This window comes from Alteromonas sp. KUL17 (genome assembly GCF_006538305.1).
In the GTDB taxonomy this organism is placed as follows: Bacteria; Pseudomonadota; Gammaproteobacteria; order Enterobacterales; family Alteromonadaceae; genus Alteromonas; species Alteromonas macleodii.
This window is the reverse complement of sequence record NZ_BJKJ01000035.1, coordinates 1-43,872: the sequence shown is the minus strand read 5'-3', so window position 1 is coordinate 43,872 and position 43,872 is coordinate 1. Positions and strand designations below refer to the sequence as shown.

At 45.8% G+C, this 43,872-nt stretch carries 36 protein-coding genes and 1 tRNA gene; 25 read left to right on the top strand and 12 right to left on the bottom strand.

Annotation, left to right across the window (positions count from 1 at the left end; translation table 11 throughout):
* From KUL49_RS19520 to KUL49_RS19510, 3 genes are all read right to left on the bottom strand, one after another.
* The coding region (locus KUL49_RS19520) for an MBL fold metallo-hydrolase (RefSeq protein WP_219995809.1) at positions 1–361 on the bottom strand (361 nt) is incomplete at its 3' end.
* Between the two features lie 275 nt (positions 362–636).
* Complete coding sequence (locus tag KUL49_RS19515; protein ID WP_242633900.1) at positions 637–1,578, bottom strand: transporter substrate-binding domain-containing protein; 942 nt, start codon at positions 1,576–1,578, stop codon at positions 637–639.
* A gap of 140 nt (positions 1,579–1,718) precedes the next feature.
* Entirely contained in the window at positions 1,719–2,897 is a 1,179-nt protein-coding gene (locus tag KUL49_RS19510; RefSeq protein ID WP_131138331.1) for a DUF418 domain-containing protein, read from the bottom strand.
* Positions 2,898–3,120: 223 nt separating this feature from the next.
* Here KUL49_RS19510 and KUL49_RS19505 point away from each other — a divergent pair, with 223 nt between their 5' ends.
* The gene (locus KUL49_RS19505; protein WP_131138330.1) at positions 3,121–5,727 is read left to right on the top strand and encodes a ligase-associated DNA damage response DEXH box helicase; all 2,607 of its coding nucleotides are present in this window, start codon (positions 3,121–3,123) and stop codon (positions 5,725–5,727) included.
* A 39-nt stretch (positions 5,728–5,766) separates the two neighbouring features.
* Entirely contained in the window at positions 5,767–6,471 is a 705-nt protein-coding gene (pdeM, locus tag KUL49_RS19500; protein ID WP_131138329.1) for a ligase-associated DNA damage response endonuclease PdeM, read from the top strand.
* Positions 6,472–6,587: 116 nt separating this feature from the next.
* Here pdeM and KUL49_RS19495 read toward each other — a convergent pair whose 3' ends face one another.
* The 3 genes from KUL49_RS19495 to folM all read right to left on the bottom strand — a co-directional run bounded on the left by KUL49_RS19495 (position 6,588) and on the right by folM (position 9,388).
* Entirely contained in the window at positions 6,588–7,481 is an 894-nt protein-coding gene (locus tag KUL49_RS19495; RefSeq protein WP_131138328.1) for a carbon-nitrogen hydrolase, read from the bottom strand.
* A complete protein-coding gene (locus tag KUL49_RS19490; protein WP_131138327.1) occupies positions 7,468–8,532 on the bottom strand; it encodes an agmatine deiminase family protein in 1,065 nt (354 codons plus the stop codon). The genes KUL49_RS19495 and KUL49_RS19490 overlap by 14 nt, the downstream gene beginning before the upstream one ends.
* A 148-nt stretch (positions 8,533–8,680) precedes the next feature.
* Complete coding sequence (gene folM, locus KUL49_RS19485) at positions 8,681–9,388, bottom strand: dihydromonapterin reductase (RefSeq protein WP_049588769.1); 708 nt, start codon at positions 9,386–9,388, stop codon at positions 8,681–8,683.
* 161 nt (positions 9,389–9,549) lie between these two features.
* On the opposite strand from folM, the gene folE reads away from it, so the two are divergent.
* A complete protein-coding gene (gene folE / locus KUL49_RS19480; protein ID WP_014951061.1) occupies positions 9,550–10,233 on the top strand; it encodes a GTP cyclohydrolase I FolE in 684 nt (227 codons plus the stop codon).
* Positions 10,234–10,329: 96 nt separating this feature from the next.
* Here folE and KUL49_RS19475 read toward each other — a convergent pair whose 3' ends face one another.
* Both KUL49_RS19475 and KUL49_RS19470 read right to left on the bottom strand, forming a co-directional pair.
* Complete coding sequence (locus tag KUL49_RS19475; RefSeq protein ID WP_230598813.1) at positions 10,330–10,557, bottom strand: hypothetical protein; 228 nt, start codon at positions 10,555–10,557, stop codon at positions 10,330–10,332.
* 338 nt (positions 10,558–10,895) lie between these two features.
* Positions 10,896–12,845 (bottom strand): alpha-amylase family glycosyl hydrolase, encoded by a 1,950-nt coding sequence (locus KUL49_RS19470; protein ID WP_131138326.1) that lies wholly within the window; start codon positions 12,843–12,845, stop codon positions 10,896–10,898.
* 279 nt (positions 12,846–13,124) lie between these two features.
* On the opposite strand from KUL49_RS19470, the gene KUL49_RS19465 reads away from it, so the two are divergent.
* Positions 13,125–14,342, top strand: coding sequence for an MFS transporter (locus KUL49_RS19465; protein WP_014980533.1), 1,218 nt, complete (start codon positions 13,125–13,127; stop codon positions 14,340–14,342).
* A 125-nt stretch (positions 14,343–14,467) separates the two neighbouring features.
* Positions 14,468–15,286, top strand: coding sequence for a mechanosensitive ion channel family protein (locus KUL49_RS19460; RefSeq protein WP_014977631.1), 819 nt, complete (start codon positions 14,468–14,470; stop codon positions 15,284–15,286).
* A gap of 78 nt (positions 15,287–15,364) precedes the next feature.
* Here KUL49_RS19460 and KUL49_RS19455 read toward each other — a convergent pair whose 3' ends face one another.
* On the bottom strand, positions 15,365–15,748 hold the full coding sequence (locus KUL49_RS19455; RefSeq protein WP_014951056.1) for a VOC family protein: 384 nt from the start codon (positions 15,746–15,748) through the stop codon (positions 15,365–15,367).
* A gap of 23 nt (positions 15,749–15,771) precedes the next feature.
* Complete coding sequence (locus tag KUL49_RS19450) at positions 15,772–16,722, bottom strand: aldo/keto reductase family oxidoreductase (RefSeq protein ID WP_061486714.1); 951 nt, start codon at positions 16,720–16,722, stop codon at positions 15,772–15,774.
* 255 nt (positions 16,723–16,977) lie between these two features.
* Between KUL49_RS19450 and KUL49_RS19445 the strand changes: the two genes are divergently transcribed.
* The 5 genes from KUL49_RS19445 (at position 16,978) to KUL49_RS19425 (ending at position 21,771) form a co-directional block, all read left to right on the top strand.
* Complete coding sequence (locus KUL49_RS19445; protein WP_131138325.1) at positions 16,978–17,520, top strand: lipocalin family protein; 543 nt, start codon at positions 16,978–16,980, stop codon at positions 17,518–17,520.
* Between the two features lie 98 nt (positions 17,521–17,618).
* The gene (gene pyrC / locus KUL49_RS19440; RefSeq protein WP_014951053.1) at positions 17,619–18,665 is read left to right on the top strand and encodes a dihydroorotase; all 1,047 of its coding nucleotides are present in this window, start codon (positions 17,619–17,621) and stop codon (positions 18,663–18,665) included.
* On the top strand, positions 18,635–19,945 hold the full coding sequence (locus tag KUL49_RS19435; RefSeq protein WP_131138324.1) for an ABC transporter substrate-binding protein: 1,311 nt from the start codon (positions 18,635–18,637) through the stop codon (positions 19,943–19,945). Before pyrC ends, KUL49_RS19435 begins: the two co-directional genes overlap by 31 nt.
* Positions 19,945–21,324: an ATP-dependent RNA helicase DbpA gene (dbpA, locus tag KUL49_RS19430; RefSeq protein ID WP_014951051.1), complete on the top strand. Its 1,380-nt coding sequence runs from the start codon at positions 19,945–19,947 to the stop codon at positions 21,322–21,324. Before KUL49_RS19435 ends, dbpA begins: the two co-directional genes overlap by 1 nt.
* Positions 21,325–21,372: 48 nt before the next feature.
* Entirely contained in the window at positions 21,373–21,771 is a 399-nt protein-coding gene (locus KUL49_RS19425) for an ACT domain-containing protein (RefSeq protein WP_131138323.1), read from the top strand.
* Here KUL49_RS19425 and KUL49_RS19420 read toward each other — a convergent pair.
* Both KUL49_RS19420 and KUL49_RS19415 read right to left on the bottom strand, forming a co-directional pair.
* Entirely contained in the window at positions 21,768–22,460 is a 693-nt protein-coding gene (locus tag KUL49_RS19420) for a lysoplasmalogenase (RefSeq protein WP_242633899.1), read from the bottom strand. The genes KUL49_RS19425 and KUL49_RS19420 overlap by 4 nt on opposite strands.
* Positions 22,461–22,582: 122 nt before the next feature.
* Entirely contained in the window at positions 22,583–24,649 is a 2,067-nt protein-coding gene (locus KUL49_RS19415) for a M13 family metallopeptidase (protein WP_131138321.1), read from the bottom strand.
* A gap of 250 nt (positions 24,650–24,899) precedes the next feature.
* Here KUL49_RS19415 and KUL49_RS19410 point away from each other — a divergent pair, with 250 nt between their 5' ends.
* From KUL49_RS19410 to KUL49_RS19340, 15 genes are all read left to right on the top strand, one after another.
* Positions 24,900–25,523, top strand: coding sequence for an RraA family protein (locus tag KUL49_RS19410; RefSeq protein ID WP_131138320.1), 624 nt, complete (start codon positions 24,900–24,902; stop codon positions 25,521–25,523).
* A 232-nt stretch (positions 25,524–25,755) separates the two neighbouring features.
* Positions 25,756–27,597 (top strand): ABC transporter ATP-binding protein, encoded by a 1,842-nt coding sequence (locus KUL49_RS19405; protein WP_014951046.1) that lies wholly within the window; start codon positions 25,756–25,758, stop codon positions 27,595–27,597.
* 167 nt (positions 27,598–27,764) lie between these two features.
* A tRNA-Trp gene (locus KUL49_RS19400) sits at positions 27,765–27,841 on the top strand.
* A gap of 81 nt (positions 27,842–27,922) precedes the next feature.
* Positions 27,923–28,300, top strand: a complete 378-nt coding sequence (gene secE / locus KUL49_RS19395) for a preprotein translocase subunit SecE (protein WP_014951045.1) — start codon at positions 27,923–27,925, stop codon at positions 28,298–28,300.
* A 4-nt stretch (positions 28,301–28,304) separates the two neighbouring features.
* Complete coding sequence (gene nusG / locus KUL49_RS19390; protein ID WP_014951044.1) at positions 28,305–28,856, top strand: transcription termination/antitermination protein NusG; 552 nt, start codon at positions 28,305–28,307, stop codon at positions 28,854–28,856.
* Positions 28,857–29,106: 250 nt separating this feature from the next.
* Complete coding sequence (rplK, locus tag KUL49_RS19385; RefSeq protein WP_014951043.1) at positions 29,107–29,535, top strand: 50S ribosomal protein L11; 429 nt, start codon at positions 29,107–29,109, stop codon at positions 29,533–29,535.
* Positions 29,536–29,539: 4 nt separating this feature from the next.
* Positions 29,540–30,235, top strand: a complete 696-nt coding sequence (gene rplA, locus KUL49_RS19380; RefSeq protein ID WP_131138319.1) for a 50S ribosomal protein L1 — start codon at positions 29,540–29,542, stop codon at positions 30,233–30,235.
* Positions 30,236–30,541: 306 nt separating this feature from the next.
* Positions 30,542–31,060 (top strand): 50S ribosomal protein L10, encoded by a 519-nt coding sequence (rplJ, locus tag KUL49_RS19375; protein ID WP_014951041.1) that lies wholly within the window; start codon positions 30,542–30,544, stop codon positions 31,058–31,060.
* A 57-nt stretch (positions 31,061–31,117) separates the two neighbouring features.
* Positions 31,118–31,495 carry a 50S ribosomal protein L7/L12 gene (rplL, locus tag KUL49_RS19370; RefSeq protein ID WP_015068303.1) on the top strand — a complete coding sequence of 126 codons (378 nt, stop codon included), beginning with the start codon at positions 31,118–31,120 and terminating at the stop codon, positions 31,493–31,495.
* Positions 31,496–31,820: 325 nt separating this feature from the next.
* Complete coding sequence (rpoB, locus tag KUL49_RS19365; protein WP_014977618.1) at positions 31,821–35,849, top strand: DNA-directed RNA polymerase subunit beta; 4,029 nt, start codon at positions 31,821–31,823, stop codon at positions 35,847–35,849.
* Positions 35,850–35,930: 81 nt separating this feature from the next.
* Entirely contained in the window at positions 35,931–40,103 is a 4,173-nt protein-coding gene (rpoC, locus tag KUL49_RS19360) for a DNA-directed RNA polymerase subunit beta' (protein WP_131138318.1), read from the top strand.
* A 309-nt stretch (positions 40,104–40,412) separates the two neighbouring features.
* A complete protein-coding gene (rpsL, locus tag KUL49_RS19355) occupies positions 40,413–40,787 on the top strand; it encodes a 30S ribosomal protein S12 (protein WP_014951037.1) in 375 nt (124 codons plus the stop codon).
* Positions 40,788–40,862: 75 nt separating this feature from the next.
* Positions 40,863–41,333, top strand: a complete 471-nt coding sequence (gene rpsG, locus KUL49_RS19350; protein ID WP_014951036.1) for a 30S ribosomal protein S7 — start codon at positions 40,863–40,865, stop codon at positions 41,331–41,333.
* A gap of 27 nt (positions 41,334–41,360) precedes the next feature.
* The gene (fusA, locus tag KUL49_RS19345; protein WP_014951035.1) at positions 41,361–43,463 is read left to right on the top strand and encodes an elongation factor G; all 2,103 of its coding nucleotides are present in this window, start codon (positions 41,361–41,363) and stop codon (positions 43,461–43,463) included.
* A gap of 63 nt (positions 43,464–43,526) precedes the next feature.
* A partial coding sequence (locus KUL49_RS19340) for a GTP-binding protein (RefSeq protein WP_242514816.1) occupies positions 43,527–43,872 on the top strand: 346 nt, incomplete at its 3' end.

Genomic DNA, 43,872 nt, shown 5'->3' with positions numbered 1-43,872 from the left:
CGTGGCGACGTTTGTAGTCGCCGGAAACTACAACGCGATAACCTGCATATTCGATAAGAATTTGAGTAGAGCCTAAAATGTGTCCGGCGGGGAAAAAAGTGACCGCAACGTCATTAAATGTCACTGACTTACCTAGCGTTATGGCGTGTTGGTGTGTTGCCATTTCATCGCCGTAGCGGGTTTTCATAATGGCCAGTGTTTCTGTGCTGGCATAGACACTGTGGTGGCCTGCGCGCGCATGGTCGGCGTGGCCGTGAGTAACAAGTGCGGTTGACACTTCATTCATAGGGTCAATATAAAACTGGCCTGGCTCGCAATACAGGCCAGTGTCGTCAGCTTTTAGCCACGTTGATGGATGCACTACGCATAATTTCCACGAAATAAATAATGCTCTTACTACGTAGTGAATGCCTAAAATCGACCATTTGATATTCGCTCGTCTAGGATTTTTGCGAACTGCTAAGCGCTTAAGCACTTTGTTTGTCGCAGTAGATATGGACTTGGATACAGCTTCGGAAGAAGCACTTTAAAAGTCTCTCACATCACATGTGTGGTTGAATCAATGGAGTACTTTCCTTGATGAGAAGTAACACTGATTAAGGATGCTGTAGTCTTATAACGTGCTATTCGAGCTACCTATTGTACAACCTCAAGTTGTTGGGCTTCTGATGCTGTTGCCTCTAGCGTCGCTTCGGAGAGGTGTGGATTATTAAGTTTAAGTACGGTTCTCTCTGAAAGCTTCAGCGCTTTTTCAATATCTTTAAAACTAATGTATTTTTCAAATAACGCGGCGAAGCTTCCGTCTTGTCGAGCAATATTTAATCCCCGTTCTATGCGCTGCGCTAATTCAGGTTTCGATTGTGAAACGAAGAAGAACATGTAAGACGGGTAATACAATAAAACTGAAGGCTCTATGATAATGTCTGGGTCGTTTAGTGATTTCGCCTCTACCACCGCCTCATGAGCCGCACGTGGAAAGTAATCAATTCTACCAGCCTTTAAAAGCTCAATGATAATGTCGTAATTACTGGTTCCTAACGTAGTAAATCCGTTGTGCTCTAGAATCTGAAAATCGGGCCAGTCGTGACCTTGACCTGCAATAAACCGCTTTAGGTCAGGCGCGCTACGAACACTGTTAAACTCACGTAGAGTACTTTGGCGGATCAAAGAGACGCGATAGCCCATGATTCCGTTCAATAGAGGAACCCGCACCGGAATGGCTTGCTGTTCACGTAGTTTTGACGTCACTGTCCAAAAAACGTCAATTCCCCCTTCTTGGTTTAGTTGGCGCAGAACGCGTTCTTGCACCAAATTGCCGCTACTCTCTACGAGATATGTTGGTTTAATAGGGTCTTCTGTTTTGCTGAGCGCTAATTTAAGCAATGCAGAGTAATAGGCATGAGAGGCATAGTCGAGCTCACTACTTTCGACTATCTTAACTTCGTAACTGCTAGGGGGGAGCTGTGATGTTTGCGCACTGTCCAACACACTTCCAAAAGCTTGTTGACAGAAAAGGTGCCGAATTATCATCACCGCTACTATTGAAAATAGCCCTACTCGACGTCGATTTTGTATCATGCCTATTTACCTCAATGGCTAAGGAAAAGCCATTGGACCTGCTAACCTTTAACATTGAGTAAAGCTTAGCAGGCCTACTTATTTAGGGCACGTTTACCGTTCAGTATAGACACAATTTTCAAGATGCAAGCGACATGGCCTCAGGTGAGCTGCTCTACTTCATCATGTTTCAATTTTTGCTTTTTGTGAAAACTGCGCAAATACATTTTTCGCCATAGGGCTTCAAAGGGACCTTGGTTGAAGTGCTTAGTAATGGCGTTCGCCAAAATAACTTGTACTGCGGTAAAGGTAATGGTGACCAGAAGCAAATCAAGCAACGTTACGCTGTAAATAAAGTTTGGAAAATAAGCGGGCATGACGATGCGAAATAGCACAGCGAGTGCTATTGATTGGGTTAGGTAGAGCGTGAACGCAACTTTGCCGCAGTTTATAAGCGACTGATACCACCACGTCGAAGTATGTCTTATGTTTATCAATAGGTGAGCGTATACCAAAGCACAGAAAATGGCTGGAATGCTAGTGAACATGGGAATCACATCTAATGTTACCTGTTCGAATAAAAATTGCGGAAGTGCAGTAATGATGGATGTGACGATAGCAACCAATACTAACTTCTTAAATATCAGTGACGAGAAGCCGTGATTGAAAAAGCCTGCCCTATACAAATAAGCGCCAAACATCATAAGCCCCATAGACTGCCACAGCATAGTGAATGGCGCGACAATAACCGTAGACAGCATAAATGACGCTTGAATACCAAGTTGCGTTAAATAGCCGCTTTGCCACAAGGCGACTTCTTCGTTAAATGTTTCACTGGGTCGCGTTGGCAGTTCAGCCCCCATGTCGAACACAAACGCCATGACGAGCCCACCAACTAACATAATTGCGCTTCCCACAATAAGGTAATGAATACTTTTCTTTTTGAGTTCATCTTGAGGGAGCGTGAAGTGTTTTAAAATAAAAAATGCGCACAGGCTGTAATAAAGCAAAATGTCGCCGCTGAAAATAAATACGCCATGCAGTAGCCCAAATACAAACAGCCACTTAAGTCTGGCTTGTGAGAAATCTAAAAAATGGTGTCCGCGCTTCTCGCAGGACTCAAATTGAATTGCCAGACCTGCACCAAACAACAAGCAGAACAGAGAACGAAATCGTCCATCCAAAAACAGCGTGTTAAAAAGTGAAATAACCGTGTCTGATAATAGCGGCTTTTCAAAAAAAGCATAGTTAGCGTAACCGTTTTGGTGAAACGTAATGTTCATGAATAAGATGCCAAGAATGGCTAAACCTCTAACGGCGTCTATTGAATGAATTCGCATGTACGGTCCTTGTAAGAAAATCGCTAATTCGTGAAGCATAAGAAGGTCAAAAACTCTGCGCTGAAGTTTACGCTAAGAAAATGCATAAGGTCGAAGTGAAAAATGTATCTAAACATTAAACGCGCTGAGGATGATTACATTGTGCATCTATCGTAAGGCGTGACAAGTAAACCTAACCAAAGTTTTGCCGTATAAGTGCTAAAAGTATTAACAAGAACCATCAATGACTTCACTTCCTTCAGTCTTTGCCCATTGGTTTGAACAAAAAGGCTGGCAACTACGCGATTATCAACACACCATGCTGGTGGAGAAAGACCAGCATGACTGTACATTATTGATTGCGCCAACCGGCGCTGGCAAAACCCTGTCTGGCTTTTTACCTAGCCTAATCGAACTTGCTGAGACATTTGGTATGAGCGAGCTTGCTGAGGCATTCGGTACGAGTGAACTTGATGAGATTTCGGAAAACCAGGAGCTTGTTAAGAAGACCGGAACCAGCGAACAAGCCGAAATGAAAACAATAAACAAACAGGCAACAAAAGGAAAAGAAAAGGATGGGTTCAACGGCCTACATACCCTTTACATATCGCCGCTGAAAGCACTCACGCAAGATATTCATCGTAATTTGTTACAGCCCATTGAAGAGATGGCGCTGCCGATAACGGCAGAAACACGCACAGGCGATACGCCCTCACACAAGCGCCAGCGTCAACGTAAAAAGCCGCCAAACATCCTGCTTACCACACCAGAATCGCTCATGCTGATGTTGAGCTACGCCGATGCCGACAAGCTTTTCGGCAAGCTTAAACGCGTGATCATCGACGAAACGCACAGTTTAATGGCCAACAAGCGCGGAGACTTTCTTTCACTCGCCCTCGCGCGGTTAAGCGTTCTATCACCGCATTGTAAGCGTATTGGCTTATCAGCCACCGTCGCTTTTCCCGAAACGCTAGGTGCGTGGCTGGCTGGCAGTGACGGTGTAGCTAATATTGTAAAAGTGAAAGCGGGTGAAAAACCTAAGCTGGAAATGCTGCACTCTAAAGCGCGCATGCCTTTTGGCGGCTTTATGGCTCGCTACGCCATCGATGATATTTATCAGGCTATTGAAAACGCCAAAACCACGCTGGTTTTTGTGAATACGCGAGCTCAGTCAGAGCTGTTGTTTCAAATGTTGTGGGAGGCAAACAAGGCTGCGCTGCCCATTGCCCTTTATCACGGCAGCTTGAGCAAAGAGCAGCGTCGTAAGACCGAAGCCATGATGGCAAGCGGCATGCTGAGGGCAATTGTATGTACGTCGGCCTTGGAGTTAGGTATCGACTGGGGTGATGTAGACAAGGTCATACAAGTTGGCGCACCTAAAGGTGTAAGCAGACTGCTGCAAAGGATAGGGCGAGCAAACCACAGGCTCGACGAGCCAAGTGAAGCGTTGCTCGTACCGGCAAACCGTTTTGAAGCGCTGGAATGTCAGGCGGCGATCACCGCTATTGAAAAAGGGGAGCTAGACGGGGAAAGCCCACAGCCAGGGGCACTGGACATTGTCCCGCAATTTATATTGAACTGCTTGTGTAGTAGGGCTGATAGCCCAGATACCTTGTATAAAGAGATACTTACCGCCACGCCATACCAAGGGCTCGATAGAGATGATTTCGACAAACTATGGCAATTTACCCAAGACGGGGGCAGTGCGCTTAATGCGTATGAGAGATATCAACGCCTGACGAAAAACGACGATGGCACTTACTCGCCTGCGAATCGGCGGGTTATTCAACGGCACAGACAAAACATAGGCACTATCGTTGAAGCGGGGCGGCTTAAAGTAAAGCGTATTCGAAGAGGAAACCAGGGCAAGATTATAGGTGAAGTAGAAGAGTATTTCGCCCAGCAGCTAACGCCCGGAGACACCTTCTATTTTGCAGGGGAAGTATTGCGTTTTGAGGCTATTCGCGACATGCAGCTACACGCTAAGCCTGCAAAAGCAAAAGAGCCGAAAATACCAAGCTATGCGGGTGGCCAAATGCCGCTATCTACCTATTTGGCGGAAGGGGTACGGGCAATTTTGGCTACTCAGAAATCATGGAGAGCACTGCCTGCACAGGTACAAGAGTGGCTTAAACTTCAACAGGCGTTTTCTCAATTGCCTAGTCCTGACAACGTGCTTGTGGAGCAATTTCCGTTTAGACAGGCGCACTACACCTTGTACTACACCTTCGACGGACGCAAAGCGAACCAAACCTTAGGTATGTTGCTAACGCGACGAATGGAAAAAATGGGCATTAAGCCTTTAAGCTTCAGCGTGACCGATTACGGATTATCGGTAGCATCAGTAAACGCCATCACACAAGGGCAGCTGCTGCACCTATTCCAGCCAGATATTTTAGGGGACGAGCTAGAAGACTGGATGTTACAGGCACCTATGCTTAAGCGCTCGTTCAGGCAAGTGGCGGTGGTGAGTGGGCTCACTGAACAGCGCTATCACGCCAGCCAAAAAACCATGAAGCAGGTCACGTTCTCCACGGACCTTATTTACGATACGTTGCGTGAACACGACCGCGACCATATCTTACTTAAAGTAGCTCGGGCCGATGCAGAGCGTGAGCTACTTGATTTACGGCGACTCGCTAATTTACTTATTCGCTATGTAGATTCAGCGATATTAGTGAATCTTGAAAAGCCGTCGCCCATGGCCATTCCAATAGTGCTGGATGTGCGTAGTGAACAAGTGAAAGGCGCTGGCGCACAGGCTATCATCGAGCAAGCTAATTTATATGCAGAAGCTGAGACCATGTTAGATGAAGTGCGCGCATTGTTATCGGGCTCACCTGTTGAATAATATTAGATAGAAGCAAAAACGAAAAAATAAGAGGGTAATTTGGCAATAACTGACGCGTGGCTAACCGAAAAAGTAAGCCAGCGCCACATCACGATTACAAAATATGCAGACTACTTGTGGCTGTTAGACGCGCGCGGTGTGGCGTATTTACCCGCATGCAATTGGCTTATAGTGTCTGATCTGCACTTAGAAAAAGGCAGTTATTTACGCAGTTATGCGAACCCATTGCCGAGTTTAGATTCCACTGCCACGTTAACGCGGTTAGAAAGTATCATCGAAGATTACAAGCCACTGCGAGTAATCAGCTTAGGTGACAGCTTTCACGACAAACACAGCATGTCGCGCATGACCGCTGAGGACCGTCAGCACTTATGCAGATTAGTTGGTAATGTGAACGAGTGGATGTGGGTAGAAGGTAATCATGACCCAGATTTACCCGAAGGCATACCGGGTACGCCGTGTTTTGAAATAGTGTTAGATAATATGGTATTTAGACACGAAGTAGAAACGAGTGAAACTCGTGCTCAGGTTATTGGCCATTATCACCCCAAAAAGCGCACAACCATTACTCGCCGCCGTTACACAGGCAAATGCTTTACTAACAACGAAAATGTATTTGTGATGCCAGCCTTTGGTCAGTTCACTGGTGGGCTAGATATTGATGAAGAGGTAATGCTAACGCTTCTGCCCAAACGCTCACGACAGGTATTCATGCTCTACGACAAGATTATATTTAAAGTATGAACCACCAAAATGGGGTCTGAGTACATTTCCACCGCGGCAGAATTAAAAAAGGGGGCAGAGTACATTTTGTGACATAGATTTGTCTTGGAAAAGGTACTTTGACCCCATTATTTAGGTTAATCGCGCCAGCGCTTGGTTAGTTCGTCGTAGGCGTCTATGCGGCGGTCGCGGAAGTAAGGCCAAATGCGCTTCACCTGTTCGGTACGTTCCATATCAAGCTCTACGGTTAGCGTGGTTTCACCTTCAGCTTCGGCTTTGGCCAAAATCTCACCTTGCGGGCCTGCTACAAAGCTTTGTCCCCAGAACTGAATACCTGGATCACCTTCAACAGGTGACGCTTCAAAGCCAGTGCGGTTTGCCACGATAACCGGTACTGAGTTTGCCACAGCGTGAGAGCGCTGAATGGTTTCCCATGCACCATGCTGACGGGTACGTTCTTCTTCTGTGTCAGTTAAATCCCAGCCGATTGCGGTAGGGTAGAACAACAAGTCCGCACCTGCCATCGCCATTAGGCGCGCTGCTTCTGGATACCACTGGTCCCAACACACCAATACGCCAAGTTTACCTACGCTGGTTTCAATAGGCGTGAAGCCCATATCGCCCGGTGTGAAGTAAAATTTCTCGTAAAAGCCTGGGTCATCAGGAATATGCATTTTACGGTATTTGCCCGCAATTTCTTTACTGCGGTCGAACACGACTGCGGTGTTGTGATACAAACCTGAACCGCGCTTTTCAAATAAAGATGTCACCAACACGATATTGTGCTTTTCGGCTAGTTCACCAAAAAATTCTGTCGCAGGTCCAGGAATTGGTTCAGCCAAATCAAAGGCGTTAGTATCTTCTTGCTGGCAAAAATACAGGGTGCTGTGTAGTTCTTGAAGCAAAATACACTCGCATCCTTCAGCGGCTAATTTGGCAATTTGCTCGGCACTTTTATTCCAGTTCGTTGCTTTGTCGTTATCGACAACGGCCTGTTGTACCAGACCCACTTTTAGCTTAGCTGGGCGCATGTAATGACACTCCTTTCTTTAAGGTGGTGATAATCGAATCTTTTAATGTATTTGTGGGAACCTGCATGGAAATGCAATGCAAGCTGCCGTATTGTCTTACGAGTACACTGCAATCGATTGGTTCAACAATATGATTGGGATGTGCTCTCTTTACAGTTTCAATGGCTTCTGCGTCTTCCTCTTCACCGTAAACAGGCAATAATATTGCGTTGTTACAAATTAAGTAATTTGCGTACGATGCCGGCAGGCGACTCCCTTCGTCATTTACAATATTAGGCAGCGGCAGATGAAACTGTTCATGCTCAGGCAGCTCAAGGGCGCACTCGTCGCACAACGCTTTCAACCCTTCAAAGTGACTGTCATTAGGACGGTTGTTACACGCCTGGATAACTAGGCCTTTGTTCGGCGTGAAACGCACTAATGTGTCGATGTGACCGTCAGTATCATCGCCTTCTAAATGACCATGCTGCAAAATAGTAACTTTGCTGCAGCCTAGCATATCTTTAAATGCATCTTCGTAAGCGCTTAGCGACATATCACCATTACGCTCAGGGTTAAGTAAACACTGGGCAGTACTTAATAGGTGTCCGTCTTCATCAATTTCCAGCGCGCCACCTTCTGCCACAATTGGGCTGCTGCGAAGTACAGATTTACACATGCTGGCAAGGTAACGCTGATTCGCCAGATTATCTTCAGCGGCGTTAAACTTATTGCCCCAACCGTTAAAGCGAAATTCTACCGGCGAGCCATTGCCTTCACTGTCTTTACACGTGATGAAGCCGTAGTCGCGCATCCATGTGTCGTTAAACGAGGCAGGAACAATAAGCACTCGAGCGTTCTCTGGTAAACGAGAATTAAGATCGTCTACGTCACTCGGCGCACATAATAAAATCACACCCGCATCGTTGCGGTTTACTGCAGCAATCACGTTCAGATACGTCGCTCTCGCGTCTTCTAACCATGGAGCCCAGTCGGTTTGCGCATGAGGCCACGCTAACATAACAGCATCAATGTTATGCCATTCAGGCGCCATAGTACGGTTGCCGTGCATAGTAAAATTCCAAATAGCTACGAAATAGGGTTCGGATTATAGCCATGCCTCAGCATGAGACCAAGGCAAATGGCGATGAAATTAATTGGCGGTGACGATTACTTTAAGCCATAAGGAAAACTGAAATGACAGAAAAAAGGGGCAGTCTTTATCTTAAATGCCGCCCACCGTTAAGATGAAGGGTTTGCCCTGTCACGTAGTCACTATCAAATAAATAGTTCACGGCTTTCACGGCCTCTTGCGCCCCCGGTACTATCTCTAACAGTGATTTTTCTAACGCTTTTTGCTTATAAGCTTCGTCATCACCCTCATTGAACATAAGCAAAGCTGGGGCAATGCTATTTACCTTTACCTTAGGTGCTAGCTTCTTAGCAAATGATAGGGTCAGGTTGTGCAGGGCTGCCTTACTTGCCGCATAAGCCATGTGTTTCTCGCTGCCTGTTTCTTGAACGTAGTCAGTCATATGAATAATGTCAGACTGAACGTCGCAATCACAAAGAGCCTTTTCAAGTGCCAAGTTTATGCGGTAAGGGGCAACAGCATGGACCAACATCATTCGTTCAATCAAGCTATGCTTGTCATGGTTATCTTTTTCTTGCGCCCAATCTGACGCGTTGTGGATCACCGCTCGATAGGTTTTACTGATTGCCTTAATCTCATCAATTGCTCGATCAATAGCCGCCTCAGTGCTAAAATCCGCCTGTAAGACTGTAGCACCTTTATCCTCAAGCATTGAAATACTTGGACGAAGTGTTCGATAAGTCACGACAACGTGGTGGCCCTGGTCAAGTAAACTATTGGCCATAGCTAAGCCTAAACGTTGGCTTGCGCCTGTAATTAACACAGGTGAATTCAAAATGATGTCCTTCTTTCGTAAAAGGTAACGGTTTTATTATTCTGTGCCAAATGCACAGTCGGTAGCAATGACATTAAATAAAAGTCATGTTGCCAAGTAATCGATCTGTAACGAACTCATGCTCGTACAAGATCAAAAAAGAAGTAACTACGGATAAAGTAATGTTAGCAAAAGAAGCGGTAATTGTGCGCGACGCACTAGACCCCTCTATTTCAGAGCCAGCACAACGTGTACGAGAAGCATTAGAAGCCAAAGGTTTAGAAACACCTATGGTGGCTAATGGTCTTACTGACGAGCAAAAGCGCAAACGAATTGAAAGTGCTATGCGTGACGTAATGGACACGCTTGGCCTTGATCTAACTGACGACAGTTTGTGTGATACGCCCACGCGAATCGCTAAAATGTATGTTAATGAAATCTTCGGTGGATTGGACTACCGCAAATTTCCTAAGATTACTGCCATTGAAAACAAGATGCAGATTGACCAGCCTGTACAGGTATCTGATATAAGCCTGACCAGCACCTGCGAACACCACTTTGTTACTATTGATGGCACGGCAACCGTTTCTTATATTCCAAAAGATACAGTAATCGGCCTTTCAAAGATTAACCGTCTTGTGGGTTTCTTTGCTCAACGTCCACAGGTACAAGAGCGTTTAACTCAACAAGTGTTAGTTGCGTTGCAGACGTTGACCAATACTGAAGACGTAGCGGTGAGCATTAACGCCACGCACTATTGCGTTAAGGCGAGAGGGATCCGTGATACTAATTCATATACGAAAACGTCTGCGCTCGGCGGCCGTTTCCTTACTGATAATGAATTGAAACGAGAGTTCTTTCGGTAGTTAATGGTTGTTTCGGAACTTTATTTAAGAACTTTAAAAGCCGCTCATGAAGCGGCTTTTTGTTTGCTAACATTTTGCTACGCTTTCCAATGCGCTTTATTTGATAACAAGCTCTGCATCCAGTGAATCGACAATCAAATTGATACGGCCACCAATACCATCGGCCGCCGTTAAACTGAGTACTTTATTGCAGCACCCACAAGATTCATGCTGTTCGTGATACATGTCGCGAACTGTTTCTAACTGGAAGTCATTTATTGCGCCGCAATACGGGCACATGTATTCCAAAGCACTATCACTTTGCATCGTTTTATCCGTTACCATGTTAAACATATCCATATGACATAAGTCGAATCCCGCTGTGTAATACCTCTGCGTGAAGCAAGAAACAAACCACACACAACAAGAAGAGTGCTACTTCCGCGTCAATCAGTTTGAAAGCCAGTCAAACACAGGCCAAGCTACCAAAGTTATGCGGAAGCTACGTGAACTATCTATTCACTATAAAAAGTATAGTGGGTATTTATTGGTGTGCCTGTGAAAAAATGACTTATTCGATAAGTCACTGGCAGTAAAGATAATTAATTTGGCGACTAAGCTGCGGATAACTTGCTAACCACTTTTCAAACAGCAATTAGCAAGATATGACGAAAGCTCGAGCTCTAATCAGTAAGAAGCCACATTTGTTGAAAAGGCTCAAGCAATAGTGGTGACCCATTCATTTCGACCGTTTCATCAGTTAGCAAATCTCGGCTTGATGCGCCCTTTAGTGTTGCCAAAAGGCTACGCTGAATGGTCTGAGGGTGCTCACTGAAGTTACATATCACAAGAAGCTTGTGACCCTGTGTGTTTTCCCGAAGAAAAGCAAAGCAATGATGGTTATCGGCATCTAAAATTTGGGTGCTAGATTGCCCGAAAATCGCATTCTGCTTTCTAATTGCTATCATTTTGCGCAATCCGCTAAACACGCGAAGGCTCGCAATCTCTGTAGGGTTGGCAGGCGGCGTGTTTCCTAGCGCCAATTCTGTATCTGCGCGGGTAACAGCAATTCGGTTTACCCATCTGTCGTCGTGCTTTTTGGTGTCATCAAATCGATAGCTGTAGTCATTAAGCTTGCCTACTTCATCACTTGAGTAAAGTAGCGGAATACCTCCAATGCTAAAGGTGATACCGTAAAGCAGCATCATTCGTTTCACAGCGTCATCAATGCCTTTTGAATCGTTGGATTTAAGTGCGCCTTCTAGCCCACATAAAGAGGCCAGTGAACCACACACACGACAATCGCCGTTAGAAGGGTTTTCAGCAAACGGCACGCCGTTGGCAAAACTTCCTTCAAAACGACCGGTATAAAATTGATTAAGAAAATGGCGGTGATCGAATGCGTTAATACCCAGTTCGTTGGCTACCACGTCGTCGAAGGTCCATCCTATATCGTCGTGGCATCGCACGTAGTTCACCCATGTGCAGTTCTCAGAAATAGAGAAGCTCTTTTTCATTGAGCGCGTAAGCAAACGGGTTTTACGCGTGGCTAACGAATTCCATAGCAGTGCCATTAGCAAAGGGTTGTAGGATAGCTGACACTCATCTTTGTCGATGTACTTAAGTACTTCGTCAGGGTGCACGATGGCTTCTGACTTAAAGACCACGGCAGGCGCTACAATTTGTAAGCAACAGTTGAACGCTTGTATAAGAACGTGGGCCTTTTCCTGATTTTCGCAGTTAGTACCGAGCTCTTTCCAAATAAAGGCCAACGCATCTAAACGCAATGCAGCGCTACCTATATTGGCAAGAAACAACATTTCAGACGTGATAGCGTTAAACACCTCAGGATTACTGTAGTTTAAATCCCATTGAAAGCTGTTAAATGTCGTCCATACCCATTTTTCTATCTGTTCATTAAAGGTAAAGCTACCTCTTCTTACCTGGGGAAATATTTCTCTTAAAGTATGTTCGTACTGATCGGGAATGGTTCTGTCATCGAAAAGGTAGTAGTAGTCTTGAAACTGCTTCTCACCAGCCAGTGCAGCTTTCGCCCAAGCGTGCTCGTCAGAGGTATGATTGAACACAAAGTCGAGAACAAGATTTATTCCCTCTTTCTGAAGTGCTGAAGCAAGCTTTTCCAGGTTTTTCACTGTGCCTAGCGTTGGATTAACCTTGCGATAATCCGACACAGCATATCCTCCATCGCTATCCCCTTTGGGCGCATCGTATAAAGGCATTAAGTGCACATAGGTAACGCCTAAAGACTTAAAGTAGGGAATTTTGTCATGCAAGTCATTCAGAGTGGGACCCATCAGGTCAACATAACAGGCCATGCCGACTTGCTGTTCATCGCGATACCAAAGCGGGTTTTTTAACCTTTCATTATCAAGCTTTTTGAGGGCTGGTTTACGGCTTTTTAACCCGTCTCTTAATATTTCAACCAGTTTTTGTAAATGAAAGTAGCAGTCATACTGGTGCCCATAAACGTAGGTATATTTGTCAAAAAGACGAGGAAAATGTTCCTTCAAGCGACGCGTAAAAGTTGTTGCATCTTTCTTACTTAGGCCAGATAAATCGGTTGATGCCAAGATTCGGTCTAAACATACACCACTGTCAGCAGCATAGCTCATAGAAAACTCCAAAGTGCGACGCTTAGGTGCGTCATACAACCTATCCTAATTAACAGGTTTACAGGCTTTTTAAATTCTGTTAACTTTTATCTTAAACGATTAAGCTCATTTATCAAGTTTATTACATCGTTATTTTTGACCTACTGAATGCGTGCAATGATCAACGTGTTTTTGTGAAGTTTAGAAGGGCTGAACAAGGCCTTTCATACCGTGCTTGTGAGACAGACTATGCCCAATCATGATCCTAGTAGCAGAATTATCAGATGGCTAACCTACCTAATGTTTATGATGTTTGCGATGACGTCAGACTCGGTAGGCGAGATAATCAAAGAAGTGAAAGTGGCGTTCTCTGTCACCAATGCTCAAGCAAGCTTAATGCATTCACTCCCCATGTTAGGTATTGCCTTATCGGGTCTTTTCCTAGGTTTTTTGGCTGATAAGTTAGGCCGCAAGCCTACCATTATCATTGGTTTAGCGTTGTTTGGCCTTGCATGCTACAGCTTCTTAATTGCTAACGACTTTGTGTTGATTGTTAGTTTAATGAGCTTATCTGGCGTTGCCGTGGGCATCTTTAAAACAGGTGCGCTGGCGCTCATCGGTGATATTTCAACATCGACCAAACAGCACACAGCTACTATGAATGGGGCAGAAGCCTTCTTTGGCGTTGGTGCAATTATCGGGCCTCTTATTGTCGCTTATCTCATTCATCAAGGCGTTGCATGGCAGTGGCTTTATGTAATCGCCGGTGGTGTTTGTACGCTACTTATAATCGGTGCTTTGCTGGTGAAATACCCCGCTTACACTCGCGATACAGCCTCAGGTGAAAAGAAAGTATCGATAGCGCAGAGCTTAAGTTTAGTGAAAAACCCCTATGCTTTAGGATTTTCAGTAGGCGCGTTTTTATATGTCGCCGCAGAAAGCGCCATTTATGTGTGGATGCCGAGTTATTTAGTGTGCGACGCGACTACGCTTAAAGCGACCTATGATTGTTATACTGAAGGCTTCTCTCAGACCCTTGCAATATACTCGGTAACGGCATTCTTTATCCTTCGTGCTGCAGGGCGTTTCGTAGGCATCTGGATGATGTCTCACTTCAACTGGGCATTGGTTCTTATGGTGTTCACTGGTGCTATTGTACTGTGTTTCGGTCTTGGTCTGTGGGGCGGAAAACAGCTTGCGTTGTTTCTATTCCCGCTAACGGGCATTTTTATGTCAGTAATTTATCCTACCTTTAACTCAAAAGGCATAAGCTGTTTCCCAAAACATCAACACGGAAGCGTAGCCGGAGTAATCTTGTTCTTCACCGCAGCAGGTGCGGCTGCAGGGCCTTTCATCATGGGCCTGGTGAGCGACGCCAACGGTGGCGACGCCAAGTATGGCTTTATGGTAGCCACGGGTTTTGCTGCCGTGCTCTTTGTTGGCTTGGTGTATAACTACATTAAGAACCCTACCAAAGAACGTTTAGCGGAAATTGAGGCAAGCGAATACGCCAACTAAATGCAATTCTCGCTCTTTATTCCTTAAAACCGTAACGTGCCGGGCTTGCTCTCGGCACTGGTTTTTCCTCACGTTGTTGTTTAAGCTTCGGTTATTCCTATCAGTTTCTAGTCTAATCACGTTCCATGGATGAGTTAAAACAAGCGCAAGCCCTTTACGACACTCTTGTAGAATTTGCAGTGACCTACAGTTTCCAAATTGTAGGCGCCATCATTATTTTTCTGCTTGGCTGGTGGGTGGCCAATAAAATAGGCCACATGGTTGAAAACCTGATGGTCAGCAGAAATATCGATATTACGCTGAGCCGCTTTACCGGCGGTGCCAGCAAGCTAGTGGTATTGGGTATCGTAATAATTATAGCATTAGGTAATGTGGGCATTAGCGTAACCCCACTTATAGCCGCCGTAGGTGCTGTAGGTTTAGGTGCAGGTTTAGCTATTCAAGGTATGTTGGCCAATTATGCCGCTGGCTTTACCATAATTATTACCCGTCCTTTCGTTGTTGGCGACACTATCCGCGTGCGTGGTGTTGCAGGGGTGGTCGATCAAGTCATGTTGCCCTATACCATTCTTATTGACGAAGACAATGTTCACATCCAAATACCCAACAAACTGATAGTCGGTGAAATCTTGCATAATTCTGCAGAGAACATGTTGATTGAACTTGAAATTGGCGTTGCCTATTCCAGTAAGGTCGATGAGGTAATCGATGTGATTCGCAAGGCTGTTGAAACGGTAGATGGAGTCAGCGAAGAAAAGTCACCCGCCATTGGTGTAGATAATTTTGGCGACAGCAGTATTAACTTTGGTATTCGGGTTTGGGCGCCAGCTGTAAGGCATTTCGAAGTGCGCTATGCACTAAACCAAGCCATTTTTAATGCTCTTCAGCAGCATGATATTGAAATACCATTCCCGCAGCGGGAAGTTAGGATGCTCGACCAATAAAAGTTTGTATCGCTATTGATAAAAATGCCGAATAAGAGACCCCTTATTCGGCATTTTTCTATTACGGCTTCGCGATTTTTAGATTTCGTATAGCTCTAGGGGTAAACCGTCAGGATCTTGGAAAAATGTAAAGCGTTTGCCGGTGTATTCATCGGTTCTCACTGGCTCGCATTCAACTCGCTTATTCGTTAGGTGGTTGATCATTTCATCAAGGTTGTCCACCTTGAACGCTAAGTGCCTAAGTCCTTGCGCTTCTGGGCGCGACGGTCTTTGCGGTGCCCCCGGAAACGAAAAAAGCTCAATCTGACTGCCATCAGGTAACGCGAGGTCACATTTGTAAGAGTCTCTGGCTTCACGGTAGTTTTCATCAATAATCGAGAAGCCCAACACGTCCGTGTAAAACGTCTTTGAGCGAGGGTAGTCACTACAAATGATAGCAACGTGGTGAAAGCCTTTCAGCATCTTAATTTCCTTAATATTTATGCTTACGGCATCTCTTGACCGCGAGCAGCCTCAAATAACTTGTACCAGTGCTCTCGACTTAAATGAACATCTTCAGCCTTTTGGCTTGCTTTAATTCTGTCAATATTGGTACTGCCCAAAACGGGCGCAATGTTGGCAGGATGTCGCATCAACCAGGCCAAAACAATCGCTTCAGGCGTAGTTTGATATTCACCTGCAAGTTGAGCCACTAAGTCTGCTGTTGCACGGTCATTACTATTTTCAACTTTTGCACCTGTGTATCTACCTTGTGCCAAGCTTCCCCATGCCTGAAGTTGCACGTTGTTCATCATGCAGTATTCAAGTGTGCCGGGCGCATAACCTGTATCGCGATTAGCAGCACTGTTGGTAGTAATGCCGTCTTCTAACCAGTCTCTAAAGCCAAGGCTCATTTCAAGTTGGTTGGCAACAATCGGTGTGGAAAGTGCAGACTGCAGGTAATTAATTTGGTGACCATGCATGTTTGAAACGCCAACATGCTTTATTTTACCTTGCTGCTGAAGCAGCTTCAGTGTACCGGCGACTTCGTCTAGCTCCATAAGTGGATCTGGACGATGCAGCAGTAGTATATCAAGCTGTTCTATTCCTAATCTAGAGAGAATGCCTTCAACCGACGTGTGAATGTGATTTGCTGAAAAGTCGTAACGCTTTGGTCCTAAATCATCCTCAAATCGTATTGCACATTTAGATTGGATAATCATTTTGTCTTTTAATTCGGGCGCTTGCTTGAGCGCTTCACCAAAAACCGTTTCGGCTTTGCCGAACGTATAAATATCAGCATGATCAAACACATTAATATCTAAACTCAGCACAGTATCAATGATGCTTCTTGCTTGGCTTATATCGGCTTTGGTTGCCGGTTTGTCGTTCCAACCGCCACCTAAGCCCATGCATCCATATATTAAGCGGCTTGCGTGTGGAAAGTGTGCATTCATGTCATTTTCTCCCTGTTTGAGAATATCGAGTGGGCAGGGCCTGTATTAGCTCAAGGCTTGTTTTAAAAGCACTGTAATATGGTCCAAGCGATAAGAAAAGTCTGATTAGGCGAGCGTATTTTTACTGTCGACCGTTAGCCTAGCTTGAAGGTTTATGGTGTTGCAGCACCGATAAAGATCATTTTTGCGATGTAGGCGTGTATTTAAATTAATCAGTGGGCTTTTTAAAAGCTGAGTTCAAGGAAAAGAGGGCATATGTTTAAGCAGTTAGTTTCAATGATTATGGCGGGTATGGTGTGTGTGGGCTTGTCTGGCTGTACTGGCGTACCTGACAAGGTAGTGCCGGTTGAAGGCTTTGAGCTTCCTCGTTATTTAGGGAAGTGGTATGAAATAGCGCGCTTTGACCATAGCTTCGAAGAAGGATTAAGCGAAGTTACGGCAACCTATAGCATGCGCGATGACGGAGGGGTTAAGGTAATTAATCGCGGTTTTTCAATAGAAGAAAATGCATGGGATGAAGCCGAGGGCAAAGCGTATTTTGTAGAGTCTGAAACGACAGGGCATCTGAAAGTATCGTTCTTTGGCCCATTTTACGCTAGCTATGTAATTATGGAGCTAGATAAAGAAGGTTATCAATATGCTTTGATAACAGGCCCAGATAAAGACTACCTTTGGATTTTAGCGCGAACACCTTCTATTTCAGATGAAGTCCGCACCCGTTTACTAGAAAAAGCGACATCGGCTGGGTACGACGTTAGCAAGCTTATTTGGGTAGAGCACGGCGAAGAGAATTCATAGCCACTTTCGAGCGAGTTGTTCTGCGCGCAAAATGGGAATTGTGCTATTATTGCGCGCATCTTCCCCTCTGTTTGAATAAGTACTAAGAGAGACAAGGCATGCAAACGCTCACCATTACTACGCCAGACGATTGGCACCTTCACTTTCGCGATAACGAAATGCTAGCTGAAACAGTGCCTGCAACCGCACGTTGTTTCCAGCGCGCTATTGTTATGCCAAACCTTGTACCACCGGTGGTTAATGCTGAAATGGCCATGGCGTACAAAGGGCGAATTGAGGCTGCGCGACCTAAAGGCAGTAGCTTTGAGCCATTAATGACCTTATTCCTTACTAATCAAACTACACCTCAAGACATTATCGATGCAAAACAAGCGGGCGTAACTGCGTGTAAGCTATATCCTGCAGGGGCCACTACTAATTCAGACGCCGCAGTAAAAGGCATTCAGGCTTTATACCCCGTATTCCAAGCCATGCAAGAGCAAGGTTTGCTATTGTTGATACACGGTGAAGTGACAGAGCATCACATCGATATTTTTGACCGTGAGAAAGTATTTATTGATACCCATTTAGGGCCTATCGTTGACGCATTCCCTAAGCTGAAAGTGGTGTTTGAGCACATTACGACAGCAGATGCCGCAAGCTTCGTAGCGGGCGCCAGCGAATTTGTTGGAGCCACCATTACCCCTCAGCACTTATTGTTAAACCGCAACGATTTACTGGTTGGCGGCGTACGCCCTCATAACTATTGCTTGCCAGTGCTAAAACGCAACACGCATCAGAAAGCGTTGCGCGATATGGTGGCAAGCGGCAACAAAAAATTCTTCCTAGGTACCGACTCGGCACCTCATGCAAAACATAAAAAAGAAAATGCTTGCGGCTGCGCGGGTTGTTATAGCGCATGGTCTGCAATTGAGCTTTATGCCGAAGTGTTCGAGCAGCTAGGCGCAATAGATAAGCTTGAAGGATTTGCTAGCCATTACGGTGCAGATTTTTATGGTTTACCACGAAATACGACTACAATGACATTAGTGAAAGAGTCGTGGACGGTGCCAGAACAAGTAACCCTAGCTGATGGCACCGATATGGTTCCATTTTATGCGGGGCAAACGTTGCAGTGGAAATTAGAAAAGGCATTTCAAGCGTAGTTTTTGTTGTTATTGTCTGTTTATGTGCCCTGTGGAGTTCATCCACTTGGGCACAAGCATTCTCTTACTCTCACGCCCCCGATTTACCAAGTACCCTTTCTCCCTCTGAGAAGCAGAGTATTCAATCTTACTCACTCACAGTGTTTAAAAATGCCTTATCAAAAAATGGCATTGATTTAACGCCTGCTACTAACACTTTATCGAATAGTGCCGACGTCCTTATCAATTTGATCAGAGATGAAAATAACGAAGATAGTTATTATTGGATCACGCCGCTATTTGCCTTTGAATGTGGAAATAATGTTCGTTGTACGCCTAATGCGGGCAGTCAGGCAACGACAATAGCAGTGAGCTATATCGCACTGAGCAAAAGTGAAAGTTCTGCCGATTTTGCAGAGCGGTTGAGCGAACTGATTGCTCAATACAAAGGTTCAGACAACTTCACATTGCTTGCTAGCGCTATACGGGATGAACTGAAAGCATCTTTCCCGGCCACAATACTTACTTTTGGAACACTAAGCTTAGCAGGTGAGCTGCATGCTAATACCGACAATCTTTGGGTCATCGCCGACATTGTGCCACTTTTTTCAGAGGTGGGAGAGCGAGGAAAGCTTAAAGGTATTGCAGCAGACTTGGTCAGAGACATATTAGATGAGATGACGCTCAAGCAGAGTATCCTTTCCGCGCCATGGGAACGTATTGCAAAGGAAGCAATGACCAAGTCTAATGTATTGGTATTCTCAGTAATTCGCACGCATGAAAGAGAAAGCGTGTTTCACTGGGTAACGCCGGTATCAAGAAACCTTCATGGACTGTACGGCATTGATAAGCCCTATTTTGAATCCTTTGCCAACGTACCAAAGAACTTCAGGGTTGGTACCTTATTGGAAGACTATCGCTATAACGTTGCAATAGAGCATGGCTTCAAAGTAAAAGCCTATGATTCGTGGCAGGCATTAGTGGATGCACTGATCAACAACGAAATTGATACTATTTTCGGTTCTCAGGGGGCAATTGACTTTGGATGTAACCCAAAACAATTTAAATGTGAGACAATAACCCTATCGAGTAAGTACGACATTTCAACGGCCTACCTAGCACTGTCGAAGAAAGACACCTGTGTTTTGGTTTTAGAGAAGCTCAAGTTAGCGGCGGCCGGTGTGAAAATGAGTGACAAGTTTAATGAGCAGCTTTCTTCCTGGAGTGACATGGTGTCCCAAGAATACGGCATAGCTCATCATACCGAACATGGTGTAGTGCACCTTTGGAACCCAAATTAATGACAGTTGAAACAGTTAAGCATTTAGATATAAACCCTGCCATCACCAAGGCGCTAGACTCACAAGGCATTTACCAACTTTCCCCTATACAGGCACAATCGCTCCCTGAGGCGTTGCAGGGGAAAGATGTGATAGGCCAAGCGCAGACGGGCAGCGGCAAGACTCTGTGCTTTGTAATTCCTGCCTTGCAGCACGTAGAAGTGAATGATTTTACCACGCAGGCTATCATACTTTGTCCTACCCGAGAGCTTGCTGATCAAGTGGCTCAGCAGTGCCGTTCGGCGGCTAAGAACATCGGTAATATTAAAGTGACCACGTTATGTGGTGGCCAGCCTATGGGACCGCAGATTCAGTCACTGAAACATAGCCCGCACATCATTGTGGGCACGCCGGGTCGCGTAATGGACCATGTGGAAAAGCGTCGAATTGACCTAAGTAACGTAAAGTTGCGTGTCCTCGATGAAGCCGATCGCATGTTAGATATGGGCTTTGAAGACGATTTACGCATTATTTTCGGTCAAACGCCAAAACAAGTGCAAACCCTATTGTTTTCTGCAACCTTTACGGAACAAATTGAGCGTGTAGCCAAGCAGTACCTGCACAACCCGGTAACCTGTAAAGTTGAGTCTCAAGACAGTAAACCCGCTATCACCCAATTGGGCTACAACGTGCTCCCGCACACACGCACTCAGGCGCTTAAAGCGGTACTTACCCACTACCAACCTAAAAATGCCATTGTATTTTGTAACCGCAAGGTTCAGGTAAATGAAGTGGTTGAGGAGCTTATCGAAGATGGCTTTAGCGCAGCTGGACTTCAGGGGGACTTGGAACAGCATCAACGCACATCGGTGCTAATGCAGTTCGCCAGCGATGCGCTACAAGTACTTGTTGCCACCGATGTAGCTGCGCGAGGGCTGGATATTGATGATGTTGCCTGCGTAATTAATTATACGGTAAGTGAAGAGCCGGAAACCCATATTCACCGCATTGGTCGCACGGCGCGAGCAGGCGCACAGGGCATGGCGGTAACGCTAGTCAGCGATGACGAAGAGCACTTCTTGCGAAAAATAGAAGTATTGCAAGAAAGCGATATTCCACTTAAAGGCGCACAAAGCCTGCGTTTTCATAAAAATAAAATTACTCAGCCTGAATTTACCTGTATTTCACTAAGCGCGGGTAAAAAAGAAAAGCTTCGCCCAGGTGATCTGGTGGGTGCACTTACCAAAGATGCGGGCATTCCTGGCGATGACTTGGGCAAAATTAAAGTTCAGAACAGCATGAGTTTTGTCGCAGTGAAAACGCGAAGCGTGAAAAAAGCCATGGCGCACTTTAGAGAAGGTAAGATCAAAGGAAAGCGTATTAGAGCCCGAAAGCTTTAATATGCGCTCTTAGATCTAAGTACTGACGTTATTCAATGGAAGGTGAGTGTGGTCGCTGAAACTGACTTGAGCGTGTTACTGAAAAATCTGAATCCTGTGGCGAGTAGTGAAAATTACGTTTTCACTACCTTGCCTGCTGATAGCTTAACCAGTGCGTTAATTTCAGTAGCTAAGGGGATGTTTCAAGAACGCGAGGGCACCACCCTTATTCTTCCGGTTGCCGCAGCCGAGAAAGCTAACTTGCAATTTGAAGGTTATTACCGCTGTATAACCTGTGAAGTGCATTCTAGTTTGGAAGCGGTAGGCATGACGGCAGCTATGTCCACCGCGCTGGGTGAGGCAGGAGTTAGCGCCAACGTAGTGGCCGCTTATTACCACGACCATATTTTCGTGCCAGCTGAAAAAGCCGGTTTGGCGATAGACGTTTTAACGTCGTTGTCTAACTAGGCCTGACCCTTTTCTTCCTGCCTGTTCTCTTTTCTCAAAAACGCATCAACAAGCCCCATGGTTAAGCAATATTGAGCACCATAGTAGGTTGTCATTACCCAAAAGGTAGACAGTGGAAGCGGGGTTTTGAAAACCGACTGGGCGAGAATGGCATCTGATATCACAAAAAGTAACGCACCGGTTACGATTAGCTTGGTTTGAGCCAACCACACTGCGGTTAACCCCATCAGTGTGATTACGCTAATATAGGCGACTACAGGGTAAAATAAGGCTTTCGACGCCGGCAGAATGTGCACTGCCATCATTACGGCAAAGCTAATCATAATAATACTAATGAACCACTTTGGTTTGCGTGAAATGATATGGTCGCCGGGCGTTTCTTGTAGGCGGCGAAGCAGCAACGCAAAACACATAGCATACGTTAAATGGGCAACAAAAAAGCACGCCAAGCCGGTAATAAAACTATCAGCAAAGGGCAAGGCCAGACTAACATCTCCGGCAAGACTAAAAAGTAACGCCGCCAACACCATGTATCGCGGCATGGCGCTAAGTTTTGTATAGGCGAAAACTGCCAGTACCACAATAGGCAGGGCTTTGGGTAAGAATTGCGCCACGTAGGGGGTAAGCGGCAGCGTCGCCAGGTAAATCAACGCTAAGCTGCTAAAGACAATAGTTGTTCTTACATTCATATTTAGCCTTTTTGAAACTGCTCGGTCATACACTTCAACACGACAAAAAAAGCCCCAGTTTGGTGAAGCAAACATGGGGCTTTAGCTATCGAATTTTATATGCGCTATTCAATGTGCGCGAATTACCAAATTTTTACGCGTTCTTCTGGTGGTAAATACAACGCATCTTCTTCGGTCACGTTAAACGCTTCGTAGAATTCAGGTACGTTGCGAACAGCACCGTTAGTGCGGAACTTCGTAGGTGAATGGGTATCGGTTTGTACTTGGCTGCGCAACGCCTCTTCGCGATATTTGCTTGCCCAAACCTGGCCGTAACCAATGAATACACGCTGATCGCCAGTGAAACCGTCTAGTTCAGGCGCTTTTTCACCATCAAGAGACAGGTGGTAAGCTTTAAGTGCGATGCTGATGCCGCCAAGGTCGCCGATGTTTTCACCTAGGGTATATTCACCGTTTACGTGCAAGTCAGGCAGAACCTCAAACTGGTTATACTGTTCAATCAAGTTCGCAGTGCGTGCTTCAAACTCGCCGCGATCTTCATCAGTCCACCAGTTTCGCAGAACGCCGTCACCGTCGAAGGTTGACCCTGAATCATCAAAACCATGGCCAATTTCATGACCAATTACCGCGCCAATGCCACCGTAGTTAACCGCGTCTTCGGCGCTCATGTCAAAGAATGGAGGTTGAAGGATAGCCGCAGGGAATACAATTTCGTTTAGCGGGGGGTTGTAGTAAGCATTAACAGTTTGTGGTGTCATGCCCCATTCATGGGTCCACACTGGGCCGCCTTGTTTCTTAAGCATTTCTTCGTACAGCACGTCCGAAGAACGCTTAAGGTTTCCAAACAGGTCACTGGCATTAACTGTCAGAGCTGAATAGTCTCTCCACTGGTCTGGGTAACCAATTTTCACGGTAAACTTAGATAGCTTGTCTAGTGCTTGTGCACGGGTTTCATCTGTCATCCAATCAAGATTTTCGATACTTTCTTTGTAAGCTAACAACAGGTTATTAACCATTTCCATCATGCGATCTTTCGCTTCAGGCGGGAAGTGCTGTTTTACATAAACCTTACCGATTAGCTCGCCTACATGAGCATTTGAAAGGCTTACTGCACGACGCCATTGTGGCTGTTGCTCTTCAACACCGCGAAGCACTTTGCTGTAGAAATTGAAGTTTGCTTCATCAAGCTCGGCATTTAAGCGACTGGCTGAAGCATTTAACAAGCCCCACTTAAGGAACGTTTTCCAATCTTCCAGTGAGGTATCTGCAATAACGCCATCAATGTTTTGCATGTAGTCTTTTTGCAGGATGCCTAGTGAAGGAATGTCGCTAATGTCTGCTTCAGTAAGATAAGCGTCCCAGTCGAACTTAGGCATTAACGCTTTAAGTTCTTCAATTGTCAGTTTGTTATAGTTGGCAGCAAAGTTACGGGCCTGCTCTTTTTTCATATGTAGCTGAGCAATTTTAGTCTCAAGTGCGAACAGCATATCCGCACTTTCTTTAGGCGCGTCGAAACCCGCCAGCTCAAACATGGTTTGAATATGTTTAACGTAGGCATCGCGAATGGTTTGTGATGTTTCGTCGTCTTTGAAGTAGTACTCGCGCTCAGGAAGGCCTAAGCCCGACTGCCACGTGTACATCAAATATTCTTTTGGCGACTTAAGGTCAGGGTATTGAGTTAGGCTGAACGGTGTACCGTAGCCATAGCGAGCTGCATAAGCGAAATACTCAGCAAGGTCGGTGTAGTCTTCAATGGCTTCAATCTTAGTTAACTCAGGCTTTAGCGGTGTCATACCAAGTTCGTTGCGGGTTTCCATGTCCATATAGGCACGGTAAAAATCACCGACTTTTTGCTCGTCGCTGCCCGCTTTAAAGTCGCCTTCGGCAGACGATTTTATAATATCCATAACGTGATCTTGTGCTTCATCGCGAAGGATCACGAAAGAACCGTAGCTCGATTTATCTGCCGGTATTTCAAAATTATCAAACCATTTGCCGTTTACGTAGCGAAAAAAGTCATCACCCGGGTCAACAGACAGATCCATATTTTCTTTAATGACACCTGAAGAAAGCTGTTGCTGAGCTTCTTCGGTAGCCGCGCTCTGTGTCTGTTGTTCTGTGGATGAATTTTGTGGGCTACAAGCCGTGAGGGCCAGTGCCACGCTTAAGCTTAAAACGCTACGTAACATGTCGAGTTTTCCTTTTCATTTTATTGGGCGACATTTGGGCTTGCCGCTTATTGTTTTAGTGCGTTGCTAAACCTGTACATCCCTTCGAAAGAATGGTGTGGCGTATTGCGTGCACGCTTTTTACAATTTTTTAGCATGGCGGGGGGGATAGAAAAAGTGTTTATAGTGAAAATACACAGCTTGTAACAACTTGTAGGGCTAATTTCGCTATAGTGTTTTTTTCACACACTACAACATTCAAGGAACGGCGATGGACTTACACAATACCCCTTTCGATAGCGTATCACCCTGTGAGTACGCCGATGCGCTGCCAAGAGAGCAGTTCATGCACTATGCGATAAAACCATTGTGGGAAGGTATGCCACGCATTGCGGGTCCAGCATTTACCGTTAAGTGTGAGCCGGGTGATCATCTTATGCTGCATGCGGCGATATATCGCGCAAGCCCCGGTGATATTATTGTTGTGGAAGCCGATGATAAATTCGCTGTTGCGGGCGGTAACGTCTGCGCGATAGCCCAGTCTCGCGGCATAAAAGGTTTCGTGATTGATGGTGTTATACGCGATCTTGCTGAAACCCGTGACAACAAATTTCCGGTATTTGCCAGGGGCGTTATACCCAAGCCAGGAGCCAAAAAGTGCATATCGCCGTTAAATGAGCCGATTTCCTGTGCAGGTGTAACGGTTCACGCCGGAGATATCATTGTTGCAGACGAAGAGGGCATTGCTGTAATTCCAAAAGATGAGGCGCTAGCAGCCTATGACACTGCCCAAAAGCGAGCCCAGAAAGATGGCTCCATGTCACTTGAACAGTGGCAGGCTGAGCACGCTGAAAAAGTAGAAAGCATACTCGCTCAATTGGGCTTTGCAGAGTGAAGACTGACAGGAAATTAGCTTAGTGTTGAGTTGTTTTATGTAAGCGCTTCTCCAAATAATAATTTTCGCCAAGTATCAGCCTGTGCCAAATATTAATTAATGTTAAACGAGCTTTGCGGTAAAAAAGCACCGCAAAGTTCAACACACTTTCAGTTATCGTGTAGAATTGTGACCTAAGCATTTTGGGGCATACGTAAACGTGCTCTGTCACTGAATAACTAACGAGTTCTACATGTTTTCATTTTTTGAAAAGCTGACCCAGCCTTTCCCTGACACGCCGCCTACCCAACCGCCAACAGGTATAGTTGCATTTTGTAAGTACTACACAAAAGGCATGTGGGGCGTAATCCTTACTGTTTCCGTACTAAGTGCCATTGTTGCCATGTTAGAAGTGGCGCTTTTCGGCTTTTTAGGGCAGTTAGTTGACTGGTTCTCTGATCAAAACCGAGACACGTTTTTAGCGGATCAAAAATTTACCCTCATTGGCATGGGTTTAACCGTTCTCGTTTTTATTCCATTATTTATTTTGTTGCGCTCGCTGTTTTCTCGTCAGTCTCTGATGGGGAACTATCCCATGCGCATTAGATGGCAGGCTCACCGCTATTTGCTTGGCCAAAGTTTAACCTTCTTCCACGACGAGTTTGCCGGCCGTGTTGCTACCAAGGTGATGCAGACAGCGCTATCGGTACGAGAAACCGTGACCAAGGTCCTCGATTTGCTGGTGTACATCAGCGTTTATTTTATCTCTATGGTAGTGCTTATTTTCAGCACTGACTGGCGCTTAGCCATGCCGCTTATCGTGTGGTTTTTTGTGTATATCGGTATCTTGAAGGTGCTGGTACCTAAACTAAAAGAAGTCTCGCAAAAGCAAGCCGACGCGCGCTCATTAATGACCGGACGTATTGTCGATAGCTATACCAATATCACCACTGTGAAGCTATTTTCACACAGTCGCCGCGAAGCGGATTACGCTAAAGAAAGCATGGATGGTTTTCTTAAAACGGTTTACCCCCAAATGCGTTTGGTCACCGTGTTGGAATTCTGCGTGGAAATGGCTAACGCCATTCTTATTTTTACCATTGGTGCGCTATCTGTGTACTTGTGGATGGAAAACATTGCGAGTCCCGGCGATATCGCCATTGCTATTAGTCTGTGTTTGCGACTAAACGGTATGTCGCACTGGGTTATGTGGGAAGTATCAGGCTTGTTCGAGAACTTAGGCACGGTGCAGGATGGCATGAATACGCTAGCACAACCGATAGCAGTGAAAGACAAGCCAAAAGCCGACGCGTTAAAGGTAAATGGCGGCGGGATTAATTTCGATAATGTGCATTTTTCTTATTCAGGTGCAGACAACAAACCTATTGATGTGTTCACTAACTTGGATTTAGCCATTAAGCCCGGAGAAAAAGTGGGCTTAGTGGGGCGTTCTGGGGCGGGTAAATCGACTCTGGTTAATTTGCTCATGCGTTTTTACGACACCCAGAGTGGTCGCATTGTCATTGATGGTCAAGATATCACTGAAGTAGGCCAAGAAACCCTTCGCGCCAAAATCAGCATGGTGACACAAGATACTTCACTGATGCACCGCTCGGTACGCGACAATATCCTTTACGGTCGAACGGATGCGACAGAAGAAGATATGATACGTGCGGCCAAACAGGCCGAAGCGCACGACTTTATTCTTACGCTTACCGATAGTCACGGTAGAACAGGGTACGACGCGCATGTAGGTGAGCGAGGCGTTAAGCTTTCAGGCGGTCAGCGCCAGCGCATTGCTATTGCGCGTGTGTTACTGAAAGACGCGCCTGTATTAGTGCTGGACGAAGCCACATCAGCGCTAGATTCAGAAGTTGAAGCGGCAATTCAAGCCTGTCTGGATAAAGTGATGGAAGGCAAAACCGTGCTGGCTATTGCGCATCGACTGTCGACCATTGCGCAAATGGACAGGTTACTTGTTCTGGATAAGGGCAACATTGTAGAGCAGGGAACCCATACCGAGCTTATTGCGCACAATGGCATATATGCCAAGCTTTGGGCGCACCAAACGGGCGGATTTATAGGCGTTGAATAGGCAAGGAGCGAATTAGCGTTCAATCGCAGATGGGATGGATAAACCGCTTGTATCTTGAAAGTGGTTAAGTATAATACGCGTCCCTCCCTTGCGATACCGCACTTTCCTTAGAAAAGACGCACAACTCACAAGGGCAGTGTAAGTAAATTTTGTCTTATCGACACCACAGGGGTGTAGTTCGAATTGGTAGAACAGCGGTCTCCAAAACCGATGGTTGGGGGTTCGAGTCCCTCCACCCCTGCCAAATTTACTTAAACTAATAATTTTTAAGTTGCGCATTTTTTAGATGCGTAAAACAACGACGCTGTAGTGCTAGGATCGTAACATGAGCGAAAAGACGGAAAATCAGTCCAATGCATTGGACATGTTTAAATGGGTAGTGGTTTTTGCACTACTTGCCGGTTTAGTAACCGCTAATACAATGTACGGTGAGATCTCGGTACTATACCGTGCCATCGCAATTGTTGTAGTTGTTGGTATAGCTGGTTTCATCGCGGCAACTACCGAAAAAGGTAGCACCTTCTTGAGCTTCGCTAAAGAGTCTCGCACAGAAGTTCGCAAGGTTGTGTGGCCAACTCGCCAAGAGGCGAACCAAACTACACTTATCGTGCTTGCAGCGACGTTAATTATGGCACTAATTTTATGGGGACTAGACGGCATCATCGTTCGTGTAGTTGGCTTTATTACAGGAATAGGAGCATAACCGTATGTCTGAAGAAGAAGCAGTAAAGAAAAGATGGTACGTAGTTCAAGCCTATTCACAATATGAGTCTCGCGTTAAGAAGACCCTGCTTGAATACATCAAGATGCACAACATGGAAGACTACTTCGGTCAGGTACTAGTACCAACAGAAGAAGTCGTAGAAATGCGTGCTGGTCAAAAGCGTAAGTCTGAGCGTAAGTTCTACCCAGGTTATGTATTGGTAGAAATGGCGATGACGGAAGAGTCATGGCACTTAGTGAAAAGCGTACCTCGCGTACTTGGTTTCATCGGCGGCACATCTGATCGCCCTATGCCAATCACGCAGAAAGAAGCTGACGCTATCTTAAATCGTCTTGAAGAAAACGTTGATAAGCCAAGACCAAAGACGCTGTTCGAGCCAGGCGAAGTTATTCGCGTTATCGATGGCCCATTTGCAGACTTCAACGGTGTGGTAGAAGAAGTAGACTACGAAAAGAGCCGCGTAAAAGTATCGGTGCTTATCTTCGGTCGTTCTACTCCAGTAGACTTAGAATTTGGTCAGGTAGAAAAAGGCTAAGCCTATTCAAGCTACCGTATAGTATTTTTAAAAAGCCCCGTTTGACGGGGCTTTTTTGTATAAGGTCTCCGGTTAAACGGCGAGAGCGTAAAAATACTGACCTTTCGATGGTTTTTTATTCTAAATAGCCCTTGCATAGTAATTAATCACCTTATATAATGCGCGCCCTTTTAAACGGAAACGGGAAGCCGATTGAGCAAATAATCTCTGTATTTGCGAGGCGTTAGACCCAAACAAGAGAGCATGTAAAATGGCTAAAAAAGTAAGCGGTATTATCAAGCTTCAGGTTGCAGCAGGCGCTGCTAACCCAAGTCCACCAGTTGGTCCTGCACTAGGTCAACACGGTGTAAACATCATGGAATTCTGTAAGGCTTTCAACGCGAAAACAGAAAGCCTTGAGAAAGGCGCTCCAGTACCAGTAGAAATTACTGTATACGAAGATCGCTCTTTCACATTCGAAACTAAGACTCCTCCTGCGTCTTACTTGCTTAAGAAAGCAGCGGGCATCAAGAGTGGTTCTGGCCGTCCTAACACTGAAAAAGTGGGTAAAGTTACTCGCGCTCAGTTGGAAGAGATTGCTAAAACTAAAGAGCCAGACCTTACTGCAGCTGATCTAGATGCAGCGGTACGCACTATCGCGGGTTCTGCTCGCTCAATGGGCTTGAACGTAGAGGACTAATCGAATGGCTAAATTAACTAAACGCGCTCGCCTAATCCGCGACAAAGTTGACTCTACTAAAGAGTACGAAATCAACGAAGCAGTAGCGCTTCTTAAAGAACTAGCAACAGCTAAGTTCGCAGAAAGCGTAGACGTATCTGTTAACCTTGGTATCGATGCGAAGAAATCTGACCAAAACGTTCGTGGTGCAACTGTACTACCTAACGGTACTGGTAAAGACGTTCGCGTTGCAGTATTCACTCAAGGTGCAAATGCGGAAGCAGCTAAAGAAGCTGGTGCAGACATCGTTGGTATGGATGACCTAGCTGAGCAAGTTAAGAAAGGCGAAATGGACTTTGACGTAGTAGTTGCTAGCCCAGACGCAATGCGTGTTGTTGGTCAACTAGGTCAAATCTTAGGTCCACGTGGCCTTATGCCTAACCCAAAAACTGGCACTGTAACGCCTGACGTTGCAACGGCAGTTAAGAACGCTAAAGCTGGTCAGGTACGCTACCGTAACGATAAGAACGGTATCATCCACGCTAGCATCGGTAAGATCGCGTTCGAAGCGAACCAAATTCAAGAAAACCTTGAAGCGCTACTTGAAGCACTTAAGAAAGCTAAGCCTTCTTCTGCTAAAGGTACATACATCAAGAAGATCAGCTTAAGCACTACAATGGGTGCTGGTGTTGCTCTTGATAAGGCTTCTGTAGGTCTTTAATTTCGCTGAGCTTAGGCTCATCGAAATCTCTTAAAGGTTATGGGTTGGAGCTGTGACAATTAGCAGTGCTAATAAGCAGCTCCCGTCCTAGACCGCAGGTGCGGTGTGGTGAAAGAGGTAAGAGAACTTTCACAGTCAACACACTGCTTAATACAACAACCTGCGCAGACGGTGGTTTGACTCAGACTCTCTGGGGTAACAAACACCGTAGAGCGGTATCAACCATGAGGGTTGGTATCAATCTGTGAACCCTGACGGCGTAAGCGGGTAACCGCAAACAAAGTCAGATACAAAGAGGTGAACTCAGTGGCACTAGGTTTAGCAGCAAAAAAAGAGATCGTAGCAGAAGTTTCTGAAGTTGCGTCTCGCGCTCTATCCGTAGCCGTTGCTGAATACCGTGGGATGGAAGTTGCAGAACTGACTGACCTACGTGTTAAAGCTCGTGAGCAAGGCGTATACCTAAAGGTTGTACGTAATACTCTTGCAAAGCGTGCTCTAGCAGACAGTCAATTTGCAGACTTAGACAGCGCCTTAACTGGTCCGCTTATCTATGGTTTTTCTATCGACGCACCAGGCGGTGCGGCACGTCTTTTCAAAGACTTCGGTAAGACTAACGATAAGCTAAAAGTTACAGCACTATCTATTGGTAGCGGTCTTCTTGGTCCAGAGAAATTGGACGCAGTTGCAGCACTACCTACCCGCGACGAAGCGCTTGCGAAACTACTTGCAACCTTCAAAGCACCAGTTGGGAAATTCGTTCAAACAATCAACGAAGTTCCTGGCAAGTTTGTGCGCGTATTGGCGGCGGTCAAAGACACCAAGTAATTGGCGTTTTTGGCATATTGATTTTTTTAACATTTTATACCCAGGAGTTTAGAGAACATGGCTCTAACTAAAGAAGATATCTTAAACGCAATCGCTGAAATGCCAGTAATGGAACTGGTTGAACTAATCGAAGCGGCTGAAGAAAAATTCAACGTATCTGCTGCAGCTGCTGTTGCTGTTGCTGGTCCAGCTGCTGGCGGTGACGCTGCTGCTGCAGAAGAAAAGACTGAATTCGACGTTGTAATGACTTCATTCGGTGGCAACAAAGTTGCAGTTATCAAAGCAGTTCGCGGCGCGACTGGCCTAGGTCTTAAAGAAGCTAAAGAAGTAGTTGAGTCTGCTCCTAAAGCTATCAAAGAAGGCGTAAGCAAAGATGAAGCTGAAGCACTTAAGAAAGAGCTTGAAGAAGCTGGTGCAGAAGTAGAAATCAAGTAATCTGACATAGTCAGATTATTGCCTGAGACGGCAAGGCTGGTGGTTTTTTAAACCACCAGCCTTTTTGCGCTGTATAGTGTGTAGAATCTAACCCTTGGTTACACTACTTAAAGCGCCATTCGGAAATACCCATAAAAAGCATAAAAATCCAACAAGTTAACTAATAATTGGTTAAATTTTGTTGTATGCTGGTGTATCTGCCCGAAAAAGGGTTGTGGAAGTTTGTTGCTTAGTGCGCCATTTGAAACGTAGCTTTTAGCCCATAGCACGCGTTTTAAAGCATTTTGCAGCAGGTTGGGTCATAAATCAGCAGGCTGAGGAACCCATGGTTTACTCTTATAGCGAAAAGAAACGTATCCGTAAGGATTTTGGCAAACGCCCACAGGTATTGGAAATTCCATACCTTCTTTCAATTCAGCTTGATTCTTTCAAAAAGTTTATTGAGATCGATGCAGATGCTCAATACGGTTTGGAAGCAGCATTTCGTTCCGTTTTTCCAATTAAAAGCTACTCAGGTAGTTCAGAGCTTCAGTATGTAAGCTACCGCCTGGGAGAGCCCGTTTTCGACGTTAAAGAATGTCAAATTCGCGGCGTAACTTTCTCTGCTCCGTTAAGAGTAAAACTACGGTTAGTGTTGTTCGATAAAGACGCTGCGCCAGGTACCGTAAAAGATATTAAAGAACAAGAAGTGTACATGGGCGAGATCCCGTTGATGACTGAGAACGGTACGTTCGTTATCAATGGTACAGAGCGTGTTATCGTGTCACAGCTACACCGTTCACCTGGTGTATTCTTTGATCACGACAAAGGTAAAACCCACTCGTCAGGTAAAGTGCTTTATAACGCACGTGTAATTCCTTACCGTGGTTCGTGGTTAGACTTCGAGTTTGACCCGAAAGATAACCTATTCGTACGTATCGACCGTCGTCGTAAGTTGCCTGCAACGATTATCTTACGCGCACTTGAAATGACGTCTGAAGAAATCCTAGATACTTTCTTCGACAAAGTAAGCGTACGTATCGACAAAGACAAACTAATGATGGAAGTGGTTCCAGATCGCCTACGTGGTGAGACGGCTGCTTTTGACATCATTGACGGTGAAGGCAACGTTGTTGTTGAAACGGGTCGTCGTATTTCTGCGCGCCACACGCGTGCACTAGAAAAAGCCGGTCTTACAGAACTTGAAGTTCCAGCCGATTACCTAATTGGCCGTGTTTACGCAGCTACTTATGTAAACGAAGACACAGGCGAAGTGATTGTAAGCGCGAACGACGAACTAACCCTTGAAAACCTAGCGGCACTTAGCCAAGCGGGCATCAAAGAGTTCGAAACGCTTTACATCAACGAGCTAGATCACGGTTCATACATTTCAGATACGCTACGTATCGATTCTTCAACTAACCGCCTTGAAGCACTAGTTGAAATTTACCGTATGATGCGTCCTGGTGAGCCACCAACGAAAGATGCAGCTGAAACCTTGTTCGATAACTTGTTCTTCTCTGATGAACGTTACGACCTATCTTCTGTTGGCCGCATGAAGTTCAACCGCCGTCTTGGCCGTGAAGAACTTATTGGTGCTGGTACACTAGATAAAGAAGACATTATTTCTGTAATGAAGCAGCTAATAATGATTCGTGACGGTAAAGACGAAGTAGATGACATCGATCACCTAGGTAACCGTCGTATCCGTTCTGTAGGTGAAATGGCAGAAAACCAATTCCGCGTTGGTCTTGTACGTGTTGAGCGTGCAGTTAAAGAGCGTCTAAGCTTAGGCGACCTAGACAACGTGATGCCACAAGATCTTATTAACGCTAAGCCTATCTCGGCTGCGGTTAAAGAGTTCTTCGGTTCATCTCAGCTTTCTCAGTTCATGGACCAAAACAACCCGCTATCAGAAGTAACGCATAAGCGTCGTATTTCTGCATTAGGCCCGGGTGGTCTTACACGTGAACGTGCAGGCTTCGAAGTTCGAGACGTACACCCGACTCACTACGGTCGTCTATGTCCAATCGAAACGCCGGAAGGCCCGAACATCGGTCTAATTAACTCATTGGCAAGCTTCGCGCGTACCAATGACTTCGGTTTCCTAGAAACGCCGTTCCGTCGCATTGTAGACGGTGTGGTAACAGACGAAATCGATTACTTATCTGCAATTGAAGAAGGTCAATTCGCAATCGCTCAGGCAAACATCGCGTTGACTGAAGCAGGCGAGTTGGTTGACGACCTAATTCCATGTCGTCACCGTGGTGAAACTACCTTGATGCCGAAAGAAGACATCAAGTACATGGACGTTTCACCTCAGCAAATCGTTTCAATTGCTGCAAGCATTATCCCATTCCTAGAGCACGATGATGCGAACCGTGCACTAATGGGTGCGAACATGCAACGTCAGGCAGTACCTACACTACGCGCTGATAAGCCGCTAGTTGGTACCGGTATGGAAAGAACTATCGCGGTTGACTCAGGTGTTACTGTAGTTGCTAAGCGCGGTGGTGTGGTTGATTACGTAGATGCCAGCCGTATCGTTATTAAAGTAGACGAAGATGAAATGCTTCCAGGTGAAGCAGGTATCGATATCTACAACCTGACTAAGTACACACGTTCTAACCAAAACACGTGTATCAATCAGAAGCCTACTTGTAGTGTTGGCGACCCGATTGTTGCAGGCGACGTGCTAGCTGATGGTCCTTCAACAGACCTAGGTGACCTTGCACTTGGTCAGAACATGCGTATCGCGTTCATGCCGTGGAATGGTTACAACTTTGAGGATTCAATCCTTATTTCTGAGCGTGTAGCGCAGGAAGACCGTTTTACTACTATCCACATTCAAGAGCTTAGCTGTATCGCTCGTGATACTAAGCTTGGGCCAGAAGAAATTTCTTCTGATATCCCGAACGTGGGTGAATCTGCACTAAGCAAGCTTGATGAATCAGGTGTTGTTTACATTGGTGCGGAAGTGAAAGGCGGTGACATCCTTGTAGGTAAAGTAACGCCTAAAGGTGAAACGCAGCTTACGCCAGAAGAAAAACTACTACGTGCAATCTTCGGTGAGAAAGCGTCTGACGTTAAAGATACGTCTCTACGTGTACCTAACTCTGTTCACGGTACGGTAATCGACGTTCAAGTATTTACCCGTGACGGTGTAGAGAAAGACAAGCGTGCGCTAGAAATTGAAGATATGCAGCTACGTCAGGTTAAGAAAGACCTTACTGACGAGTTCGAAATTCTTGCAGACGGTATCTTCGCACGTGCACAAACTGCACTACTACGTGCTGGTGTTGACCAAGCTAAGCTTGACAGCCTGCCGCGTGAAAAGTGGTTTGAAATCGCACTTAACAGTGAAGATGCACAGCTAGAGCTAGACCAAATCGCTGATCAGCATGCTGAAATCAAACTTGATTTCGATAAGAAGTTTGAAGGTAAGCGTCGCAAGATCACTCAAGGCGATGACCTAGCACCTGGCGTGCTTAAGATCGTTAAGGTTTACCTTGCGGTTAAGCGTCACATCCAACCGGGTGATAAAATGGCCGGTCGTCACGGTAACAAAGGTGTTATCTCGACTATCCAGCCTGTAGAAGACATGCCATACGATGCTAACGGTACGCCGGTAGATATCGTTCTTAACCCACTAGGTGTACCGTCTCGTATGAACATCGGTCAGATCCTAGAAACGCACTTGGGTATGGCTGCACACGGTCTTGGTGTGAAGATTGATCGTATGATTAAAGAGCAGCGCGAGCTGGCTGAACTACGTGACTTCCTGAAGAAGGTGTACGAGCTTGGTGAGAATCACCAAGAAGTAGACATCGATAGCTTCACAGACCACGAAGTTCGTCGTCTAGCGGAAAACCTTCGTAAGGGTGTTCCAGTAGCAACACCTGTATTCGACGGTGCTCGTGAATCTGAAATCAAAGAAATGCTGAAGCTTGCTGATATTCCAGAAAGCGGTCAGATTGCTTTGTTTGACGGTCGTACCGGTCGCGAATTTGAGCGTCCAGTTACGGTTGGTTACATGTACATGCTGAAACTGAACCACTTAGTAGACGACAAAATGCACGCGCGTTCTACTGGTTCTTACAGCCTTGTTACACAGCAGCCTCTTGGTGGTAAAGCACAGTTCGGTGGTCAGCGCTTCGGTGAGATGGAAGTGTGGGCACTTGAAGCATACGGTGCAGCATATACCCTTCAAGAAATGCTTACCGTGAAGTCGGATGACGTTAACGGCCGTACCAAGATGTACAAGAACATCGTCGATGGCGACCACAGAATGGAACCTGGCATGCCAGAGTCATTCAACGTACTACTTAAAGAAATTCGCTCGTTGGGTATCAACATCGAGCTTGAAGAAAAGTAATACGGCGTTAGCCACGTAATGTTATGAGATGGCCCGGCGCTTGCGCCGGGCTCTAGAGACTGACTCCGCTGGGAGAGTAATGTGAAAGACTTATTAAAGTTTCTAAAGCAACAAAACAAGACTGAAGAATTCGATAATATTCGAATCGGTCTGTCTTCACCTGACATGATCCGTTCATGGTCATTCGGTGAAGTTAAAAAGCCTGAAACAATTAACTACCGTACGTTCAAGCCTGAGCGTGACGGTCTGTTCTGTGCGCGTATCTTTGGTCCGGTTAAAGACTACGAGTGTCTTTGCGGTAAGTACAAGCGCCTTAAGCACCGTGGTGTTATCTGTGAGAAGTGTGGCGTTGAAGTTACACTGACTAAAGTACGTCGTGAGCGTATGGGTCACATCGAGCTAGCTAGCCCGGTAGCGCACATCTGGTTCCTTAAATCACTTCCGTCTCGTATCGGCCTAATGCTTGATATGACACTTCGTGATATTGAACGTGTACTTTACTTTGAATCATACGTGGTTACAGAGCCAGGTATGACTACGCTTGAGCGCAGCCAGCTTCTTAACGAAGAAGAATACTTGGATGCACTTGAAGAGCACGGTGATGAGTTTGAAGCGAAGATGGGTGCTGAAGCAGTATTCGATCTTCTTACTGCACTAGACGTAGACGCAGACGTTGCGGCTATGCGTGAAGAGCTGCCTTCAATCAACTCTGAAACTAAGCGTAAGAAAATTACTAAGCGTCTTAAGTTACTTGAGTCATTCCAACAGTCTGGTAACAAGCCAGAGTGGATGATCATGACGGTTCTTCCGGTACTTCCACCAGATTTACGTCCTCTAGTACCACTAGATGGCGGCCGTTTTGCAACGTCTGACCTTAACGACCTATACCGTCGTGTAATTAACCGTAACAACCGTCTTAAGCGTCTTCTAGACCTAGCTGCTCCAGACATTATCGTACGCAACGAAAAGCGTATGCTTCAAGAGTCTGTTGATGCGCTTCTAGATAACGGACGTCGTGGTCGTGCGATTACCGGTTCTAACAAGCGTCCACTTAAGTCGCTTGCAGACATGATCAAAGGTAAGCAAGGTCGTTTCCGTCAAAACCTTCTTGGTAAGCGTGTTGACTACTCAGGCCGTTCTGTAATTACCGTTGGTCCTACGCTACGTCTTCACCAGTGTGGTCTTCCTAAGAAGATGGCACTTGAGCTATTTAAGCCGTTTATCTACGGTAAGCTTGAAGGCCGTGGTCTTGCGACAACAATTAAAGCAGCTAAGAAGCTTGTAGAGCGCGAAGCACCAGAGGTTTGGGACGTACTAGACGACGTTATCCGTGAACACCCGGTACTACTTAACCGTGCACCTACACTTCACCGTTTGGGTATCCAAGCATTCGAACCAACACTAATCGAAGGTAAAGCGATTCAGCTTCACCCGCTAGTGTGTGCGGCGTACAACGCCGACTTCGATGGTGACCAAATGGCGGTACACGTACCGTTGACAATCGAAGCACAGCTAGAAGCTCGTGCGCTAATGATGTCAACGAACAACATTCTGTCACCTGCGAATGGTGAGCCAATCATCGTACCTTCACAGGACGTTGTATTGGGTCTTTACTACCTAACGCGTGACAAAGTAAACGGCTTAGGCGAAGGCATGGTATTTACCAGCCCGAATGAAGCAGAAAAAGCATACCGTACAGGTAATGCTGAGCTTCACTCACGCGTTAAAGTACGTATTACTGAATATGACATCGATGAAGATGGCAACAAAACTGAGAAAGTAACGCTAACTGACACGACTGTTGGTCGTGCAATTTTCTCATTGATCCTTCCTAAGGGTCTGCCGTTTGAAATCATCAACCAAGCGATGGGCAAGAAGCAAATTTCAAGACTATTGAATGCTTGTTACCGTACGCTAGGTCTGAAAGACACAGTAATTGCTGCTGACCAAATCATGTATACCGGTTTCCACTACGCGATGATCGCGGGTGCGTCTGTTGGTATCGACGATATGGTTATCCCTGCTGCTAAGAAAGACATCATCGATGCAGCGGAAGCAGAAGTTATTGAAATTCAGGAACAGTTCCAAAACGGTCTTGTTACCGCGGGTGAGCGTTACAACAAAGTTATCGATATCTGGTCAAATGCTAACGAAAAAGTTGCTAAGGCCATGATGGATAACCTTAAGACTGACATCGTAATTAACCGCGATGGCGAAGAAGAAGAGCAATCATCATTTAACTCTGTTTACATGATGGCCGACTCAGGTGCTCGTGGTAGTGCCGCTCAGATTCGTCAGCTAGCTGGTATGCGTGGTCTGATGGCTAAGCCAGATGGCTCAATCATCGAAACCCCAATTACGGCGAACTTCCGTGAAGGTCTGAACGTACTACAGTACTTCATCTCAACTCACGGTGCTCGTAAAGGTCTTGCGGATACCGCACTTAAGACAGCTAACTCGGGTTACCTAACGCGTCGTCTAGTAGACGTTGCACAAGACTTGGTAATCACTAACGACGACTGTGGCACATTCGAAGGTGTTCAAATGACACCACTAATCGAAGGTGGTGACGTTGTTGAGCCACTACGCGAGCGTGTACTAGGTCGTGTGGTAGCAGAAGATGTACTTAAGCCAGGTACTAACGAAGTGCTAGTAGAGCGTAACGTTCTTCTAGACGAAGCGTTAGTAGACATGCTTGAAGCAAACTCAGTTGACCAAATCATGGTTCGCTCGGTAATCACTTGTGACAACGACTTCGGTGTTTGTGCGAAGTGTTACGGTCGTGACCTTGCACGTGGTCACATGGTGGGTAGCGGTGAATCGGTTGGTGTTATTGCAGCACAGTCAATCGGTGAGCCAGGTACACAGCTTACCATGCGTACGTTCCACATCGGTGGTGCGGCATCAAGAGCATCTGCTGAGAACAGCGTACAAGTTAAGACTGCGGGTAGCCTTAAGCTACACAATGCGAAATTCGTACGTAACTCTGACGGCAAAGTGGTTATCGTTTCTCGTTCAACAGAACTTACTGTTATCGACGAGCAAGGCCGTGAGAAAGAGCGCTATAAAGTACCTTACGGTGCTGTACTTAGCGTGGATGACGGTGCAACTATTGCAGCTGGCGACATTGTTGCTAACTGGGATCCGCATAGTCACCCAATCATCACTGAACGTGCAGCTAAGATTAGCTTCGCAGACATTGATGACTCTAACACCGAAATGCAGCAAGACGAGCTTACTGGTCTAACCCGTATCGTTGTTAAAGACCTTGCGAAAGTAAACTCTAAAGAGCCTAAGCTAATTCTTGAAAGCGACGAGTTCGGTCTTCAAGAAATTCGTCTTCCAAGCTTCACAACCATCGAAGCGAAAGAAGGCAAAGTGGCTAACGAAGGTGACGTGCTAGCACGTATCCCTCAGGAAAGCTCGAAGACTCGTGATATCACGGGTGGTCTACCGCGCGTTGCGGACCTATTTGAAGCACGTAAGCCTAAAGAGCCTGCAATCCTTGCAGAAATCTCAGGTACAATCGGCTTCGGTAAAGAGACCAAAGGTAAGAAGCGTCTTGTAATTACACCTGCAGAGGGTGATGCATACGAAGAGATGATTCCTAAGTGGCGTCAGCTTAACGTGTTCGAAGGTGAGAAAGTGGAAAAAGGCGAAGTTATCGCTGATGGCCCAGAGTCTCCGCACGATATCCTACGTCTACGTGGTATCTCTGCAGTAGCAAACTACATCGTGAACGAAGTTCAGGAAGTATACCGTCTACAGGGTGTTAAGATTAACGATAAGCACATTGAAGTAGTTATTCGTCAGATGCTACGCAAGTGCATTATCACTAATCCAGGCGATACGCAGTTCCTTGAAGGCGAACAGGTTGAAGTATCGAACGTTAAAGTGGCTAACCGTGAAATTGAAAAACACGGCAAGATCCCAGCGCAGTACGAAACACAGCTGCTTGGTATCACTAAAGCGTCACTGTCTACTGAGTCATTTATCTCAGCGGCATCGTTCCAAGAAACAACACGTGTTCTAACTGAAGCTGCGGTTCAAGGTAAAGAAGATGACCTACGCGGTCTGAAAGAAAACGTAATCGTTGGTCGACTAATTCCAGCGGGTACAGGTTTCGCTTACCACGAACGCCGTGCACAACGTCGCAAAGAGCAAATCGAAGAAATGTCAGTTTCTGCTGCTGAAGCAGAACAGGCACTAACCGAAGCGCTTAATGCTGGTGCAGACGAAGATACTGCCGAATAAGGCAAGATCATAGGAGTACGTTAACGTACTCCTAACAATTTGGCAGTCATGTTGTACAGATTGCAGATAAATTAACTGCTTAACCTTTGTACACCTTGACAGTCAGAGCGATGATCTTTAATATTCCGCGACCCGATTTTGGATAGCCAATAAGTGGCTCGATAAACGGTCGCGGTTTTTTGTATCAGCGCTCAGTGAATATTGACGAGCACAATGTTCACAAACAAGAGCGATTAAACAATTAATCGCATTAATATGGACCCAATCACAGTGATTGGGTTTTCGTAGTTTTTAATCAGGAGCTAGTTAATGGCAACAGTTAACCAGTTAGTGCGCAAGCCGCGTAGAAAGCCCGTTGAAAAAAGCAACGTAGCTGCTCTACAAGCTTGTCCACAAAGACGTGGTGTATGTACTCGTGTATATACTACTACGCCTAAGAAACCAAACTCTGCACTACGTAAAGTATGTCGTGTACGTCTAACTAACGGTTTTGAAGTTTCTTCATACATCGGTGGTGAAGGTCACAACCTACAAGAGCACAGTGTAGTACTTATCCGTGGTGGTCGTGTTAAAGATCTACCAGGTGTTCGTTATCACACAGTTCGCGGTACTCTTGACTGCGCAGGTGTAAACGATCGTAAACAAGCCCGTTCTAAGTACGGCGCGAAGAAGCCTAAGTCATAACGGTTCTCCGTTAGTAAGGCCAAACTGAAGTTTAAGAGTTTTGGGTTTTCCCTGAATTCATACGGAGAATAGAAAATGCCAAGAAGAAGAGTCGTAGGTCAACGTAAAATCCTACCAGAGCCAAAATTTGGTTCACAACTGCTTGCGAAATTCATGAATGTCGTAATGCTCGACGGCAAAAAGTCAGTCGCTGAAAAAATCGTTTACGGTGCGCTTGATATTGTTGCTGAAAAAACCGGCAAAGCACACCTAGATATCTTCGAGGAAGCGCTTGATAACATCCGCCCAACAGTAGAGGTTAAGTCTCGTCGTGTTGGTGGTTCAACTTATCAGGTTCCAGTTGAAGTACGTCCAGTTCGTCGTAACGCGCTAGGTATGCGTTGGATGGTAGAAGCTGCACGTAAACGTGGCGAAAAGTCTATGGCACAACGCCTAGCGGCTGAAATGCTAGACGCAGCAGATAATAAAGGTTCAGCGGTTAAGAAACGTGAAGACGTTCACCGTATGGCCGAAGCAAACAAAGCGTTTGCTCACTACCGTTGGTAATCAACGTTATTTAACTGAGAGAGATTTATGCCTCGTAAGACCTCGATTGAGCGTTATCGCAATATTGGTATTGTGGCTCACGTGGACGCGGGTAAAACCACGACCACAGAGCGTGTTCTGTTTTATACAGGACTGTCTCACAAAATCGGTGAAGTGCACGATGGTGCTGCTACCATGGACTGGATGGAGCAAGAGCAGGAGCGTGGTATTACTATCACGTCTGCTGCAACGACTTGTTTCTGGTCTGGTATGGAGCAACAGTTCGATCAACACAGGATCAACATCATCGACACCCCTGGACACGTTGACTTTACTATCGAAGTAGAGCGTTCATTGCGTGTACTAGACGGTGCAGTTGTTGTTTTCTGTGGGTCTTCTGGGGTAGAACCTCAATCAGAGACAGTCTGGCGACAGGCTGACAAATATCAAGTGCCACGCCTTGTGTTCGTTAATAAGATGGACCGGGCTGGCGCTGATTTTGAACGTGTTGTGGGTCAAATCCGCAAGCGTTTAGGCGCAAACTGTGTTCCGATTCAAATCAACATGGGCGCTGAAGAGAATTTCCATGGCGTCATCGACCTTGTGAAGATGAAAGCCATCAACTGGAATGAAGAAGACATGGGTATGACATTTACCTATGAAGACATTCCGGCTGAATATTTAGATACCGCTGAGCAGTACCGTACCGAAATGATCGAAGCGGCTGCAGAAGCATCTGATGAGCTAATGAATAAATACTTGGAAGGTGAAGAGCTTTCTGAGGAAGAAATTCGTTCAGGCCTTCGTCAGCGTACGCTGAACAACGAAATTGTTCTTGCCACCTGTGGCAGTGCCTTCAAAAACAAAGGTGTTCAGGCAGTACTAGACTCTGTTATTCATTATCTTCCGTCTCCAACAGAAGTTAAGGCCATCACTGGTGTACTTGACGACAAAGACGAGACAGAAGCAGAGCGTCATTCAAGCGACGATGAGCCGTTCTCAGCGCTAGCATTTAAAATAGCGACCGACCCATTTGTGGGTACGCTAACCTTCTTCCGTTGTTACTCTGGTGTAGTAAACACGGGTGATACGGTTTACAACCCTGTTAAGGGCAAGCGTGAGCGCTTTGGTCGTATTGTGCAAATGCACGCGAAAGACCGTGAAGAAATTAAAGAAGTACGCGCAGGTGACATCGCTGCGGCCATTGGCCTTAAAGATGTAACAACCGGTGATACGCTTTGTGACCCTAACCATGTTATTACGCTAGAGCGTATGGAGTTCCCAGAGCCGGTAATCTCAATTGCGGTTGAGCCTAAGTCGCAAGCTGACCAAGAGAAAATGGGCATAGCCCTAAGCAAGCTTGCAGCTGAAGATCCGTCATTCAAAGTAAAAACTGACGACGAGACTGGCCAGACGATTATCTCAGGTATGGGTGAACTTCACCTTGATATCATTGTCGACCGCATGAAGCGCGAATTTAAAGTTGAATGTAACGTAGGTAACCCTCAGGTTGCTTATCGTGAAACCCTTCGTAAATCTGTTGAAGTTGAAGGGAAGTTCGTTCGTCAGTCAGGCGGCCGCGGCCAATTTGGTCATGTATGGCTGCGCATTGAGCCTCAAGAAGAAGGTTCAGGCTACGAATTTGTGAACGAAATCGTCGGTGGTGTGGTACCAAAAGAGTTCATTCCAGCGGTCGATAAAGGAATTCAGGAGCAGATGCGAAGTGGTGTTCTTGCAGGGTATCCAGTACTTGATGTAAAGGTTACGTTGTTTGACGGTTCATACCACGATGTTGACTCTTCTGAAATGGCGTTTAAGATCGCCGGCTCTATGGGTTTCAAAAAAGGCGCCGCAGAAGCAAATCCGGTGTTACTTGAACCCACAATGAAAGTTGAAGTGACTACTCCAGAAGACTGGATGGGCGATGTAGTTGGTGACATTAATCGTCGCCGCGGCATGATCGAAGGTATGGAAGATGGCGTCGCAGGTGTTAAAATAATACGTGCTAAAGTGCCGCTTTCAGAAATGTTTGGCTACGCAACTGACTTGCGTTCACAAACACAAGGTCGTGCTTCATACTCAATGGAGTTCTTCAATTATTCTGAGGCGCCGAACAATGTGGCGCAGGCTATTATTGAATCTAGAATTTAATCTAAATGAAGGTTCGGTCCGGTCTATTGGTGGGTCGGACTTTTAACTTAGGAAACGAGAAAAATGGCAAAAGAAAAGTTTGAACGTACGAAACCCCACGTAAACGTGGGTACAATCGGCCACGTTGACCACGGTAAAACTACGCTAACTGCAGCAATCACTACAGTTCTTTCAAAGACTTACGGTGGTAACGCACAGGCTTTCGATCAAATCGATAACGCGCCTGAAGAGAAAGCACGTGGTATCACCATTTCTACTTCACACGTAGAATATGACACTCCTACTCGTCACTACGCACACGTAGACTGCCCAGGACACGCTGATTACGTTAAAAACATGATCACTGGTGCTGCTCAGATGGACGGTGGTATCCTAGTAGTAGCTGCGACTGATGGCCCTATGCCACAAA

Coding starts and splice junctions, on each gene's coding strand:
- secE (WP_014951045.1), top strand. CDS start 27,923: ATGAGCGAAAAGACGGAAAATCAGTCCAATGCATTGGACATGTTTAAA.
- KUL49_RS19505 (WP_131138330.1), top strand. CDS start 3,121: ATGACTTCACTTCCTTCAGTCTTTGCCCATTGGTTTGAACAAAAAGGC.
- KUL49_RS19420 (WP_242633899.1), bottom strand. CDS start 22,460: ATGAATGTAAGAACAACTATTGTCTTTAGCAGCTTAGCGTTGATTTAC.
- rpsL (WP_014951037.1), top strand. CDS start 40,413: ATGGCAACAGTTAACCAGTTAGTGCGCAAGCCGCGTAGAAAGCCCGTT.
- folE (WP_014951061.1), top strand. CDS start 9,550: ATGTTAGCAAAAGAAGCGGTAATTGTGCGCGACGCACTAGACCCCTCT.
- rplL (WP_015068303.1), top strand. CDS start 31,118: ATGGCTCTAACTAAAGAAGATATCTTAAACGCAATCGCTGAAATGCCA.
- rplA (WP_131138319.1), top strand. CDS start 29,540: ATGGCTAAATTAACTAAACGCGCTCGCCTAATCCGCGACAAAGTTGAC.
- KUL49_RS19465 (WP_014980533.1), top strand. CDS start 13,125: ATGTTTATGATGTTTGCGATGACGTCAGACTCGGTAGGCGAGATAATC.
- KUL49_RS19405 (WP_014951046.1), top strand. CDS start 25,756: ATGTTTTCATTTTTTGAAAAGCTGACCCAGCCTTTCCCTGACACGCCG.
- KUL49_RS19515 (WP_242633900.1), bottom strand. CDS start 1,578: ATGATACAAAATCGACGTCGAGTAGGGCTATTTTCAATAGTAGCGGTG.
- KUL49_RS19470 (WP_131138326.1), bottom strand. CDS start 12,845: ATGAGCTATGCTGCTGACAGTGGTGTATGTTTAGACCGAATCTTGGCA.
- rpoB (WP_014977618.1), top strand. CDS start 31,821: ATGGTTTACTCTTATAGCGAAAAGAAACGTATCCGTAAGGATTTTGGC.
- KUL49_RS19460 (WP_014977631.1), top strand. CDS start 14,468: ATGGATGAGTTAAAACAAGCGCAAGCCCTTTACGACACTCTTGTAGAA.
- rpsG (WP_014951036.1), top strand. CDS start 40,863: ATGCCAAGAAGAAGAGTCGTAGGTCAACGTAAAATCCTACCAGAGCCA.
- KUL49_RS19415 (WP_131138321.1), bottom strand. CDS start 24,649: ATGTTACGTAGCGTTTTAAGCTTAAGCGTGGCACTGGCCCTCACGGCT.
- pyrC (WP_014951053.1), top strand. CDS start 17,619: ATGCAAACGCTCACCATTACTACGCCAGACGATTGGCACCTTCACTTT.
- KUL49_RS19490 (WP_131138327.1), bottom strand. CDS start 8,532: ATGCACGGCAACCGTACTATGGCGCCTGAATGGCATAACATTGATGCT.
- nusG (WP_014951044.1), top strand. CDS start 28,305: ATGTCTGAAGAAGAAGCAGTAAAGAAAAGATGGTACGTAGTTCAAGCC.
- KUL49_RS19475 (WP_230598813.1), bottom strand. CDS start 10,557: ATGGTAACGGATAAAACGATGCAAAGTGATAGTGCTTTGGAATACATG.
- KUL49_RS19450 (WP_061486714.1), bottom strand. CDS start 16,722: ATGAATGCACACTTTCCACACGCAAGCCGCTTAATATATGGATGCATG.
- KUL49_RS19410 (WP_131138320.1), top strand. CDS start 24,900: ATGGACTTACACAATACCCCTTTCGATAGCGTATCACCCTGTGAGTAC.
- KUL49_RS19495 (WP_131138328.1), bottom strand. CDS start 7,481: ATGCGCCCAGCTAAGCTAAAAGTGGGTCTGGTACAACAGGCCGTTGTC.
- rplK (WP_014951043.1), top strand. CDS start 29,107: ATGGCTAAAAAAGTAAGCGGTATTATCAAGCTTCAGGTTGCAGCAGGC.
- dbpA (WP_014951051.1), top strand. CDS start 19,945: ATGACAGTTGAAACAGTTAAGCATTTAGATATAAACCCTGCCATCACC.
- KUL49_RS19455 (WP_014951056.1), bottom strand. CDS start 15,748: ATGCTGAAAGGCTTTCACCACGTTGCTATCATTTGTAGTGACTACCCT.
- KUL49_RS19510 (WP_131138331.1), bottom strand. CDS start 2,897: ATGCGAATTCATTCAATAGACGCCGTTAGAGGTTTAGCCATTCTTGGC.
- fusA (WP_014951035.1), top strand. CDS start 41,361: ATGCCTCGTAAGACCTCGATTGAGCGTTATCGCAATATTGGTATTGTG.
- KUL49_RS19445 (WP_131138325.1), top strand. CDS start 16,978: ATGTTTAAGCAGTTAGTTTCAATGATTATGGCGGGTATGGTGTGTGTG.